This window comes from Brucella sp. NBRC 12950 (assembly GCF_030268145.1).
Taxonomy (GTDB): domain Bacteria; phylum Pseudomonadota; class Alphaproteobacteria; order Rhizobiales; family Rhizobiaceae; genus Brucella.
Window position 1 is genome coordinate 1 of record NZ_BSQC01000026.1, and the last position, 41,586, is coordinate 41,586.

Below are 41,586 nucleotides of genomic sequence, written 5' to 3' on the forward strand. Positions count from 1 at the left end.
TCTTTGGTACGCTGAAGCATGGGAAGAACGATGCGCAAAGCCTTGAGCCAGCAGCAAAGCACAAGAAGATCGATTATCCGAAGCCGGATGGTGTGCTGACCTTTGATCGTCTTTCGTCAGTGTTTCTCTCGAACACCAACCATGACGAAAACGAGCCTGTGCATCTGCAGGTGGCTGACATGAAGCTGCAGCAGACATCGGAACATGATGTCTTTGCAGGTCCATCGACGCGCTACTGCCCTGCAGGTGTTTATGAATGGGTGGATGCTGACGGTAATTCCGCAGCTGATCCGCAGGCAAAGGATGTTCGCTTTGTGATCAATGCGCAGAACTGCGTGCATTGCAAAACTTGCGATATCAAGGACCCGAACCAGAACATCAACTGGGTTCCGCCACAAGGCGGCGAAGGACCGGTTTACGTGAACATGTGATGTTTGCGGGAACTGAGTCCGTTTCGGCTGCCTCCGAAGCATTTCCGCGACCGGCGCAACGCGGTTTTGCGTTCGGTCAGCGGATATCAGGCTTTGAGTCTGCGCATTTTCCTTGAGTTTTCTCTTGCCCGTTTGCCTTATTTACCACGGATCGGCTACATTTCCCGCGATAGAAATTGTGTATGAATGAAGTTGATGATCACCCGTTGATCATGACGGGCTGACTATTCGGGAAAGGACTGGATTGATTGACGTCCTGAATGACTGTTGAGAACAGAAAGAGCTGCTTGATGCAGTTCTTGATTTGCCGCCATAAGAATGCGGCCCCCATTTTCGGGACGCTTTCCATCGAGCGTGCTGATAACGCCACCAGCTTTTTCGACAATCGGTACGATAGCGACAATGTCATGTGGCTGGAGTGAAAACTCAAAGCATATGTCGATGTAACCAGCCGCCAGCATAGCGAATGCGTAGCATTCGCCGCCATATCGCGTCATTTTTACCTGTTCTGTCAGTTCTTTGAATGCAATGTCAGCGTGACGTCTAATCGGCTCGGGACTGTTACAATGCAGCACTGCGTCGCTAAGCCGCTTAACTTGGCGGGTTTGTAACGGAGAAACAGAATTGTCACGGCGCATCCACGACCCGGATGCATCTGCCCAAAAGCGTTCGCGTGTGACTGGTTGGCTCATCATTCCAATGGCGGCAATTTCATCTTTCAGTAATCCGATCAGTGTTCCCCAAACTGGTATTCCCAGCAAGTAAGGTCGGGTTCCGTCGATAGGATCTATAACCCATCTTAAATTACCGCTGCCGCTAATACCCATCTCCTCGCCGACGATCGCATGATCCGGGTATTCGTTTTCAATCATCGAGCGAATAACACGCTCTGTTTCCTGGTCAGCTTCGGTCACCGGGTCGAAGCGAAAGCCCTCTTTCGGCTTCGAATCCACTTTCAGTGGCGTACGGAAGCGGCGCATGGTTTCGAGATCGGCTGCATCAGCCAAGCGATGCAAAAAATCGATGGGGGGAAGGGAAGTCATGGAACCATCTCCAAGGAAAGAAACCTCAAATAAAAACTCTGTACCAGATGGAATGACTCCACCAAGTGATCAAGAAACGACTATATCGTTAAACTGTGGAGCTTGGCTTCATTAGAGACACCGCTCCCCGTCACTCAATGGCACCGCCGATATGTTCTTTGAACCACTCCACGGTCTTTGGAACAAGTATGTCTTCGACAGTCATAGAATTATCAGCTGCGTTCCAGTCATGGTCCGAATCAACTAGAACAAGATCATCAATACCATTGTGATAATTGAGTAAAACCTGGCCGGCACCCGGCTGAGGGGTGACAATTGTTTCCCGCTTCCCTACTATAACACGCAGTGGTCCAGGGTACTTTCCAATCGTACCAATAGGCGAGAATTCTGGCATTTCCTTGAAAAAGCCAGCCTTAAGTTTGGTCTCGCCTCCCCATGACAGATTTGCCGTGATCAACGTATCGTCAGATGCGGCGAGAGCAGATTCCACGGTCTGAGCACCCATAATTGTCGAGTAAGTCGACAGCGGGTTGGTCACGGGTGCCCAAAGTACGGCTGCAGATGTCTCAGGCCTGCGTGCTACAAGATGCCCCGCCACTAGACCACCCTGGCTGTAACCCACAACCCCGATACGTCTCGCATCAATTGAAGCGAGACTCTGCAGATAATCGAACGCTGTAACCGCATCGTCTATTTGCTTGCTAAATGTTGTGTCTGCCCAGTCGCCCTTGCTCTCGCCCGATCCGGAAAAATCTATTCGCAGGCTGGCGAAGCCCTGTTTGGCCAGTTCATCAGCGGTGTATGCAAACAGCCCGACATCGTGGCCAGCGATCTGGAACTCGTCCTTTTGCCCGGTAAACCCATGAAGCAACAGGATAGCCGGGGGTCGTTTTATACCATCAGGCAGGTTGAGAATGGCTGTAAGTTCGCGCTCACCAGCATTTATCTGGAGTTTTTTTTCTGCAGCCATCGCCTGGTTCGCGCCAAAAATCCCAAGCATGACAACGGAAATTAATAATTGTCGCACTATCTGCCACCCCTTTTAGTTGATTGGTTACAATGAGGATGCGTCGCCACTGGAGAATTGGTAATTTCGCAATCCGCCAATTGGCGACGCTGATAGACGCAGTCTCTGTATATGAGTAACCGCAGGGCAAACTTTACCGAAGGGTCGTAAGTGACCGAACTCCGTCGATTACATCCATCCGATTTTGCCGTATTTGCCATCGCAGTAAAGCAGTGGATCATATGGCATTGCGCCTTCGATCATTCTGACCAGCCCGATGAATATTGTATGCGTGCCGTAGTCAAACGACTGATCGGTCGTGCAAAAAAGTGTCGACTGAGCCTCCGCGAGCCATGGAATACCCCGAATGTCAGAAATTTTACCTTCGTAATCCGACCAGGTTCCAAAGCCAAAGCGTTCTTCTGATTTTGCTGCACCGATCTTGCTGGAGAGCTCACGATTGTCAGATCTAAGCAGTCCAACGGAAAAAGCCTTTCTCTCGGCTATTTCAACATGGGCGGTGGCAGACTTGTTGACGCAAACCAGCAATGAAGGCGGATCCATCGAAACGGAATTCACTGCCGTAGCGAGCATTGTGAACCGTTTGCCACGATTCTGTGTTGAAACAAGTGTAACGGTTGAGCCGAGACCGCGCCATGATTGTCGAAACAGGGCAGGATCGGCAAATTGCGTACTGAAGTCTTTTTGTGAAGTATGACTAGCTGTAGTTGACATGAATTGTGCCTCTTCGAATGCTATCAATTCTTCTTGGGAAAGTCGGGGCGCTGCAGCCCGAGATGATCACGAAGCGTTTCGCCTTCATAACGTGTCCGAAACAGACCACGTCTCTGTAGTTCAGGAATGACCTGATTGACAAAAGCGGTCAGGTTTCCTGGGGAATAGGAGGGCTGCACATTGAAGCCGTCCGCCGCGCCCTTTTCAAACCATTCCTGCATGCGGTCGACTATTTGACCTGGGGTTCCGACAAGAATAATATTCCAGGCCTCACCGATGGAAATCGCTTCGCATATTTGCCTTAAGGTTTTTCCTTCTGCATGCGCCTGACGGATAAAAGTCATATTGCGCGCAAATTGCGGACCACGGTGCCGGTCGTTACCCCATTCAGGATCGAACACGGGTGCATCGTCGGGGAGTGGTTTATCCAAGCTGTACGCGGACAAGTCCCCATAATCCTCGCTCACCATTGCGAGTGCTACTTCGGGCCGGACTTGCTGCTGCGCAAGTTTTGCCCGGGCCGCAGCCTCTTCTTCTGTTGCGCCGATAAAAGTGAGCAGACCGGGCAGAACGGAGAGGTGGTGGTTGGAGCGACCATGCTTCCCCAATCTGCTCTTGACGGACTGATAGTATTGCTGGCCTGCATCCAGTTGTGCATGCCCGGCATAGATCACGTCAGCGCAGCGTGCTGCCAGTTCGTGCCCCTGTTCCGATACCCCTGCCGTCACAAGAATGGGGTGCCCTTGCGGAGCACGAGGCAGGTTGAGTGGCCCCTTGACTTTGAAGAACTCTCCTTCATGTTCAAGATAGTGCATTTTGGAGCGGTCAACATATATGCCGGCTGCCTGATCGACGGGGTATGCATCATCTTCCCAGCTGTCCCAGAGGCCCCGAACGACATCCACAAATTCGTTGCAACGGCGATAGCGCTCATCTGAGGGCAAAGGACGTGACAGTCCAAAATTTTTCGCCTCATCAAGGTTGTGCGATGTAACGATGTTCCAGCCAGCGCGGCCGTTGCTGATATGATCGAGTGTGGCGATAGCGCGGGCCGCATGATAGGGATGACTGTAGCTGGTGGAAATAGTGCCCACCAACCCGATCCGATGCGTTGACACAGCCATTGCTGCGAGTACCTGCATTGGTTCAAGCCTTGTTATGCCTTGCGCCTGAATCAGATAGCCCGGGTCATCGCCAATTCGTTCCGCACCCGCGACATCAGCCATAAAGACGAAATCGAATAAGCCGCGTTCTGCTTCCTGTGCATTGTGGATGAAGTGACGGATGTTCCACATCGCGTCACGTGGCGACTCCGGCAAGCGCCAGGACGCAACGTGATAAGCGTGTTTCCATGTGGTAAGGCCAAGTTTCATTTGCCTGTTCATAACCGGGTTCCTATGAGTGATGCTGGGTCTACGATTCGACGACATGTAGGTCGCAGGGATCAATCTGCGCCAGGATGTACGAGCCAACAGTTGTGGTTTTTGTACGGGTACTTTGCTGATTTATGACGATGTTCTCGCCGCTCTCCAGCCTGATTTCGAGAAGATGAGAATGTCCGTGATATGCGACGTTCGTGATGATTGCCGGAAGAAGAATTGCACCAGCTACCGTTGCTGCGGTCACGATCTGGATTCGTTCCGGACGCACTGCGACGACGACTTCCGACCCTGCCTCGGCGTTCGTATGAACGAGTGGTAAGTGCTGACCAGATGGCAGAACCAGGTTTCTCTGACTGTCCACTCTGCCTTCAAAGAAATTCGCGGTCCCGAGAAAACTGGCAACAAAGCGGGTGCTGGGGTGGTCGTAAACGACGTCAGGAGAGCCGACATCCGCAATCTTTGCGGCGTTCATCACAACAACACGATCTGACATCCGCAATGCTTCGTCTTGATCGTGGGTCACATAGATGATGGTGCTGCCCGTCACAGCCTGGATGCGCTTTATCTCGGACTGCAGTTCCTCACGGAGTTTTTTATCCAGTGCACCGAGCGGCTCGTCCATCAGGACGAGGGGTGGTTTGAAAACGAGCGCGCGGGCAATTGCCACACGTTGCTGTTGACCGCCACTAAGCTGAGCCGGGAAGCGATCACCGAATGAATCGAGACGGACGAGAGCCAGCGCCTCCTCAACCCGATCATTAATTTCGGATTTCTTAATCTGTCGCATCTTTAGTGGAAACGCTATATTTTGTGCAACAGTCAGGTGAGGGAAGAGCGCATAATTCTGGTAGACAGTTCCGATGTTTCGTTGATGGGGAGGCAACGCCGTCACGTCCTCACCGTTAATGTGGATAGCACCGTGTGAGGGTTTTTCAAATCCGGCAAGCATCATCAGGGTTGTTGTTTTTCCGGAGCCACTTGGCCCAAGAATGCTGACGAATTCACCGGCTTCAATCTCGAGTGAAAAGTCCTGAACAGCCTTGAAAGACCCATAGTGCTTTCCGACATTTTTGAAATGGACGGCAGCTCCAATTCCCTGGTTTTCACGACGCTGGGGCAATATGGTCATATTCAATGTCCTTCCTCCTTATTCAGATGTGGGTGTTCTTGAAAATCGCCGCCGCAGATACTCCGTGAGAAGTAGGATCGAAGTGGACATGACAATCAGAAGGACTGAAACAGCAGCGATTGTAGGGTTGAAGTCAAACTGAATGCTGTCCCAGATTTTTCGTGGAAGGGTCATCGTTCTGGGGCCTGTGACGAAGTTGGCGATGACGACCTCATCGAATGAATGCAGAAACGCAAACAATGCTGCGATAAAGATTGACGGTGCGATCAGGGGCAGCGTTATGAGGCAGAAAGCTTTCGCCGGATGGGCGCCGAGGCCGATAGCTGCGCGCTCGAGACGCACATCCGCTTCGCGCAAGGCTCCGCACAGAATGACAATGCAATAAGGCAGACAGATCACGGTGTGCCCTGCAACCACGGCGAGAAAAGTGCCGTTAATTCCCAACCTGACAAAAACAGAGTAGAGGGCGATCGCAACAATGATGATTGGCATCATGAGTGGTGCCATCAGCAAGCCGTTGACAAAGCTCTTGCCGATGAACGTGGCCCGCGTGAGAGGGATTGCTGCGCAAAGCCCCAGGGATGTGCTGATCAGCGAGACGGTGACCCCAATTAAAAGGCTGGTATTGAACGCGCTTAGCCAACGCCCATCCGAAAAAATCGTATCAAACCAACGCAGCGAATAGCCAGAAGGCGGAAATTGCAGCAATGAAGACGCGCTGAAAGCGACAGGCACGACAACGACCAGGGGAAAGGCCAGAAAAATTAACACAACCGCCGCATAAGCTGTTGGAAGCCAACTAAGACGAGACAGAAACTCGGTGAGAGATTTTGAACCATTGCGATCTGACATCAGGCTGCCCTCCCGCGTTCCTGCTTGCGCAACCAGCCAAGGAGAGACAGACCGAGCAGGATCAGCAGTAGCAACACAACGGAAAGCGCGGAGCCGAACTCCCAGTCCACTACGTCAGAAAAGAAGGTTCCGATAAGCATCGAAACTGTTGTTTCGTTGCTGCCGCCGAGAAGTGCTGGTGTAACATAGAAACCAAGTGCCACTACAAAGATTAACACGGCGGATGCAATCGTGCCGGTCATGCTCAAAGGAACAAAGACATGAAGGAAAGCGCGTAGCGGGTTTGCTCCCAGGCCAATTGCTGCATTGAGCAAACGAAGATCGATAGATCGCATTGTGCCATAAAGCACTAGGATATGCATCGGCACCAGATAGTGGACCATGCCGATCATGACGCCGGTAAAGTTGAATACCAGCGGTACCGGGGTGCTGATTATTCCCAGCTTCGGCCCGAGTAGTGTGTTAATCAAACCGCTGTTCTGGAGAACAACCATCCACGCGTAGACCCGGATAAGGATATTGGTCCAGAATGGCAACAGAATGACAATCATCATGAGGTTGCGCACCCGGGGGCTGGACCTGATCAGGACCCATGCGAGGGGATAGCTCAGAACTAGGCTGATCAGCGTCGACCAGAATGCGATTTTTAGGCTGACGACAAAGGCATTGATGTAGCCAGCATTGTTGAGAATACGACTATAGTTCTCCAGAGTGAATGTTGGATCCAGAACGCTGCGCAGCAGGATGAGTGCAATCGGAAGTGCAAAGAGTGTACCGATCAGAAAAAGCGGTGCGATGAGCATGAACACCGATGTCAGTCGGGTATTGTGCGCTCTGCGCACAGTTGCGCGCGTTCGCTGGCCGAGTGGCTGCGAAATATCAGTCATGAGTACTAACCTATTGGTCTGTTGAGCAGAGCGTCGTGGGGCTTGTAAAAGCCGGAGCCGGGGAAATTCTCACGACGCTCAGGATACAAAGAGTGTTCGGGCGGGGGTCAGGTCATTTTCCAGTTCAGCCAGCGTTCATTTGCGGCATCAAGGTTGTCCGCATACCAGTCGCCATCTACCACAGTCAGCTTGCCAGCTTCGGCATACTTTGTCGGGATAAATCGCTCCATCGCTGGATCCAGTTTTGGAAGTGCCGCAGGATTGACTGGGCCTTTTGCTGTCAGATTGCAAAATTCTGCCTGCCGGTTCGGTTCTGCCATCCACTGCAGTAGCAATTGTGCTTCCGCCTTCCTCGCTGATCCTTTGGGAATTGTCACAAAGTCTGTAGTGATGACGCCGCCGTCCCATACAAAGTCGACCGGTGCTTCCGGATTTTCGCGCATGAGAACGCTCAACTCCTGGTTGCCAGTCAGCGTCATGCCGATTTCACCCGAAGCGACCAATGTCGGCACCTGTGGCCATTGCTTGAACCAGACGTTGATAGCCGGTTTAACCTTACTCAGGCTTTGAAATGCAAGGTCGAGATCCATCGGAAATATGCTATCGATTGCCACTCCGGCCGCATAAAGAGCAGATTCAAGATTATAACGCGGGCCATCATACATGGCGCGACGGGTCTCAAAACCTTCAAGATCCCAGAAGTCCCTGAAAGACGTCGGTGCCTTACCGGCCAGCATCTGCTTATTAAAGGCTAGAACTTTTGCGTTAGTAGACAGACCAAAGCCATGCGTCAGCTTCGAGTGCGAAGCGACATTCTTGTAGTCGATGCCGTTGTAATCGATTTCTTCGAGAAAGCCATGTTTAGCGCCATAGGCCACCCAACCCGGAATGGAATCCATAAGATCCCACTCTACAGCGTCATTTTTGACCATTGCTGTTAGCTTTGCCTGATCAGTACCCGGAACATCGATAACTTTAATGCCGGTTTCCTTTTCAAATCCATCGAAAAAGGCAATTCGTTGTCTTTCTTGCTGAGTGCCGCCCCAGGTGGCGTAAACGATACTGCGCTCCTGACTCCTCACCACAGCAGGCGTGGCGAGTGTTGTGAAAGCAGAACCGAGTAGGATTTTGTTAAAAGACCGTCGAGATATTTTACTTGTTCTGATTCGATCAGACATGGAACCCCTCCATACTTATTTTAGACAATTATTATTTCTGAAGAAACGAGCTATATTTTGTTCGTCTTCCTTTTATTCAGTGAAGCTACGTGCTGCCTGGTGTCATTGAAATATCGCATATTCTATTTAAGCGGCGCAATGTGACGCACATATAAGTGCATTTGGATAAAGCAAATGAACCGCTGCGCATAAAAAGAAGCTGAAACGAGCTTGGATCGTGCTTTATCACCGCAAATGCGACGAATGTTGGAATTCGGGATTGTTTTCACACGAAAAAAACATTCTTAGTATAATTTTCTTTAAATAAGTATAAAAAGCCCGCGGCGCATGCAGCAGGCTGGGTAGACCATCGGCAATCTGTTGGTAACCTAGTCGTTTTTGGAGTTGATCGAAAGCGAACCGGGGGTGAAACACTTGTGCGCGGAGGGCATAAATGAATGATAGCGTTCTTGTCAGAAATGAAGCGCAATTCACCCGACATATCACAACAGCTGCATTAACCCGGGCTGATGTGGCAGAGACCAATCGCCTGCCCGCACGGGGTGGTTTGTGTACTGGCTTCGACCAGACATTGCAGCTCTGAGGAGAAACAGCCGCTCCCGCACCCTCCGAACACAGCCAGTAAATATTGTACCAAGCGCTGGGGCCTTCAGCAAAGCATAGGGCGCTGTGTGTCTAGGAAAAAAAGACGACTGCACTCCGTGATATGGTGGCAGGCGAACTTTTCCACATCAGGCTGGGGCCGCTCAATTGAGGCTTATAAAAACAATCTTATGAAGTGTCAGTCCAGAATTTCCGCAGAGATCGTAATTGGAAGACAGCGATACAGAGAGGCTAAATGATGAATCTGCATTATTTGACACTAAGAGCCTGAATCATAATGAACGTAACGATATCAGGCTCTTGCGATCCTTCTCGTGAGGATCGGATACTTGCGATGTAGATCCACGCTTCGGAGGAAGAGATGGTTTTCTCGAAGTCTTTAGCCAGTCTGCGACACCGTCCCAGCCATGCAAATGTGCGCTCAACAACCCATCGGCGTGGGAGTAATTTGAAACCTTCAACGTGATCGGACCGCTTGACGATTTCCAGTGTAAACTTACCAACCTTTTCCAGCCTGCCTTTGAGCTTTGGTCCTGCGTAGCCACCGTCAGCAAAGATATGTCGCAACCACGGCCAACGTTTGAGAATGGTTTTCAAGACACCCGGCGCACCGTCTCTGTCCTGAATGCCCGCGGAATGGATCACCAGGCCAACCATCAAACCGAGTGTGTCAACAACGATGTGGCGCTTGCGACCGTTGATCTTCTTCCCCGCATCAAAGCCTCGTATTCCGCCACTTTTGGTGGTTTTCACCGACGGGCTATCGATCACGCCAGCGGTCGGGCTGGACTCCTTTCCGGTCAGCTCGCGTGCAGCCATAACAAGCGTGTTGTTGAGGGCGCGCAACGTGCCTTCATCCCTCCACCGTGAGAGTATTTCTGCACCGTGGAAAACGGTGGAAAGTCCGTCGGCAAAAGCCGCCACGCACCACCCGAAGAAGCTATATAAAGAAGTGCGTTAACTACCTCACGCAGGTCTGTCTTTCGAGGACGTCCAAGCCGTCTGGGGGCTTGCATGAATGGTTCGATGATGGACCATTCAGCATCTGTTAAATCACTTGCGTAACGTGAATTCCGGCGTTCATACTGTCGGCGAGCGGTTTCAGTCCAGGCCATCGTGATCTCCATCGTATGTCAGAAATCCGATTGAATCATAACCTGCTGAAATCGCTCAACCCTTTTTAGAACAGGCTCTTAGATGGGCAGAATATCTGTGCCATATATAGGAAAGAACTCCGACCGCAATAAACGCAACCATGATGACGATAAAACTGACCCACAATGAGGAAGCCTGCGCAATAAAGCCCAGAACAGCGGGCCCGAGTAAAAGTCCACTGTAACCCATGGTCGTCACAGTCGCCATTGCTTGCCCTTTGGATCGACCACCTGCATTGCCTGCAGACGCGAAAACAGCAGGTATCATGTTTGCAAGCCCCAGCCCGCAGAAGGCCAGCGAAACCAGGACGGTGGTTGTATTGCTTGCCGATAATATGCCCAACACTGCAAACGCGCAGAAGATGCTTCCCAGCAATAAAACGCGATAGTGTCCGACAAGGGTAACAACTGAATCGCCCAGAAACCGACCGCAAGTCATTGCTGCTGCAAAAACTGCAAAGCCGTAGGCAGCTATGTTTTCTGGGGCTGCAAGATGACTAACCATGTAAACGGAAGTCCAGTCCATCATTCCCCCTTCAGCAAGGAATGCAAAGAACGCCACAACTCCGAGCAAGAGTAAGATAGCTCTTTGATCACGACTGTCGCTTACAGAATCGAGACCCGCTGAAACGCTATCCTTACGCGGCAACACGATATCAGTTGAAGACAGTCCTCTTGCAGTTACACAGGCAACACAGACAAGGGTTCCGGCGCCGAACAAACAATGCAGGACTGTGCCACCATAGCTCACTACGAGCCCCACAAAGACAGCTCCGATGAGATTGCCAAGACTGAAGAGCGCATGAAATGAAGACATCAAGTGTCGTCTCGCGACAGTTTCTACTGATGAGGCTTCGGTATTCATCGAAACGTCCAATGTCCCGAAACCCGCGCCTGCCATGAAGACGCAGACTGTCAGAACGAATGTGCTTTGCACAAAAGAAGCCAAGGCTATTGACGCGCCGAATAAGATGCTTCCCAGAAAACTAAGGAGTGTTGGGTCGGCAATTCGATCAAGCAGACGCCCCGTGGTAATCATGAGAGCGATTGCGCCTGCTGCAAAAAACAAAAGTATAAGACCGAGTTCGCCTTTATCGAGTCCCATATGCAGTGAAATAAGTGGAAGGCTGGCGGCCCACGCACCGATTCCGATGCCGCCACCGGTAAAATAAAGGCTGCATCGTAATCTAAGGCGTGAGAGTGGTGTCATTTGCTATTTTCATTCGAGTGGCGTCGGGAGACGCTTTTGCAGTTATTTTCGGATCAGGTTTTCGAGCATTGACTTCAGATTGCGGGCCACGTCATAAACACTGTCATAATGATCGCGTTCGCAAAAAAGTTCACAGCTCCACCAGCCTTTAAAGCCAGTCGCTCTCACGGCGTCGACCCATTCGTCGAGCGGAAGTATACCGGCTCCCGTACTGACGTTACGCAACTTCTTCTCATCTGGCACCCCCCCATCAAAAGGCAAGGAATCGCAAACGTGGACCCCATAAATCAAATTTGAGTCTAATGCTGCGACCTGATCGAGCGTCTGACCGGCTGTGTAGCAATGCCAGAAATCGATAACAAGCCCGGTATTGCTGCGGTCACAGAGCTCAAGAACGCGGACCTGACTCTCGATGGTCTTTAACGGCGTCCATGACAAACCTTCAAGATAGACGATGAGACCAAAGTCTGCAGCCATATCGGCGACAAGACGAAGATTTTCGGCTGTCATTGTCAGCTGCTCACTGAATGAGCGATCGAGCAACCCGCGATAGATGTGGGGGTATAGCTTTTCACTTCCTTTCTCATAAGCGCGAAGTTCAAGCGGACCGGTGATTACTTCAATGCCCTTTGCGCCAGCCACTGCTGCAAGTTCACAAAGTCTGTGGGCCTCTTCCAGCATTATTGCCCTGTCATCTCCCTGGCGTTCCAAATCAATGAGAAAGCCGATACCGGGCATCATGAGGCCGTCTGCCTTAGCTCGCAGTTCGTGCGCAGTGAACCCGGCCGACAGATATGATTCGATTTTTGGCCCTGATGTTTCAAGGCCGTCAAAACCCAGTTTTCTGGCGACATCGATATCCGTACCAAGCGGACATTTGGAAGCCAGCGAGTGAAAGATCAGCTTATCCGTTTTACTGGTCATATTTTTCCGTTTTCATCTGCTGCTCAAAGATAGACCTTGCGATGTTTTCGATTGGCCTCAGCGATGGCTTCTACCGTGCGTAAGGCTGCAACGTTGTCTTCCCCGGAACAAAGCCAATCAAAATTTCCGCCGATTGCGTCCACAAACTGTTCAACCGTTGAATGATAAGGGTCGCCCTCGCGCACCGGTGTGAGTTCATTTCGGTTCCCAACCCTTCGTATCAAAGTAGCAGGGCCTTTGCTGTTTAGGGTACCATGCGCGGTTAGCGACCCGTGATCCCCCATCAAAATCACTAAGCTTTCGATTTCCGCAATTTCGAAACTCTCAAATGCCTGAAATATTACGCCGTCTGACATGTGGATGGCGTAGCAGTTTTGATCCGTGCTGGCGCTTGCTTCAATCGGTAACGCCACGACTTGTTCGGGTTCTTTTCCAGTGAGAAACCGTGCCAGATCAACATCGTTGACTGTGATGTCAAGAAGCATGTCGCCCGGACGCCTTTCCTCGGTCATTCTGCGATTGGCAGGGGCATGGAAAGGCGCACCCCGAACGATCTGGATTGCACGCAGGATTCCTATTTCTCCTTCGCGTACCAGACGGTGCATCGTCTGATGAATAGAAGATGCACGATGGGGTTGATTTACCACAAGTGAGATGCCCGATTGCAGACATGTGGCAACCAGTTCGGCTGCACCCTTGCTCGTACTGGCAATCGGGCCGTCACAAAGAATGTGTTTTCGTGCTGCCGAAGCCGCCATGACATAATGACGCCTCCTGTCGCGGGCCGCGCTGACATATGCGAACGCAACCTCCGGATCGCTGAGTGCGCGCCGGGCGCTCGTTGCAGTATGATCAATTCCTGTATCCTCGGAGAAGAACTGCGCATATTGTTTGTCGCGACTGACCACCCAGCGTGGCTGGTGACCAAGCGTCCGGATCGCAGACACCATATACTCAGTTGCGATGGTGCCTGTGCCCATCACAGCCCATCCTGTCTTATCCGTCACATGCACGACTGATACCCTTCTTTTCTCTGAAACTGAACGGCTCAATGATGACAGACAAGTTCGCACACCATTGATATCTATCTCATTGTGACGTAAGATTGGCGTCATATCGCTTCATGCGGCAGAGGAGGCAAACTTGGATTATATCGGTGGTGACAAGGCTGTCCTAGCATCAAATCTCAGGACATTGTGCGATCGCCACGGTTCGGTGGCAGCCGTTTGCCGAAAGCTCAATGTCAATCGTCAGCAATTCAACAAGTATCTGTCAGGTACCCACGCACCGTCAGCGACCAACCTGCGCATTATTGCAAATTATTTTGGTCTGAGTGTTCCTATTCTCTTCGCCGATCCTGACGAATTCAGGACCCTAGTAGATGGGAATTTCTTCCATGCAATGGCGACCGCGCGTCAACTTCCCGAATTTTCGCGGTTCGTTTCCAATCTGATTGTAGAGAGTAATTCAGATCACAATGATATTGTGGGAGTCTACGACCGGTATCAGTTCTCCTCCATTTATAAAGGTTTCGTTCTACGATCGGCGTTCTGCATTTATCGGAACAAAGAGTTCCTGCAACATTATTACGTTGAGCGATTTCCCAGCTTCGATGACCCGCGCAAGATAGAGTATATATTCAAATATTACGGCTTCTGTATTCCCGTCGCCGATCGGTTATTCACGGCTGATTTCGAAGGTATTCAGTCAAATGAGCTAACTTTTGGGGTTTATGCGCAGGTCAAAAGAAACTCCAAAAAATTCATGTTCGGAATCTCTAGTGGGATCGCCGCCACCGTATTCCGGCAGCCATATTCGACCAAAGTGGCACTCCACTACCGCGGTCCAGGGCTTCTAAAACGCGAGCATCTTGATGATTTGACTGTTATGGATCGTAACGACCCCTCAATACCACGCGAGGCACTGCAATATTTGGGTGATGGCTCCGATATGATACAGATGAGTTAACGCCAATTGGGTGGGCGGCGGCCTGTCCGCCGCCCGCAGTTGCCTGGGAGGCCTTATGGGTGTAGCTCAACAGCGAGCCAGACGCTGTCAGAATTGGCATAATACCGATGCCAAGGATATGTCCACTCGTTATCCCCGGTAACGCGGCAGAATGGATCGTGAGAATAGCCAACTGGCATGACAACATCCTCATATAGAGTCGTGTGATCCCGCTCGGTAAACTTCTGCATCCTACCAATTCCGTGGATCTGAGTATGTGTTTCCAGAAAAGGGTGCTCGTTGTGAATGAAGCAGTCTGTATCGCCAGGCGACCACCAGAGATTCAGTTTCAGTGTGAATGTCTGCGGCTTCTCGGCTGACTGCCGCTCATTGGTGAAGACTTTTGGGTCGAGTGTAACGGTACCGATTTCGTCCTGTGGCGAAATATAAAGCGGTGTGTCGCGCGGAAAGCTGCGTATCCTGTTTCCGAGCCAGTCCCATCCACGAAAACCACAACCGCCGAGGTTCGTCGGTTGTACGACTTTAATAATGGCTGCGCGCTCAGCTGACCTGATAACTCCCCCAACCAGCATTGTGGACTTCCAGGCAGGAACAATCGCCGGATGCTCGCTGCCTGTTACCATCGGAGTTCCGCTCAGATTAATAACGACACCATCGGTGACCTTATAGTCTACCACATTCTCAACCAGTACAGCGCTGATGAAGTCATCCGCAAAAGCGAGCTTTCTTGTCTCGTTTGTCAAAATCCAGGCCTCCCATTTCAGGCTATAATTTCCTTGAAATAGCAAGCCATACAGCGAACCGCCTTAAAATTGCGCGAAGAAGTTTATTGCGGCGCATTGTGACGCAATAAAAACGCCGTTCCGCGCCTACCTGGCACCATTTACCCATATGAGAATTTTGCCAGCATATGAATGTAAGAAATTCTCCAGACTCAGCAAGTAAACAAAAAAAGGCTGGAAATCCGATTAGCGGGGAAGTATTCCGAACCGATACGACGCGTTGTGTGCGTCATTCCGCGCCAACCATCCTATTCCTGCGAAGTTGCCGCTCATCACAGTACGGCCAACAATGGGATCGTCACGGGAGGGATAAAATTGCATAACCCTCAGCGTCATTGAATTATAACGATTACTAAGAGGGTCGAATTATGAAACTCACCGGCGGCCAGGTTGTAGCAAAGGCCTTGAAAGATTACGGTATCGAGTATGTAGCCGGCGTCCCAGGCCATGGCATCTGGGCACTTTTTGATGCCTTTCTTGAAGAAGGTTCACAAATTCCGTTTATCCAGGTCATGCATGAACAAAGTGCGGTCCATATGGCCGACGGTTATTACCGTGCTTCTGGAAAACCGATGGCATGCTCAACGTCTGTTGGGCCTGGTGCTGCAAATACGATTATTGGGCTTGCGACCGCTTATACAGATTCGACCTCAGTCTTTTATGTCTCCGGCTCGCCTCAGACCTATATGCATGGTCATGGAACCATGCAGGAACTCGAACGTCAGCAGGACAACGCATTTGCCCGCATTACAGAACAGGTAACAAAGCGTGCATGGCAAGCCAATTCGGTCGAGGTGCTTCCCAGCATTATGCACCGCGCCTTCAGTGAGCTGATGACCGGTCGCCCAGGTCCTGTCCACGTCGAAGTGCCGATGGATGTACAGGTTGAAGCTGCTGATGTCACTATTCACCCGCTCGAAAAGCGTCTTCCAATCGGCGTTGCTTACCCGGATCCAAAAGCAATCGACGCTGCCGTGAAAGTGCTGCTAAGCGCAAAGCGCCCGGTTATTGTTGCCGGTGGCGGTGCGATAACCGCGAACGCATCCGAAGAACTGACCCGCCTCGCCGAAAAAGTTGGTGCTGCAGTCTCCATCACCTGGAACGGTAAGGGCGCGATTTCGGAAGATCATGAACAGTTCATCGGCGCTGTTGGTCAGACTGGCACTACATGCGGCAACGAAATTACCGCATCGGCTGACGTTGTTGTTTCCGTCGGCTGTCGTTTCACCGATTGGTCGGCTTCATCCTATGCGAAGGGCGTATCGTTCTCGATTCCATCAGCAAAGCTGATCCACATCGATCTGGACCCTCGCGAGATCGGCAAGAATTACGAGACCGAAGTCGGTATCGTTGCAGATGCCAAAGTCACGCTCGGCGCTATCCTGGCACTTATCACCGATGAAGCCTCCCGGGAGGCGCTTGCGCGCACCGAACCCTTCCAAAGCGATGTTCAGAAATCAAAAGCTGAATGGCGTGCCAAAGTTGAACCGCGTGAAAACAGTCGTGAAACACCGTTTACTTCGCAGCGCCCGATTGTTGCTCTTCGAAAAGTGCTTGACCGCAACGGTATTGTTGTTGCTGGATCAGGTAACACGCAAGGCTCAGTTAAGCAGAGTTTTACTGTGTTCGAGCCGCGCACCCATCTGACATCTGGTTCTTATTCGCCTATGGGTTGGGCTGTTCCGGCAGCGATGGGTGCAAAACTTGCATGTCCTGACCGCCAGGTTGTCGCAATCGTCGGCGATGGTGACTTCATGATGTCCCTGCCAGAAATGGGCACCGCAGTAATGAATGGGATTAATGTTGTATTCCTCGTTCTCAATAACCAGGGCTACATGTCGATCCGCGGCGGGCAGCGTAAGTTTACCGGACGCCATATCGCTTCTGAATTTAATCACCATGCTGGCAACGGCGCACCGTATTCCGCTGATATTGCTGCTTCGGCACGAGCCTTTGGCCTTCAGGCATGGAAAGTCGAGAAAGACGAAGATCTTGAGATCAGCTTGAAAGCTGCATTGGAATGTGGCGGGCCTGCACTGGTTGAAGTCATTGTATCTCGCGACGCTGCTGGTCCATTTGCGACTGGCTGGTGGGATTTCCCATCGCCTGCATATTATGAAAAAGAACAGGCCGCCTACGCAGAAATGCGAGTTCGCGAACAGCATCTCTAATTTGTAGTGGCGCGCAGAGCGCGCCACTTTTCCTCCTTTATCCTTTCCAATGCGGCGCTGCGCGCGCCCGCAAATGAAGAGCTATTGTCATGATCAGGCACATCAAAGCCGCAAATACCACGCTCATCGGCGCCAACGATGCTTCGGTCACCCGCGCCGTCGAAGAACTACTTGCCAAAGTGGAAAAGGGTGGCGACCGCGCTGTCCGCGAACTATCTGTCCAGTTCGACAAATTCGATCGCGAGAACTATCGCCTGACAAAAGCTGAAATCGAGCAGTGTATCAATTCGCTGACGTCCCAGGAGCGCGAGGACCTGGACTTTGCGCAGGATCAAATCCGCAATTTTGCAGAGGTGCAGAAAAGCGCTCTTCAGGATATTGAGGTTGAGACAATCCCGGGTGTTATCCTCGGTCACAAAAACGTACCCATCGCGAATGTTGGCTGTTATGTCCCGGGCGGAAAATATCCCCTGCTCGCCTCAGCCCATATGACTGTTCTGACGGCGCGCGTCGCTGGCTGTGATCGCGTCATTACATGCGCGCCACCTTTCCAGGGTAAAATCGCTGAAAAGATTGTTGCTGCTCAAGCACTTGCCGGTGCTGATGAAATCTACACGCTTGGCGGTGTTCAGGCAATCGCCGCAATGGCTTATGGTACCGAAAGCATCGACCCGGTCGACATGCTGGCGGGTCCTGGCAACGCTTATGTTGCTGAAGCAAAACGTCTCTTGTTTGGTCGTGTAGGCATTGATCTTTTTGCTGGACCAACAGAAACACTGGTCATCGCTGATGATACCGTGGACGGCGAGATCGTTGCAACCGATCTGCTTGGACAGGCAGAGCATGGCGTAAACTCGCCGGCTGTGCTGATTACCAATTCAGAAAAGCTCGCTCGTGATACTCTTTCAGAGATTGACCGCCTTCTTGGTATCCTCCCAACCGCCGCCATTGCTGCGAAAGCATGGGAAGATTATGGCGAAATCATTCTCTGCGATACCATTGATGAAATGGTATCTGAGGCCGATCGCGTTGCGTCGGAACATGTTCAGGTTATGACTGCCGATCCGGATTACTTCCTGAACAATATGAAAAACTACGGTGCGCTTTTCCTCGGCGCGCGCACTAATGTGGCATTTGGTGACAAGGTGATTGGCACCAACCATACGCTGCCTACCAATAAGGCCGCGCGCTACACTGGCGGCCTATGGGTCGGAAAGTTCCTGAAAACCTGCACCTATCAGAAGGTCCTGACTGACGAGGCTTCGGCTAAAATCGGTTCCTATGGATCGCGTCTGTGCCTGATGGAGGGGTTCGCGGGCCATGCCGAGCAGGCCAATATTCGTGTCCGCCGTTATGGCGGGAAAAATGTCGGATACGCGATGGCGGCGGATCCCATCTAAAAGCTTCGCGCAAGAGTTCGGTAAGAGCCCGCGTTAAACCAACCAGAGAGGATTATAGAATGTCTAAGATAATTCCGGCCGTGATTGCGGCCGCCATGCTGTTGCCAGGTACAGCACATGCAGAAGGTACTATTGAAGTCCTTCATCACTGGGTCTCAGAAAGTGAAGTTGATGCCCTGAACGTTATCCGGAAGGATCTCGAAACAAAGGGTTACAAATGGAAGGATTCAGCAGTTGGTGGCATGAGTGGCGCAAATGCGCAACAGGCTCTTCGTTCCCGCCTCACCGCAGGGGACCCGCCTGGAGCAATGCAGTTTCTCGGCTGGGAGGGCGTTCAGTGGGCTGAGCAGGGAGTCGTGAGAGATCTCAACGAGCAGGCCGCAGCAGGTGGCTGGAGGGAGGCGCTTCCACCACAGCTTCTCCCGTTCGTTACCTCCGGAGACGCTTTCATTGCAGCTCCGATCAATATGCATCGTCAGAACTGGGTATGGGCTAATAAGAAAGTTTTTGATGATGCAGGCCTGAGTGTTCCAAAAACTTGGGCCGAACTGATCGAAACGGGAAAGAAGCTCAAAGAGAAGGGCATTGTCCCGATTGCGATGGGTGACGAGCCCTGGCAGATCGGCATTATCTTTGACGCTTTGCTGACCGATCTTAACGGACCGGAGTTCTATCAGAAGGCTGCAATCGAGCTCGACCCTGTTACGCTTGGTAGCCCGGAAATGATCAAGGTCTTTGATACCCTGCGTGAAGTCCGTGGCCTGGTCGATGATAACTTTGTGGGGCGCGACTGGGCGGTTGCGACTGGGATGGTTACAGACGGCAAAGCCGGCATGCAATTTATGGGTGACTGGGCTAAAGGTGAATTTTTGGCCAAAGGTCTCAAGCCCGGGCAGGACTTTCTCTGCTTCGCGACGCCAGCCCCTGTTACGTCTTTCCAGTACATTATCGACAGTTTCGGCATGTTCACAGTTAAGGACGAAAACGTGCAGAAGGCTCAGGTCGCACTCGCAGAGACGATCATGGATCCGAAAATCCAGAAGGATTTTAATCTGATCAAGGGCGCAATTCCTGCGCGCGTGGATGTGTCAGTCGATGAATTTGACGACTGCGCCAAAACCGGGTTCACGGAACGTGCAACTGCGATCGAAAAAGGCAGCATGCAAGGCGCTTTAACCCACGGTTTCGCGGCTAAACCCGAATTTGCCGCCGTCTTCAGCGACGTCGTCTCTGACTTCTTTGTCGGAAATAAGAGTTCCGAAGACGCGGTGAAATCTCTGGTTTCCGGCATCGATAACGCCCGCTGACCCTACTTTCGACAACAAAGGGCCGGGCGCTATCGTCCGGTCTTCCCTGAATTGTCATGGAGCTGAACCATGAGTGCCTCCACGCGCGCTAAGACACGCCTCGCAGACTGGCTCCCGCGCCTCGTCGTCGCCCCCAGCCTGCTTGTTGTCATCGTTACCGTTTACCTGTTCATTTTGTGGACGGGCCTAATATCTGTAACCTCTTCAAAATTTGTACCCATCTATGATTTTGTAGGACTGGAACAGTATTTCAGACTTTGGTCTACGCCACGATGGCATACCGCAGTCGCGAACCTGTTTATTTTTTCCGCACTTTTTTTGGTTCTTTCAACGGGACTGGGGCTTCTTTTAGCCATCCTGCTTGACCAGAACATCCGCGCGGAAGGTGCTTTACGCGCCATTTACCTCTATCCGATGGCCTTATCGTTCATCGTCACCGGGACTGCATGGAAATGGATTATGAACCCAGGCCTTGGCATCCAGAAGGTTGTAACCGACCTCGGATGGACATCGTTTCGCTTTGACTGGATAACCGACCCGAAAATGGCAATCTACACGGTGGTTATTGCTGGGGTTTGGCAATCCTCCGGTTTTGCTATGGCAATTTTCCTGGCGGGGCTGCGTGGCATAGATAACTCCGTTATAAAGGCAGCCCAAATAGAAGGTGCCACTCTGCCGCTGATCTACCGGCAGATCATCATACCTATGCTGCGACCGGCTATGCTAAGTGTGATAGTGCTTCTCAGCTATATTGCGATCAAGAGCTTTGATCTTGTGCTTGCGCTCACGAACGGGGGACCTGGTTCGGCAACTGAACTGCCCTCAACTTTCATGTTTTCAGCGACTTTTCGCCGTAATCAAATGGGTGTGGGTGCAGCGAGCGCAGTGATGATGCTGATGACCGTTACTGCAATCATTGTTCCTTATCTTTACTCCGAATTGCGGGAGCGGAAAAATGGCTGAAGCAAGATCGCAGGCCCAGTCTTTGAAAATCGGTCGGCTGGTCCTTTATTCCGGACTTTTTCTGGTTGCCCTGGTTTATCTTATGCCGCTCTGGGTGATGGTTGTGACCTCGCTGAAGCCCCTCGATGAGATTTACAGCGGGTCATTCATTGGCGTTCCTCAGTCCTTTACCCTCGATGCCTGGCGTTCAGCATGGTCGCAAGCCTGTATTGGAACCGAGTGTACCGGGCTGAAGCCATATTTCCTGAATTCGTTACTTATGGTCATTCCAGCCGTAATCCTTTCGACAGGAATTGGGGCGTTGAATGGTTACATCCTGACCAAATGGAAGTTCAGAGGAGCCAACCTGGTTTTTGGATTGTTGTTGTTTGGTTGCTTTCTGCCCTATCAGGCGATCCTCATCCCGATGGCAAGAATGCTCGGTGTTATGGGGCTTGCCGGCACTATTCCTGGACTGATTTTCGTTCACGTTGCCTACGGCATTTCCTTCACGACGCTGTTTTTCCGCAATTACTTCGTTACGCTTCCGGATGAACTCACAAAAGCCGCCATGGTCGACGGTGCGGGCTTCTTCCGCATTTTCTGGAGCGTCATTCTGCCAACGTCCATTCCCATTATCGTTGTTTCCTGCATTTGGCAGTTCACGCAGATATGGAATGACTTTCTGTTCGGCGTTTCGTTCACTGCTGGCTCAAACAGCCCGGTGACGGTCGCACTTAACAACATCGTCAATGTCACAACTGGCCGGAAACAATACAATGTCGACATGGCAGCGGCAATGATCGCGGCTATCCCTACTTTGTTCGTTTATGTAGTCGCTGGGCGCTATTTCGTGCGTGGCCTGACGGCTGGTGCTGTGAAAGGCTGATATCATGTCTACTCTTGAAATCGATCGCGTACGCAAGGCGTATGGAGAACTCGAAGTTCTGAAGGAAGTCTCTATCTCTATCGGTACGGGTGACTTTCTCGTACTGTTAGGCCCTTCGGGTTGCGGTAAGTCTACGCTTTTGAATATGATCGCAGGACTGGAAGAGATCACGGCCGGAGAAATCCGCATCGCTGATAAGGTCGTCAACGATCTCTCGCCGAAAGATCGAGACATTGCCATGGTGTTTCAATCCTATGCTCTTTATCCAACCATGACGGTTCGCCAGAACATTGAGTTCGGTATGAAAATCCGAAGGATTTCAGCACAGGAACGTGATGAAGCAGTTCAGAAAGCAGCTGATCTTTTACAGATAACTCATCTTCTGGATCGAAAGCCATCGCAACTCTCGGGCGGTCAGAGGCAACGTGTCGCTATGGGGCGTGCTATCGTCCGACAGCCAAAACTGTTCCTTTTTGACGAGCCTCTTTCTAACCTTGATGCAAAACTGCGCGTGGATATGCGAACAGAGATCAAGCGTCTGCATGCCCGGCTTGGTACGACGATTGTCTATGTTACGCACGACCAGATTGAAGCAATGACACTGGCAACCCGTGTAGCAGTCATGAAAGATGGAATCGTCCAGCATCTTGATGAGCCACAAAAGGTCTATGACCGCCCCGCAAATGTCTATGTAGCGCGTTTTGTTGGTTCACCGGCAATGAATATCATACCTGGTGTTCTTGACGTGCGCGGTGAAGAAACCGGAGCGCTTGTCGAGATACCGGGGAAAACCCAAGGGCGTATTACCGGCATCACGCTATCGCCTGCAGCAAAACACAAATACCACGGAAAGAAACTCCTAGTTGGTATTCGACCAGAAAATTTTTCTGTGTCTGCAGCGAGCCAGCACGCGCTTAACGTCGATGTCGATGTTGTTGAACCAACGGGACCCGACACTCTCGTCGTTTTCCACTTGGGTGGTGTCGAGGTAACGGCCCGACTTGCACCGAATCTGGTGAGTGCGGGACAGGAGGCTCATCTCAGTATAGATGCTACCAAAGTTGTCCTGTTTGACGCTGATACCGAAGCACGGATTGATTGAGGAAAGTCATGGCACAGGATGCGGACGTAGTCATTATAGGTTCCGGCGTTGGCGGGGCATCACTCGCCGCCAGTCTTGCTCCCTCCGGCCGGAGAATTGTAATTCTGGAACGTGGTCATCACCTGACCGATAGTAAAGAAGCGCGTGACGATGTCGCGATTTTCCAGCACGGTCATTATCGCTCCAATGAAGAATGGCTCGGGACAGACGGACAAAGTTTCCTTGCGAACAACTACTACTATGTAGGTGGAAATTCGAAATTTTTCGGTGCGGTTATGTATCGCTATCGAAAAGAGGATTTTGATGCTCGCCCTCATCTGGAAGGAAGTTCGCCGGGCTGGCCAATGCGCTACGAGGATCTTGCTCCCTGGTACGACAAAGCGGAACAGTTCTTTAGAGTTCGGGGCAGCGTCGACCAGGACCCGACAGAACCCGAACACGCTGCCCCCTATGCCTATCCGCCCGTCCCGGACGAAGCTTCAATCGCTGCGGTTCGCAACCGGCTGAAGAAGGCCGGCATTCATCCTGCAAGTCTGCCTCTGGCAGTTGATATTGAGGAGTGGCTCAAGCGTGCGCCAACGGGTTGGGATGCGTTTCCCAATACGGGCCTGGGGAAAGTCGATGCTGAAATCGGCCCCCTGGCGCGAGCACTTGAATTTCCCAATGTCGAACTCATAACAAACGCGCAGGTTCTGCGTCTTGACACTGACGAAGCCGGAACCAGAATTGTTAGTGCTTTGTACCAGAAGGACGGAAGGCAGCATCGCATAACTGCGGACAGGTTTGCGGCTGCCGCTGGTGCGGTTCAAACGGCAGCACTGCTGCTTCGTTCTGCAAACGCACATCATCCGACCGGGCTGGCAAACAGCTCCGATCAACTCGGACGCAATTTTATGAATCACAACACAACGGCCATGCTGGTTCTTGACTTCAGAAAAAATGCTTCGGTTTATCAAAAGACAATTGGCTTCAACGACTTCTATAATGCAGACAATGAGTACGGTGCGCCGCTGGGGAATGTTCAGCTTCTGGGCCATATTACTGGCAATATTCTCCGTGCAAATTTCCCCGTGCCCGCACCTTCCTGGTTAATAAATCTGATCGCGCGCCAGGCCTATGGCTGGTTTCTTACCAGTGAGGACCTTCCCAACCCGGAGAGCCGAGTGATGGTAAAAGATGACCACATCGTCGTGAACTGGATCCGCTCAAATATGCGTGCGCATGAGGCGCTGATAAAGAAAACAAAACAGGTCATGCGAAAGGCCGGTTTCCCTGTTGTGCTGACCCACACTTTTGGGCGCAAAACGACTTCGCATCAGTGTGGTACGGCTCGATTGGGTGACAACCCGCAAACTTCGGTTGTCGATCTGAACTGTCGCAGCCACGATATCGGCAATCTATACATTACCGACGCTTCAATTCTGCCGACATCTGCAGCCGTGAACCCCGCTTTGACGGTTTCTGCTCTGGCGATAAAAGCGGGTGCGGCAATCATCGGGAGGTAGCATGCGGCTATTTGAACTCGGATCGGCACGATGGGGCATCCGTCCGTCATCTGTAAAAGATAAGACTTATGATTATATTGTGGTCGGTGGCGGTTCGACGGGATGCGTCGTTGCCTCCCGTCTTTCGGAAGACCCGAATGTCGATGTCCTCCTGCTGGAAGAAGGGCCCGCTGACACAAGCCCCTACATTCACATACCCGGTGCCTACTATAAGACCGCGCAGGGACCGTTGCTCAAGCGGATGGAATGGGAGTCGACGCAACAACAGACGCGGGACACATCGCCGACGATGGTACAGGCCCGCGTGCTCGGGGGGGGCAGCTCTGTTAACGCAATGATCTACATACGGGGAAATCCGCAGGATTATGAGCAGTGGGTTGCCGCAGGTGCTGTTGGCTGGGGCTATGAAGACGTTCTGCCCTTCTTCAGAAAGGCTGAGAACAACAATCGATTTGCCGATGCCGTTCATGGCACAGATGGCCCACTAGGCGTCTCAGATATCGACCATATTCATCCGCTCACGAGAGCGTGGTTGCAGGCCTGTCAACAGGCGGGACTTCCTTATAATCCGGACTTCAATTCGGGCGACCAGAAGGGTTGTGGTCTCTACCAAATCACGGCGCAAAATGGACGCCGAAGTTCAGCAGCTGTTGCCTATATAAAGCCTGCCCGTAAGCGCAAAAATCTCCACATTGTTACGGGATGCACCGTCACCCGGGTGTTGGTCGAGCGCGGTCGTGCGATCGGTGTCGAATGTCTTGATGGCAACAACCGGACCCTGATTCATGCGCAGCGAGAAGTGATAGTAAGCGCGGGTGCTATCGCAACGCCTAAATTGCTGATGCTCTCCGGCATTGGTCCGGAACAGGAGCTTGAGCGTCATGATATAGTTGTGAAGAAGAACCTTCCTGGCGTCGGTCAGAACTTGCAGGATCATATCGAAATATCACTTGTGTACCAGCTCAATGGCCCTCACAGCTATGACAAGTACAAGAAACTGCACTGGAAAGCCGCAGCCGGGCTCAATTACGCGCTTTTCGGCGGCGGTCCTGCATCCTCCAACCTGATTGAGGGTGGAGCCTTCTGGTGGGGTGATCGTGCTGAAAAAATTCCGGACATCCAGTATTTTATGGTTGTCGGAGCCGGAATTGAAGAGGGCGTCGATGCCGTTCCAGGGGGCAATGGATGTACAGTCAATCTGGGCCAGATACGTCCACGTTCGAGGGGCGAAGTGACTTTGAGGAGTAATGACCCGTTGGCTAACCCACGCGTGGCGCCGCGTTATTTTTCGGATCCCTATGACCTCGAAGCAATTACCGACGGAACGATGAACGTTCTTGATATAATGGCGCAGCCAGCGATCGCCAAATTTCTTCAAACACGCCATACACCGCCGTCAAAGATTAGCACACGCGACGACATCCGGGCCTTCTGTCAGAAGGATGCTCATGCCGCGCTGCATCCGTCCGGAACATGTCGAATGGGCCACGATGAGTACGCTGTCGTAGATTCAAAGCTAAAAGTGCATGGAATTGACGGCCTTCGTGTTGCAGATGCATCGGTCATGCCAACATTGATTTCCGGAAATCCAAACGCGGTTTGTATTATGATTGGAGAACGCGTAGCCGACTTTATCAAAAACAGCAATTAGCCAGTCAAGCGTTGACGAATTGGTGCGACGATCCGCTGCCCACCCTTGAATACTTGGGTGTGGCAGCTTTTTTATATACCATCAGCGTAAAGTGCTACACACGGCGATGTGCAAGCATAGTTGGCCATCTAACCGATTTTTTCACAATATCCTAGTGCAGCTTGCCTGATAAACGCTTCAAAATCCGCAAGTGGAAGCAGTTAGTGCTTCATATCGCGTCTCTTATTTGCAGGCAGCGAAGTCGTGCCAAGGCAGGGGAAAGCGGTAAGACTTTTCAGATTTCATCCAGGGGAACAAGATGACCAGAATGAGCACACGCATCTCACTTATCGCATCTGCACTTGCACTCACCGTCGCCGCCATAGCCAGCCCGGCGCTTGCTGAATATAAAGGCCTCCCGCGCACGTTCCTCTGGAACCCGGGAACAACCGACATGGTAGACACCACTCCCTACAAAAAAGAGGGACCCTATACGATCGGCTTTTCTAATGCTTCGCAGTCGGACCTTTGGCTGGTAACATTTTCTCAGGGTGTACAACATCAGATTGGCCAGCATAAGGACGTTGTTAAGAAATTTATTATGACGGATGCCAATTCGGATCCGGCGAAGCAGATTTCCGATATTCAGGATCTTATGAACCAGGGAATTGACCTGCTGATTGTAAATCCCGCAACAGCCGATGCGCTGAATCCTATTCTTGGTCGCGTTATGCGGCAGGGCATTCCCGTTGTCACAGTCGCGCGTCGCGTTGAAGACAGCGAGAATTTCGTTTCCTTCGTAACAGCTTCTGATGCGGCGCTGGCACGCAGCTGCGCAAGCTGGGTTGCCGAGAAACTCGGCGGCAAGGGTAAAATCGTCCTTCTACCCGGTCTTGCAGGTTCAAGCCCAGCTGAAGCGCGCCTGGCCGCCGCAAAAGAAGTCTTCGCGCAGTTTCCCGAAATTGAGATCCTGGATACCCAATACTCGGGCTGGAGCCCTGCCAATGGCAAGCAGATCATGTCAGCAATGATCCAGCGCTTTGGCAAAGAAATCCAGGGTGTCTGGTCTGATAGCGGCCTTCAGGCTTCGGGTTCGGTTGAAGCGTTTCTCAATGCGGGTTACAAGCCAGAGGAAATTCCGTTGCATACTGGCGGCGACATGAACGGAATGTATAAGTTGGCAGTGAACAACAAATTCCCATTCTGCGGCGCGGATTATACACCATCAATGGGCATCAAAGCCGTCGATGTTGCCATTGACGTCCTCAAGGGTGCATCAGTCCCGAAACAGGTTGATGTGAATTTCCAGATTGTTGTCTCGGAAGGCGATGAGACGGCATCTGTGAAGGCTGACGTCCCTCTCAAGGATTATGTCGCAATGGACAAGCCAGATGACTTCATCATGGGTCATGGGATGGGCCCCGATTACGATCCAAAAACCTTCAAGGCAGATCTTCCAAACTAATAGGCCAGCATCGGATTGGCTGACGCCACCCGCATGCGGGTGGCGTCAATGTATTGGGGAGTGATATAGACGAATGCTTCTAGAACTGAAAAAGATCGAAAAAGGGTTTCCCGGGGTCCGTTCGCTCGATGGTGTCGATTTTACCGTACGAGGTGGTGAGGTTCACGCGCTTGTCGGTGAAAACGGGGCTGGCAAATCGACCCTCATGAAGGTCCTCTCCGGGATCTACCGTCCTGATGCGGGTACAATTTTATTGGATGGGGAAGAACGCTACTGGCGTACCCCAGGCGATGCGATCAGCGCGGGTATTCATGTTATTCATCAGGAGCTCATGCTGTTTCCCGACAGAACAGTAGCAGAAAACATCTTCCTTACGAACCCACCAAGAAACCGCTTGGGGCTTCTGGATATCTCGCTAATGACCGAGAAGGCAGGTGCTTTACTCGATCGTCTTGGACATCACATCGATCCTCGCACACGGATCAGGGAACTCAGTGTTGCTGACCAGCAGATGGTGGAGATTGCAAAGGCTCTTTCCGCTGATGCTCGTCTTCTGGTTCTTGACGAACCCACTGCTGTTATTTCCGGACGAGAAGCGGATCTCCTGTTTGAGCGGGTTGAACGACTTCGCAATGAAGGTGTAGGCATAGTTTATATCTCCCATCGCCTCGAAGAAATCTTCCGCCTCTCAGACCGGATCACAGTTCTAAAGGATGGTCGGCATGTGGCGACGGTGGCAACCGCGGACACGGACCGTGACAGACTTGTATCGCTCATGGTTGGTCGGGAGCTCGCGGACATTTATCCTGTGCGCCGTGACTTTGTCCCAAAAACTGAGCCCGTACTATCCGTTCGAAATCTGATGGCCGGCCCGCGGGTCAAAAATGTCAGCTTTGATCTTTATCCAGGTGAAATTCTTGGAATAGGTGGCCTAGTGGGCGCCGGGCGTTCAGAAGTGGCGCATTCTATTTTCGGTTCCGGAGACTGCGGGAATGGAGATGTTCGGCTCTCTGGCTCGAACTACGCACGTCGCACACCGCTAAAGTCTATTCAGTCTGGTATCGGCTTCGTTACCGAAGATCGAAAAGGAGAAGGCGTATTGATGTTGCTCGATTGCGCCCGCAATATCTCCGCCCCTGATCTGACCTCTTTCGCAAAGGGAGGATTTATCGATAAGGCGAAAGAAGAAACTGTCGCCGCGGAGGAAATTTCTCGTTTTCGTATCGCAATACCCGGTCCCCGATACATGGTCCGCAATCTTTCGGGCGGCAACCAGCAAAAAGTGCTGCTGGCGCGGTGGGCGCGCGCGTGTCGAAATGTTCTTATTCTAGATGAACCGACGCGCGGAGTGGATGTCGGTGCAAAAGTGGAGATTTACCGGTTTATTCGAGAACTGGCGGACGTTGGGGTCGCCATTTTGATGATCTCCTCGGAATTAAATGAACTGGTCGGAATGTCCGACCGTGTCATGGTTATGCGTGAGGGAACAACCATGGGTACATTAACAGCAGATGAAATCTCCGAGGCATCGGTGATGGCTCTGGCAACTGCAGAGATTGCGGAACGGGGCGCACTGGTATGAACCGTATAAAGTCAGTTCGAATGACCTCCAATCCGTCCTTAACGATTGCTCTGCTTGCTCTGGCCGCTCTGATCGCAACAGGATTAACAATGAGCGACCGGTTTGGAACCTTTCGCAATTTCGCTAACCTTCTGGAACAATCTGCGCCGCTTGGTATTCTGGCACTGGGACAAATGCTCGTCGTTCTGGCGGGCGGGATTGATCTGTCAATCGGAGCGATCGTAACGGCAAGTGCGGTTGTGATCGCGACGTTTTGCAAGGCCTATCCGGAGCTGGCGCCACTGATCATTGTTGCGACCTTGTTTCTTGGCATCTTGTTGGGTGCGATTAATGGTTTTATCATAAATCAGACCGGCGTTCATCCGCTCATCGTAACACTCGGGACTTCGTCAGCAATCAACGGACTGGTTCTTCTCTATACGATGCGACCAGTGGGCAGCGTTCCTATATGGCTTGAAGATTTCACTTACGGAGCAACTCTTGGTGTACCCAATGTCGCAATTGTTATGTTTGTGGTCTTTATAGCCGTTGCCATTTTTCTCAGACGTACCGCAACGGGACACGCTGTTTATGCAGTAGGTGGCAACGACGTTGCCGCAACGGCTGCGGGCCTGTCGGTTAAGCGTATCACTCTACTGGTGTATAGCGCTTCAGGTTTTCTCGCAGCCTTGGCTGGCGTCTATTTTGCAAGTCGCACAGGCACCGGAGATCCGCGAGTTGGAGACGCAATGACACTTGCTTCCATTACGCCTGTCGTCGTGGGAGGAACAGTCCTGGGCGGCGGTGTCGGCGGTGTATTCGGCACTTTCGTTGGTGTGGCACTGGTAAGTGTTCTCGGCAATGTCCTGAACTATATGAACGTATCGACTTTTGTCCAATGGGTCATTCAGGGAATCGTCATCCTCGCAGCGGTATCACTATACGTCGATCGGAACAGAAAGATATGACAACCAGTTCCCATGCGCTCAACCTTAACAGACTGGCTACTCCAGCTATCGTGTTGCCGATAGTTCTGATCACGTTGCTGGTACTAGCAGGACTCGTTCAGCCGTCTTTCGTGTCGCCGCGAAACCTGCAAGATATTCTTACTCAGGCAGCCCCGTTGTGCATCGTTGTGATCGGCCAGACCTTTGTCATTCTGGTTCGAGGCCTCGACCTCTCTGTCGCCTCAGTAATGGCAACGGTCGCGGTCATCGCAACGGCTTTCAACACGACTGATAACGCATTCGTTCCACAAATAGTCCTGCTTTCATTAACTCTCGGACTACTGGTTGGACTGATTAACGGTTATCTTGTTGTCAAACGCAATGTGTCTCCATTTCTGGCAACGCTCGCCATGATGACTGTTCTGCAAGGAGGCCGGTTTTACTATACCCAAGGTGCGCCAGGCGGCAGCCTGCCGACGTCTTTACGTTATTTGGGAGCCGGTCATCTGTGGGGAGTTCCGGTTAATCTGATTGTCGTTGCAATTGTCCTGGCTGTTGCAGCAATTCTTCTGTCCAAGTCTATACTGGGGCGGAAAATCTATATCGTCGGGGGCAATTCCCGCTCTGCGGAACTGGTTGGAATACGGTCTGATCGCATCACTATTTTCTGCTATGTGACGAGCTCCGTTCTTGCGGCTCTGGCCGGTCTTGTATTAGTCGGCTTCGTCGGAAGTGTGGATAACTGGGTCGGCCGCGGGTATGAATTGGATTCGATCGTCGCCGCGGTTATCGGAGGTATTGCGCTGACTGGCGGGCGGGGCTCACCTTTGTATAGTGTCCTCGGTGCGATCGTGCTCATGGTGACGTTTAACTTCGTCATTATCGTCGGACTGCCAGTTCAGGCACAATTCATCATCAAAGGTGTAGTGATTATCGCTGCCGCTGCTCTGTTTCGCAAAATTGCGGCATCATGATCTACCCGCTTACGATCGGCAAATTCTGGAATAATATATTCCGCACTTACTGCGGAATATATTATTTTTTGGGAAAGCCTCTCCAAGTGCACCATGCCGTTGATGAGGCTATCTGATTATGCTGCGTCCTGCAAAAGGGAGGCGAACACTTCAGCAAGTGTCTTGAATCCAAGACACTTGCATGGGGTTGCGTTGAGATCATGGGCGAGGGCAGTCAACTGAGCCCGGCCGACGTGCGCCAGATCCGTGTTGCTGGGTAAATACCGTCTAATGCGCTTGTTGATGTTCTCAATGGCGCCTTTCTGCCATGGTGAGTGGGGTTCGCAAAACCAGCTTTTAGCTCTAAGAATAGCAATTTGACACCCAATTTCCTCCATGGCTAACCACATGAATTCGTTGGCATGTTGCAGTTTAAAACAGAATGTACCTGCACAATGACACTTATAAGATAAAAACTAAATTTGAGATGCACTTTCATTAAGTGAAAAGGCGTGCATTCAAGTTCATTCCGATACCAACCGAAAATCTGCTTGCTTTGCCTGAATTTGACGAGTTAGGTGATAAAACTGTCGGGCCATCTGGAATGATAAGAGATTTTGCCGAGGGACTGATTCAAAACAGCCGCCGACCCATTCTTTGATGATTACGTTTTTTTGTCATACTGCCAATTATGTTGCCAAAATCATAAATCAACTACTCAACTGGTACTAATTAGAATGGCCAGTTCGTTGGTTGCCAAGACAACAGTATACCGATACCTGGCATTGTGGCGATCTTGTCCATAGATACCAGATGCAACGAACGAAATCTGCAATCCCTCGCCCGGCAAGACTTCTATGTGAGTTTCACTGATTGGTTTATCGTAAATGGTAGCGGGAGCTGAACCCTCCCGTCGCGCTGCCTCGACTTTCACAAGCATCTCATTTCCCCTCCGTATGATTCACCGCAATTGCAAGGTACCAAAAAATTGGGCTTCGCGCATCAATGTAGCGAAGGAGTTTTCGTGGCGGTCAAAAGCAAAGGTCGCCGAGACGACCGTCTAAACAATTTATATCATTAGGAAAAAAGGGTGGGCGATGCGAGACTCGAAATCCCGACATCTTCGGTGTAAATGGCCTCGCGGCAGTTCCTGAAATTTAACTACAATCACTAAGATAGTATTTCAATTTTATTACAACTTCATCGTTGCTATTCGCTACAATTCTGCTCAACTCGCTGACTGAAAGGTGATTATTGGCTGCTAGGGTTTAAGGTGCCACTAACTAAAAATGATGTCGCAGGATTGCAGTCGAACTCAATTATTTGGGATTCGGGACGAGGTAGTGTGGCTGGCTTTGGTGCGTGACGCCAGCGTGCGGAACAGGTCTACATTGTGAATTACTATTTAAGGGGCAGAGCGCGCTGGGTATCAATCAGTAAGTTCGGTGTGGCTTGGACGGTTGAAACAGCTCGTGTGGAAGACAACGTATTTTGAGCTAGGTATCTATCGGTATTGATCCAGCAAAATAGCAGAATGGATTGAAAGTGGCGACAAAGCCATCAAAAGTCTCTGAGCTTTGCAAGCAATAAATGCTGGCGGCAGAAGCTGGCGCCGTTTTGACACGTTCTAATCGCCCTAAAAAGCATCGACCATTGAGACAGATTAAGGTTGAATTGCCCGGCACTTTAAAGGCACCTTTGGGGCAAGCGGCCGTTGTTGATGTAGATCCGCGGATTGTCAAACGTTTGATACACGATACCACGGTTGGAAAAAACGAAGGCTGACACTAAGACAAAGAAACGCGGACTTTCGGTGGTAACTGGTGGAGCTAGTACGGCAGCACGCAAGGCTGATATGCTCTCGTGCATTATGACGTGGGCGGTCGATGAAGGTTTGATCCAAATTAACTTAGTTCATCGTGTTCGCAGATTTCGAGCGCAACCAAAGCAGCTTTTTTTGGGCGAGAAAGAATTTGCGCAACTTGGTAAAGTTCTGTGATTAGGTAGCTGCAATGAATTTCATACATATGCTAATAAGATTGTTGAGCTTTAAAGCTCGAACAGGTTGCTGATTAAGTGAAATATCGGGTGTTCGGCGGCAAGAATTCGACGCCGATCAAAAATGTTTAATACTTGCAGATACGAAACAGGTCAGAGCATTCGCGCGTACGGTTTTATACTATTCGCGCTGACCATGGCATGCTGCGGCCAATTTCGGGGGAAGCATTGTAGCTGCTCCACAATATTAGTGCATTCAGCCGCTCCAATTCCGTAATTTGCTCTTTCAGTCAGGCTGAAGTGCGGAAAGGCGCTGGGCCAGATCCTCGCCTATGATCAAACCTTCTGTCTCGGTTTTTGCCCGGTTGGCGTGTCGCCGCTCGCCGGGCAATCGCACAGCGGGATCGGAATGAAGATGCGAAACTAAGTCCGCGAACCGCTCCATTGCATTGTTCCCCGATGTGGCTTCAGGAGATAACACCAGCAGAAACTGACCGGCATTGGAACTCGCAGCACCGGGATAGGCGGAAGACCGGTCTTCAAAACCGAAAGCGGCGCCCGTCATGGCCGCCGCCATCACTTCGACCATCATGGCAATCGATGCTCCCTTGTGGCCACCAAATGGCAGCAAGGGTCCTCCCGCCATAATTTCGGAAGCGTCCGTGGTAGGAACTCCGTTGCGCGTCAGCCCCACACCATCCGGCAATTTCTTGTTCTGCTGGGCATGAAGCCGTACATCCCCGAGCGACAGCAAGCTTGAAGCCTGATCGAACGTGACTGCGCTGCCTTTCCCGTCGGGAAACGAAAAAGCCATGGCATTCGTACCGATCAACGCTTTGCTTGCGCCATAGGGGGCCATACGTGGCCGCGAATGGATGAAGTTGAAAGCAACGAAACCCATCTCTGCCAAGGGCTCGATGTCACACCATAAAGCACCGATATGATGGGAATTGCGTGCACAGAGCGCAGCCATGCCTTCACGCAGAGCCATCTCAACAAGTTGCTCGCGTGCAAGCTTCCCTGCGACAGGAGTGAAGCCATTATTGCCTTCCACGCGTAAAAGACCGCTTCGGACTTTTACAATGTCGGGCAGGGCAGCGGGATCTGCCCATCCCGCCCGGATGGAAGCGATATGATCGGGAAGGCGTGCCAAGCCATGACTGCGCACGCCGTCACACTCAGCACGCACAAGGCAGTCCGCAATAATGTCGGCAACACGATCCTTGGCGCCGTGTTTGAGCAAGATGGCCCGAACAAACTGCAGGGCTTCATCTTTTGACATGTGTCTGTTCATGGGATTGTCCGTGGATGTGATATCTGAGTTTCTTCCTGCGCTGGATACCTTGCTTCATACCGTTATTTCCAGCAAATTCTGTGGCATCTCTATCATAGCAAGTCATGGGCTTTCAGATTTGCGTCGCATACCATAAAATTAGAATAATACTCTTTGTATTCGGTATTATATAATATTTGATACCAAGCAGTTCTGGCTCACCTATGTCATTAAAACGTTTGATTTCTAATAGGACCACCCAAATGGGTGCATGCATGAATACCAGATCATTATGAAGCCATCTTTCCTGCTTTCTGCCCGCCAGCAGCCTGTTTCGCTTTACTTTGATCAGCGGGCTGGAAGTGCGCCTGAAACGCATCTTTTTGAGGCCGATGCAAAAGCAGATGTGATTGTGGTTGGTGCAGGCTTCACTGGTCTTTCGGCGGCTCTGACATTGGCTGAAGCTGGCGTTGATGTGCGTGTGCTGGAGGCGCGGCATATCGGTTGGGGTGGTTCCGGTCGCGCGTGGGGACAGGTTGCGGCTTCCGCCAAATTCATGCCAGCGCAAATAGAAGCAGATTTTACTTCAGATGTTGCGGAGCGCATTAATCATGCTGCCGCGCACGCGCCCGACCTTGTTTTCGGTCTGGTCGAAAAACATGGCATGACCTGTGACGTGGTCCGCACGGGCAATCTGATTGCAGCCCATATTCCCTCGAAAGAGGCCGGTCTGGCAAGAACCGTTGAGGACCTTGTACGACGCGGATATCCGGTCGAGTTGCTGGAAGGCGATGCCTGCCGGGCTGTGACGGGTAGTCCGCGCTATCGTATAGCGCTTCACGACCGCCGCGGCGGGTCGCTCAATCCATTGGGCTATGCCCGTGGTCTGGCACGAGCGGCAATCGAGGCTGGTGCGCGTATTCATGAAGATACTCACGTTCTTGGATTGCAGCGCAACAAAAGCGGTTGGGTCGCCAAGACGAATGGTGGAGAGATAAGGGCTGACGCAGTTTTGCTTGCGACCAATGCCTTTACGAGTGACGCGCTTTTCCCATCGATAGGGCGCGAGGTTTTTCCTGTGCGCGCTTACCAGATTGTCAGTGAACCGTTGAATGAAACACAGCTCGCGACCGTATTGCCGGGTCGTCAGTCGTTAAACGATACGCGTAAGCTTTATTCCGGTATCCGCATCTGGCCGGATGGGCGCTTGCAGATCGGCATTGATGGTCCAGCTTTTACCATGGATGGGAAGGCATATGTGCGCTCTGCCATTCGCCGGATCGAAATGACATATCCGCAGCTCAAAGGCCTGAAATGGGGAGAGAGCTGGGGCGGCTGGGTCGACATGACGGTGGATGAATACCCAAAGCTCCACGCACTCGCACTCGGTCTGTGGTCTGGCTACGGTTTCAGCGGACGCGGTATCGCAATCGGCACGATCATGGGACGCGATCTGGCAGCCCACGCGTTGTCGCGGCCAAAGGATGCCGTGCATCCCGTTAGCCCATTGCAGCCTAAAATCTGGCATGCATTTCACCGGCCTTTGATCTCTGCGCTCATCAACTGGAGCAGGGTTCACGATAGAGTTTCTGATTTATTCTATTCAAAGCTTGGGAAAAACGCGGGCCTAAATAAAGCCCACTGAATTGCCGATCCATCGACTTGATGTCTAATTCCTGATTATCAACAAGGAAAGAAAATGTTTCCCATTGTCGAGTTTAACCGTTCTGAGACCCGAAGCGCTGCTTTTCTGCCTTGGGTAGACGAAGACAACGCAGATCTGTCGAAGAATGCCTTCTTCAAGCGTGGCTTTTATTACACGCGTAACGATGAACACGGCATGTTTGCAGGAGAGGCTGTCCTGCGCGCTTTCGATGGCGAGATTGCCAGTCTGCCGGTTGAATTGTTTTTGATCGTCGTTGAGGGTGAAATCAGCGTAACGGACGCCAACGGCCGTGTAACAAAGCTTACCAAGAACGAGACAGCGGCATTTCCGCGGGGGCTTCGCGCGCATTGGAAACAGGGTGAAAATACGCGTATTTTCTTTATGCTGTACAGCGGTGAGAATGCCCCGGTTGCAAATGCGGAAGAGCTGGCGGTCATTGTTCCAAAACTTGATGAGAAACTCGATGCCATCGATGGCCCCGCCGCCGATCTTATTTTGACGAGCCCCAGACCAACTGTCGGTCGCAAGGTCATATATACAAGCAACGGCGGGCATTTTTCCGTCGGCTTTTGGGAAGCCACCGCCTATACCCGCAAACTTGCTGCATTCGGTGACTACGAGTTGATGTATTTCATCGAAGGAAATGTGGAAATCACCAATGCGATCGGTGAAAGCCGCCTGTTTAAACCCTATGAAGCCTTTCTCGTTAACCGCAGCGTCTCCAATGCCTGGAAGACGACCGGTTACATCCGTAAGATTTACTGCAAGGTTCATGTGAACCCTGTCTTCTGAAAACACCCCAATTCTGCATTTTCCCAAGAAAGAAATGACAATGAACAGACGTAAACTTTTAGGCGCTGCTCCATTCGCAGCCATTGCGGCAGGCGCCGCTGCAAGCTTTGTTACGCCCGCTGTCGCGCAGACCGCTTCCGATGGCAGTACATGGGATAAGGTTACCAAGAACAAGGTTTTGCGTATTGGTGCAGCTCTCCTTGAGCCATGGTATTTCAAGGACACAAGCAATTCAGATGCGCCGGGTGCTGTTGTCATTGGCGACACGACATGGCGAGGCATTGGCCCTGCCGTTGCAAAAGAAATCGCTGATGCGTTGGACGTACGTCTTGAAATCGTTGAAACGACTTGGGGCAATGCCGTTGCCGGTTTGCAGGCCGACCAGTTCGATGCGTTCTTCATGCTCGATGCGACGCCTGCCCGCGCGGTTTCGGTTGATTTCGTGCAGACGCCGATGCTCTGGTATCCGATGGCGTTAATTGCCAAGGACGATATTGATGTCACCAACTGGGCCGATCTCAATGACCCGAAATATTCAGTCGGTGTCGCGCTCGGTACCAATTCGGATGAATATCTCAGCACGGTTGCACCGAAGGCCAATATTGCGCGCTTCCAGAACAGTGCCGAAATCTTTGCCGCCTTCCAGTCCGGTCGCACCAATGGCGGGATCATCTCGGCAGTGGCCGCAGATATTGCGCGCGCGCGCATCGGCTTTGGCAAGACCATTGTTCTCAAGCCTGCCGTATCCATCCCCGGTGGCGTTGCCGTGCGCAAGGAGCCGGATGCCCGCTGGCGTGACTTCCTGAATGTCGCGGTCTCCTATTATTACAATACCGGCAAGACGCAGAGCATCTACGAGGACTTCCTGCGCTTCCGTAAGATCGACTCGGCAACGGCAGTTCCGGTACAGCGCGAACTTTGGAAATAACAAGAGAGTTGCCCGGGTGAAAACCCGGGCACGCGTTGAAAAAAACGCATGCAGCCGAGGATATCTCGATGAGTTATCAGTGGGATTTCGGTCCCGTTTTTAGAAATTATGATCTCCTCATCGAAGGAGCCTATGGAACGCTTGTGCTGGTGGTGCTGTCGATGATCGTAGCACTGCCGCTCGGTCTTGCGCTGGCATTGCTGCGGCTTTCGCGTATCCCGTTTCTTTCGCAGGCGGCTGCGGTCTATGTCGAGATTTTTCGCGCGGCCCCTGCGATTGTTCTGATCTACTGGTTCTTCTTTGCCCTTCCGATGATCGTTGGCCTGAATTTTTCGCCGACCACAGCGGCGGTGTTGGCCGTCGGGCTGCAATCGGCAGCTTTTTTCTGTGAGGTCTTTCGTTCCGGCATTGGCGCTGTTGCCAAAGGCCAATGGGAGGCCGCTCTGGCGCTTGGCATGAAAAGGCGCTCGCTTTTCACGTCGATCATACTGCCGCAGGCCATGCGTAATATGCTGCCGATTTTCCTGACCCGCGTCATCGACCTTATCAAGACCACAACGCTGGCTTCGATCATTACCTATGGAGAGATCGTTTACAAAGCTTCGTTGATTTCCTCACGCACCTTCCGCCCTATCGAAACTTTTACCGTGCTCGGTGCCATTTTCTTCGTGGTGATTTTTATTCTCAGCATGATTTCGCGCGGGTTCGAACGGCGTCTTCAGAAGGCACATATCCGATGAATTATCGCTGGGATTTCTCGTTTCTGCTCAATTACAAGCATGTGCTAATCGAAGGCCTGCTGAATACGATCTATCTTTCGCTGACCGTTCTTATTTGCGGGCTTGCACTGGGCGTGATGCTGGCGATGGCCCGCATTTCGCGATTTGCTTTCCTGCGGGTATTTGCGGCGATTTACGTGGAATTGTTGCGCAATCTGCCGGCGCTTGTTCTACTATTTTGGTTCTATTACACTATTCCGGTGCTGACAGGCATACAGAACGGTCGCTTCCTCACTGCGGCAGTTGCCTTTTCGCTCTATTCGGGCGCTTATTTCTGCGAAATTCTTCGCGGCGGTGTCCAATCCATCGACCGTGGACAATGGGAGGCCTCGACCGCGCTTGGCATGTCTGAAGGTTCGGTATTTGGCAGTATCATTTTGCCTCAGGCGATCCGGCGCACATTGCCCGCTTTGACAAACGAGGCCATCGAAGTCGTCAAAATCAGTTCGGTCGCCGCCACCATCGCCTATCCAGATGCGCTTTATCAGGCGAAGCTTATCAGCGATACGGAATATCGCCCAGTGGAAGCCTACAGCGCCATTGCCGTGCTGTTGACGGCCATCGTTCTTGTGCTGAGTGGCTTGTCCTATGTGCTGGAATACAAATTTCGCAAGTCGAGTTGAGGTGTCTCATGAGCATGATTGCCGCCAAAAATATCCATAAAAAATTCGACACGCGCGATGTTTTGAGAGGCATCAACCTTGATATCAACGAAGGCGAAACCGTTGTTCTGCTTGGTGCGAGTGGCTCGGGCAAAAGCACGGTGCTGCGCTGCATGAACTTTCTGGAAATGCCCACTTCAGGTGAAATCCACCTGAACGACAAGCGTGTCGGTACGCCCGATTCAAAGGGCAGTATGCAATATTCGCAGGAAAATTTGCGGCATCTTCGTCAACGCGTCGGCATGGTGTTTCAGCAGTTCAACCTTTTTCCGCATCTTTCTGCGGAAGAAAACGTAATGATTGCGCAGCGCAAGGTATTGGGGCGCAGCAGGGCGGAGGCCAGTGAACGTGCCCATTATTACCTTGAAAAGGTAGGCCTGGTCGAAAAAATCAAGGAATATCCCTCACGCCTTTCCGGTGGTCAACAGCAGCGCGTGGCCATTGCTCGTTCGCTGGCGATGGAGCCTGATGTCATGCTGTTCGATGAAGCGACATCCGCGCTTGATCCCGAGCTGGTCGGTGAGGTTCTCATGACCATGAAGAGCCTTGCAACAGAGGGCATGACTATGCTGATCGTCACGCATGAACTGGGTTTTGCCTATAATGTCGCCAATCGCATCGCTTTTCTGCACGATGGCAAAATTATCGAGGAAGGCACACCAGACGAAATTCTGATGCATCCGCAAAACGAAAGGACGCAGGCCTTTCTGCGTGGGCATACAACATTCCGACTTCCGTCAGCCTGACGCTTTTTTCTGAGTAATCTGGTGAGTATAGCGGCACTGCCCACCCATCGCAGCAACGGGGCGGAGATATGAGCAGACATATAGCGGTTATCGGGGCAGGTGCAGTTGGTATTGTCTGTGCGCTGGAATTGTTGCGCTGCGGCCACAAGGTTACGGTGATCGAGCCGGATCGTCCCGGTGGGGAGCAGGCGGCAAGCTATGGCAATGCGGGCTGGTTATCCACCCAGTCCATCTTGCCTCCTGCCATTCCGGGCGTCTGGAAAAAGATTCCATCGTATATCGCTGATCCACTTGGTCCATTAGCCATCCGTTGGTCTTATTTGCCAAAAGCATTGCCATGGCTCCTGCGCTATCTGCGTGCGGGCTGGACATGGAACCAAGTTGAGAAAACGGCGCAAATTTTACGCCCGTTGCTGGCCGAAGCGCCACAATTGCATAAAGCGCTGGGCCATGAGGCGGGGGTGGGGCATCTGATCGCCGAAGGTGGTGTGCTTTGCGCCTATACGGATCGTTCTCATTTTGAAGAAGAGGCGCTTGCATGGGATATTCGTGCGCGTGCAGGTATCAGATGGCGAGAGCTCTCGGGGCAAGCGGTTTACGATGAGGAACCGGCCTTACCGCCACGTTATCGTTTCGCTGTCGCCGTTGATGAGGCCGGACGCTGCCGGGATCCGGGTGCTTATGTTTCCGCTCTCGCCAATTTTGCGAGGGCAAGAGGTGCGGTATTTGAAACAGCCACTGCGCGTGATTTTCGGTTTGAAAACAACCGTCTCCAAGCTGTTGTGACAGATCGCGGTGAAGTCATTTGCGATAAGGTCGTCATTGCTGCGGGTATAGGCTCGGGCAGGTTGGCCAATTGCCTTGGCGACTGGCTGCCGCTTCAGAGCGAGCGCGGTTATCACGTTACGGTTGAGGGCAGTTCTTCGGGGCTCAACACAGCTTTCATGGCATCGGATGCCGGGATGGTGGTACAGCAGATGGAATCTGGTCTGCGCGCTGCCGGGCAGGTCGAAATTGCCGGAACGGATACTGCACCGGACTGGCGGCGCGCAGAAATTCTGAAACAGCATCTTGCGAGGCGTTTCCCGTTGCTAGAGCTGAAAAAAACGCGCTTTTGGATGGGGCATCGTCCATCCATGCCGGATGGGCGACCCTGTATCGGTTTTTCTCCCCACTCACGGGATATTGCCTATGCCTTGGGACATGGACACGTCGGAATGATGGCATCGGCCAGAACGGGGCGGATCGTGGCTGCGCTGCTTTCAGGACAAAAGCCGGAAATCGATATTGAGGGTTTTGCAACCGACCGCTTTGGCAAGCATGCCAGAGCATGAACAGCTTATCGTTAAAAGGTCATAATTTGTTTGAGCTTGGTGTTTCCGGTATTGATGCGGCATCCAATTTCCTCCATGGCTAACCTCATGAATTCATTGGCATGTTGCAGTTTAAAATAGAATGTACCCCCGTTATACACATTGTTTTAGCAAGTTAAAGTTGCGACGTTCCCAGCAGATTACAGATGCGACAGGTGCTGACGTTCAGCCCCCATTCCGAGAGGCTGGTCGGGGTTGCAAACGAGGAATGGG

Annotated in this window: 36 protein-coding genes and 2 pseudogenes; 23 read left to right on the plus strand and 15 right to left on the minus strand. The window is 51.8% G+C overall.

Annotated features, from left to right (window positions below):
• Positions 1–431, plus strand: a 431-nt coding sequence (locus tag QSJ70_RS26430) for a 4Fe-4S dicluster domain-containing protein (protein WP_285539330.1), incomplete at its 5' end; no start/stop codon positions are given.
• A 224-nt stretch (positions 432–655) separates the two neighbouring features.
• Here QSJ70_RS26430 and QSJ70_RS26435 read toward each other — a convergent pair.
• The 8 genes from QSJ70_RS26435 to QSJ70_RS26470 form a co-directional block, all read right to left on the minus strand.
• Positions 656–1,474, minus strand: a complete 819-nt coding sequence (locus QSJ70_RS26435) for an inositol monophosphatase family protein (RefSeq protein WP_285541084.1) — start codon at positions 1,472–1,474, stop codon at positions 656–658.
• A 130-nt stretch (positions 1,475–1,604) separates the two neighbouring features.
• Positions 1,605–2,444, minus strand: a complete 840-nt coding sequence (locus QSJ70_RS26440) for an alpha/beta hydrolase family protein (RefSeq protein ID WP_285541086.1) — start codon at positions 2,442–2,444, stop codon at positions 1,605–1,607.
• Positions 2,445–2,669: 225 nt separating this feature from the next.
• The gene (locus QSJ70_RS26445) at positions 2,670–3,215 is read right to left on the minus strand and encodes a flavin reductase family protein (RefSeq protein WP_285541087.1); all 546 of its coding nucleotides are present in this window, start codon (positions 3,213–3,215) and stop codon (positions 2,670–2,672) included.
• Between the two features lie 23 nt (positions 3,216–3,238).
• A complete protein-coding gene (locus QSJ70_RS26450) occupies positions 3,239–4,600 on the minus strand; it encodes an NtaA/DmoA family FMN-dependent monooxygenase (protein ID WP_285541088.1) in 1,362 nt (453 codons plus the stop codon).
• Between the two features lie 28 nt (positions 4,601–4,628).
• Positions 4,629–5,726 carry an ABC transporter ATP-binding protein gene (locus QSJ70_RS26455; RefSeq protein WP_285541149.1) on the minus strand — a complete coding sequence of 366 codons (1,098 nt, stop codon included), beginning with the start codon at positions 5,724–5,726 and terminating at the stop codon, positions 4,629–4,631.
• Between the two features lie 18 nt (positions 5,727–5,744).
• Entirely contained in the window at positions 5,745–6,578 is an 834-nt protein-coding gene (locus QSJ70_RS26460; RefSeq protein ID WP_285541090.1) for an ABC transporter permease, read from the minus strand.
• Positions 6,578–7,465, minus strand: coding sequence for an ABC transporter permease (locus tag QSJ70_RS26465; protein ID WP_285541092.1), 888 nt, complete (start codon positions 7,463–7,465; stop codon positions 6,578–6,580). Before QSJ70_RS26465 ends, QSJ70_RS26460 begins: the two co-directional genes overlap by 1 nt.
• A 107-nt stretch (positions 7,466–7,572) precedes the next feature.
• Positions 7,573–8,643 (minus strand): extracellular solute-binding protein, encoded by a 1,071-nt coding sequence (locus QSJ70_RS26470; RefSeq protein WP_285541094.1) that lies wholly within the window; start codon positions 8,641–8,643, stop codon positions 7,573–7,575.
• A gap of 433 nt (positions 8,644–9,076) precedes the next feature.
• On the opposite strand from QSJ70_RS26470, the gene QSJ70_RS26475 reads away from it, so the two are divergent.
• Positions 9,077–9,226 (plus strand): hypothetical protein, encoded by a 150-nt coding sequence (locus QSJ70_RS26475; protein ID WP_285541096.1) that lies wholly within the window; start codon positions 9,077–9,079, stop codon positions 9,224–9,226.
• A gap of 312 nt (positions 9,227–9,538) precedes the next feature.
• Here the strand turns inward: QSJ70_RS26475 and QSJ70_RS26480 are convergent.
• The 4 genes and pseudogenes from QSJ70_RS26480 to QSJ70_RS26495 all read right to left on the minus strand — a co-directional run bounded on the left by QSJ70_RS26480 (position 9,539) and on the right by QSJ70_RS26495 (position 13,547).
• Positions 9,539–10,361: pseudogene (locus QSJ70_RS26480) on the minus strand (IS5 family transposase).
• Between the two features lie 55 nt (positions 10,362–10,416).
• Positions 10,417–11,610 (minus strand): MFS transporter, encoded by a 1,194-nt coding sequence (locus QSJ70_RS26485; RefSeq protein ID WP_285541097.1) that lies wholly within the window; start codon positions 11,608–11,610, stop codon positions 10,417–10,419.
• Between the two features lie 42 nt (positions 11,611–11,652).
• Positions 11,653–12,534: a sugar phosphate isomerase/epimerase family protein gene (locus QSJ70_RS26490; protein WP_285541098.1), complete on the minus strand. Its 882-nt coding sequence runs from the start codon at positions 12,532–12,534 to the stop codon at positions 11,653–11,655.
• A 23-nt stretch (positions 12,535–12,557) separates the two neighbouring features.
• Complete coding sequence (locus QSJ70_RS26495) at positions 12,558–13,547, minus strand: Gfo/Idh/MocA family protein (protein ID WP_285541100.1); 990 nt, start codon at positions 13,545–13,547, stop codon at positions 12,558–12,560.
• 130 nt (positions 13,548–13,677) lie between these two features.
• On the opposite strand from QSJ70_RS26495, the gene QSJ70_RS26500 reads away from it, so the two are divergent.
• Positions 13,678–14,502 (plus strand): helix-turn-helix domain-containing protein, encoded by an 825-nt coding sequence (locus QSJ70_RS26500; RefSeq protein WP_285541103.1) that lies wholly within the window; start codon positions 13,678–13,680, stop codon positions 14,500–14,502.
• 53 nt (positions 14,503–14,555) lie between these two features.
• On the opposite strand, the gene QSJ70_RS26505 is transcribed toward QSJ70_RS26500, so the two are convergent.
• Positions 14,556–15,245: a hypothetical protein gene (locus tag QSJ70_RS26505; RefSeq protein ID WP_285541105.1), complete on the minus strand. Its 690-nt coding sequence runs from the start codon at positions 15,243–15,245 to the stop codon at positions 14,556–14,558.
• Positions 15,246–15,652: 407 nt separating this feature from the next.
• Here QSJ70_RS26505 and QSJ70_RS26510 point away from each other — a divergent pair, with 407 nt between their 5' ends.
• From QSJ70_RS26510 to QSJ70_RS26565, 12 genes are all read left to right on the plus strand, one after another.
• A complete protein-coding gene (locus tag QSJ70_RS26510) occupies positions 15,653–17,455 on the plus strand; it encodes a thiamine pyrophosphate-binding protein (protein WP_285541107.1) in 1,803 nt (600 codons plus the stop codon).
• 89 nt (positions 17,456–17,544) lie between these two features.
• Positions 17,545–18,855: a histidinol dehydrogenase gene (hisD, locus tag QSJ70_RS26515; RefSeq protein WP_285541108.1), complete on the plus strand. Its 1,311-nt coding sequence runs from the start codon at positions 17,545–17,547 to the stop codon at positions 18,853–18,855.
• A gap of 59 nt (positions 18,856–18,914) precedes the next feature.
• Complete coding sequence (locus QSJ70_RS26520) at positions 18,915–20,162, plus strand: ABC transporter substrate-binding protein (protein WP_285541110.1); 1,248 nt, start codon at positions 18,915–18,917, stop codon at positions 20,160–20,162.
• A 69-nt stretch (positions 20,163–20,231) separates the two neighbouring features.
• Positions 20,232–21,125: a carbohydrate ABC transporter permease gene (locus QSJ70_RS26525; RefSeq protein ID WP_285541112.1), complete on the plus strand. Its 894-nt coding sequence runs from the start codon at positions 20,232–20,234 to the stop codon at positions 21,123–21,125.
• Positions 21,118–21,993 carry a carbohydrate ABC transporter permease gene (locus QSJ70_RS26530; RefSeq protein WP_285541114.1) on the plus strand — a complete coding sequence of 292 codons (876 nt, stop codon included), beginning with the start codon at positions 21,118–21,120 and terminating at the stop codon, positions 21,991–21,993. The genes QSJ70_RS26525 and QSJ70_RS26530 overlap by 8 nt, the downstream gene beginning before the upstream one ends.
• A 4-nt stretch (positions 21,994–21,997) precedes the next feature.
• The gene (locus tag QSJ70_RS26535) at positions 21,998–23,095 is read left to right on the plus strand and encodes an ABC transporter ATP-binding protein (RefSeq protein WP_285541116.1); all 1,098 of its coding nucleotides are present in this window, start codon (positions 21,998–22,000) and stop codon (positions 23,093–23,095) included.
• A gap of 8 nt (positions 23,096–23,103) precedes the next feature.
• Positions 23,104–24,600 (plus strand): FAD-dependent oxidoreductase, encoded by a 1,497-nt coding sequence (locus tag QSJ70_RS26540; protein WP_285541119.1) that lies wholly within the window; start codon positions 23,104–23,106, stop codon positions 24,598–24,600.
• 1 nt (position 24,601) lies between these two features.
• Positions 24,602–26,251, plus strand: coding sequence for a GMC family oxidoreductase (locus QSJ70_RS26545; RefSeq protein ID WP_285541121.1), 1,650 nt, complete (start codon positions 24,602–24,604; stop codon positions 26,249–26,251).
• 298 nt (positions 26,252–26,549) lie between these two features.
• Positions 26,550–27,695, plus strand: a complete 1,146-nt coding sequence (locus tag QSJ70_RS26550) for a substrate-binding domain-containing protein (protein WP_285541123.1) — start codon at positions 26,550–26,552, stop codon at positions 27,693–27,695.
• A 73-nt stretch (positions 27,696–27,768) separates the two neighbouring features.
• Complete coding sequence (locus tag QSJ70_RS26555) at positions 27,769–29,277, plus strand: sugar ABC transporter ATP-binding protein (RefSeq protein ID WP_285541125.1); 1,509 nt, start codon at positions 27,769–27,771, stop codon at positions 29,275–29,277.
• Positions 29,274–30,224: an ABC transporter permease gene (locus tag QSJ70_RS26560; protein ID WP_285541127.1), complete on the plus strand. Its 951-nt coding sequence runs from the start codon at positions 29,274–29,276 to the stop codon at positions 30,222–30,224. Before QSJ70_RS26555 ends, QSJ70_RS26560 begins: the two co-directional genes overlap by 4 nt.
• Positions 30,221–31,177, plus strand: a complete 957-nt coding sequence (locus QSJ70_RS26565; protein ID WP_285541128.1) for an ABC transporter permease — start codon at positions 30,221–30,223, stop codon at positions 31,175–31,177. Before QSJ70_RS26560 ends, QSJ70_RS26565 begins: the two co-directional genes overlap by 4 nt.
• 116 nt (positions 31,178–31,293) lie before the next feature.
• Here the strand turns inward: QSJ70_RS26565 and QSJ70_RS26570 are convergent.
• Positions 31,294–31,521: pseudogene (locus QSJ70_RS26570) on the minus strand (transposase); the annotation flags it as partial.
• 1,225 nt (positions 31,522–32,746) lie between these two features.
• On the opposite strand from QSJ70_RS26570, the gene QSJ70_RS26575 reads away from it, so the two are divergent.
• Positions 32,747–32,941 carry a hypothetical protein gene (locus QSJ70_RS26575; protein WP_285541130.1) on the plus strand — a complete coding sequence of 65 codons (195 nt, stop codon included), beginning with the start codon at positions 32,747–32,749 and terminating at the stop codon, positions 32,939–32,941.
• Between the two features lie 499 nt (positions 32,942–33,440).
• Here the strand turns inward: QSJ70_RS26575 and QSJ70_RS26580 are convergent, their stop codons facing one another.
• Positions 33,441–34,448: an Ldh family oxidoreductase gene (locus QSJ70_RS26580; RefSeq protein ID WP_285541132.1), complete on the minus strand. Its 1,008-nt coding sequence runs from the start codon at positions 34,446–34,448 to the stop codon at positions 33,441–33,443.
• Between the two features lie 271 nt (positions 34,449–34,719).
• Between QSJ70_RS26580 and QSJ70_RS26585 the strand changes: the two genes are divergently transcribed.
• The 7 genes from QSJ70_RS26585 (at position 34,720) to QSJ70_RS26615 (ending at position 41,334) form a co-directional block, all read left to right on the plus strand.
• The gene (locus QSJ70_RS26585; protein WP_285541135.1) at positions 34,720–36,072 is read left to right on the plus strand and encodes an NAD(P)/FAD-dependent oxidoreductase; all 1,353 of its coding nucleotides are present in this window, start codon (positions 34,720–34,722) and stop codon (positions 36,070–36,072) included.
• 54 nt (positions 36,073–36,126) lie between these two features.
• Positions 36,127–36,885 (plus strand): cupin domain-containing protein, encoded by a 759-nt coding sequence (locus QSJ70_RS26590; RefSeq protein WP_285541137.1) that lies wholly within the window; start codon positions 36,127–36,129, stop codon positions 36,883–36,885.
• Positions 36,886–36,925: 40 nt separating this feature from the next.
• Positions 36,926–37,813, plus strand: coding sequence for a transporter substrate-binding domain-containing protein (locus QSJ70_RS26595; protein ID WP_285541139.1), 888 nt, complete (start codon positions 36,926–36,928; stop codon positions 37,811–37,813).
• 68 nt (positions 37,814–37,881) lie between these two features.
• On the plus strand, positions 37,882–38,553 hold the full coding sequence (locus tag QSJ70_RS26600) for an amino acid ABC transporter permease (RefSeq protein WP_285541141.1): 672 nt from the start codon (positions 37,882–37,884) through the stop codon (positions 38,551–38,553).
• On the plus strand, positions 38,550–39,215 hold the full coding sequence (locus QSJ70_RS26605) for an amino acid ABC transporter permease (RefSeq protein WP_285541143.1): 666 nt from the start codon (positions 38,550–38,552) through the stop codon (positions 39,213–39,215). Before QSJ70_RS26600 ends, QSJ70_RS26605 begins: the two co-directional genes overlap by 4 nt.
• A gap of 8 nt (positions 39,216–39,223) precedes the next feature.
• Positions 39,224–40,000, plus strand: a complete 777-nt coding sequence (locus QSJ70_RS26610) for an amino acid ABC transporter ATP-binding protein (protein ID WP_285541145.1) — start codon at positions 39,224–39,226, stop codon at positions 39,998–40,000.
• Positions 40,001–40,068: 68 nt separating this feature from the next.
• Positions 40,069–41,334 carry an NAD(P)/FAD-dependent oxidoreductase gene (locus QSJ70_RS26615; RefSeq protein ID WP_285541147.1) on the plus strand — a complete coding sequence of 422 codons (1,266 nt, stop codon included), beginning with the start codon at positions 40,069–40,071 and terminating at the stop codon, positions 41,332–41,334.
• The last annotated feature ends 252 nt before the right edge of the window (positions 41,335–41,586 follow it).

What these genes read in the sequence shown, in the direction of transcription:
- QSJ70_RS26435 (WP_285541084.1), bottom strand. Translation starts at nt 1,474, where the DNA reads ATGACTTCCCTTCCCCCCATCGATTTTTTGCATCGCTTGGCTGATGCA.
- QSJ70_RS26440 (WP_285541086.1), bottom strand. Translation starts at nt 2,444, where the DNA reads ATGGCTGCAGAAAAAAAACTCCAGATAAATGCTGGTGAGCGCGAACTT.
- QSJ70_RS26445 (WP_285541087.1), bottom strand. Translation starts at nt 3,215, where the DNA reads ATGTCAACTACAGCTAGTCATACTTCACAAAAAGACTTCAGTACGCAA.
- QSJ70_RS26450 (WP_285541088.1), bottom strand. Translation starts at nt 4,600, where the DNA reads ATGAACAGGCAAATGAAACTTGGCCTTACCACATGGAAACACGCTTAT.
- QSJ70_RS26455 (WP_285541149.1), bottom strand. Translation starts at nt 5,726, where the DNA reads ATGACCATATTGCCCCAGCGTCGTGAAAACCAGGGAATTGGAGCTGCC.
- QSJ70_RS26460 (WP_285541090.1), bottom strand. Translation starts at nt 6,578, where the DNA reads ATGTCAGATCGCAATGGTTCAAAATCTCTCACCGAGTTTCTGTCTCGT.
- QSJ70_RS26465 (WP_285541092.1), bottom strand. Translation starts at nt 7,465, where the DNA reads ATGACTGATATTTCGCAGCCACTCGGCCAGCGAACGCGCGCAACTGTG.
- QSJ70_RS26470 (WP_285541094.1), bottom strand. Translation starts at nt 8,643, where the DNA reads ATGTCTGATCGAATCAGAACAAGTAAAATATCTCGACGGTCTTTTAAC.
- QSJ70_RS26475 (WP_285541096.1), top strand. Translation starts at nt 9,077, where the DNA reads ATGAATGATAGCGTTCTTGTCAGAAATGAAGCGCAATTCACCCGACAT.
- QSJ70_RS26485 (WP_285541097.1), bottom strand. Translation starts at nt 11,610, where the DNA reads ATGACACCACTCTCACGCCTTAGATTACGATGCAGCCTTTATTTTACC.
- QSJ70_RS26490 (WP_285541098.1), bottom strand. Translation starts at nt 12,534, where the DNA reads ATGACCAGTAAAACGGATAAGCTGATCTTTCACTCGCTGGCTTCCAAA.
- QSJ70_RS26510 (WP_285541107.1), top strand. Translation starts at nt 15,653, where the DNA reads ATGAAACTCACCGGCGGCCAGGTTGTAGCAAAGGCCTTGAAAGATTAC.
- hisD (WP_285541108.1), top strand. Translation starts at nt 17,545, where the DNA reads ATGATCAGGCACATCAAAGCCGCAAATACCACGCTCATCGGCGCCAAC.
- QSJ70_RS26520 (WP_285541110.1), top strand. Translation starts at nt 18,915, where the DNA reads ATGTCTAAGATAATTCCGGCCGTGATTGCGGCCGCCATGCTGTTGCCA.
- QSJ70_RS26525 (WP_285541112.1), top strand. Translation starts at nt 20,232, where the DNA reads ATGAGTGCCTCCACGCGCGCTAAGACACGCCTCGCAGACTGGCTCCCG.
- QSJ70_RS26530 (WP_285541114.1), top strand. Translation starts at nt 21,118, where the DNA reads ATGGCTGAAGCAAGATCGCAGGCCCAGTCTTTGAAAATCGGTCGGCTG.
- QSJ70_RS26535 (WP_285541116.1), top strand. Translation starts at nt 21,998, where the DNA reads ATGTCTACTCTTGAAATCGATCGCGTACGCAAGGCGTATGGAGAACTC.
- QSJ70_RS26540 (WP_285541119.1), top strand. Translation starts at nt 23,104, where the DNA reads ATGGCACAGGATGCGGACGTAGTCATTATAGGTTCCGGCGTTGGCGGG.
- QSJ70_RS26545 (WP_285541121.1), top strand. Translation starts at nt 24,602, where the DNA reads ATGCGGCTATTTGAACTCGGATCGGCACGATGGGGCATCCGTCCGTCA.
- QSJ70_RS26550 (WP_285541123.1), top strand. Translation starts at nt 26,550, where the DNA reads ATGACCAGAATGAGCACACGCATCTCACTTATCGCATCTGCACTTGCA.
- QSJ70_RS26555 (WP_285541125.1), top strand. Translation starts at nt 27,769, where the DNA reads ATGCTTCTAGAACTGAAAAAGATCGAAAAAGGGTTTCCCGGGGTCCGT.
- QSJ70_RS26560 (WP_285541127.1), top strand. Translation starts at nt 29,274, where the DNA reads ATGAACCGTATAAAGTCAGTTCGAATGACCTCCAATCCGTCCTTAACG.
- QSJ70_RS26565 (WP_285541128.1), top strand. Translation starts at nt 30,221, where the DNA reads ATGACAACCAGTTCCCATGCGCTCAACCTTAACAGACTGGCTACTCCA.
- QSJ70_RS26575 (WP_285541130.1), top strand. Translation starts at nt 32,747, where the DNA reads ATGCTGGCGGCAGAAGCTGGCGCCGTTTTGACACGTTCTAATCGCCCT.
- QSJ70_RS26580 (WP_285541132.1), bottom strand. Translation starts at nt 34,448, where the DNA reads ATGAACAGACACATGTCAAAAGATGAAGCCCTGCAGTTTGTTCGGGCC.
- QSJ70_RS26585 (WP_285541135.1), top strand. Translation starts at nt 34,720, where the DNA reads ATGAAGCCATCTTTCCTGCTTTCTGCCCGCCAGCAGCCTGTTTCGCTT.
- QSJ70_RS26590 (WP_285541137.1), top strand. Translation starts at nt 36,127, where the DNA reads ATGTTTCCCATTGTCGAGTTTAACCGTTCTGAGACCCGAAGCGCTGCT.
- QSJ70_RS26595 (WP_285541139.1), top strand. Translation starts at nt 36,926, where the DNA reads ATGAACAGACGTAAACTTTTAGGCGCTGCTCCATTCGCAGCCATTGCG.
- QSJ70_RS26600 (WP_285541141.1), top strand. Translation starts at nt 37,882, where the DNA reads ATGAGTTATCAGTGGGATTTCGGTCCCGTTTTTAGAAATTATGATCTC.
- QSJ70_RS26605 (WP_285541143.1), top strand. Translation starts at nt 38,550, where the DNA reads ATGAATTATCGCTGGGATTTCTCGTTTCTGCTCAATTACAAGCATGTG.
- QSJ70_RS26610 (WP_285541145.1), top strand. Translation starts at nt 39,224, where the DNA reads ATGAGCATGATTGCCGCCAAAAATATCCATAAAAAATTCGACACGCGC.
- QSJ70_RS26615 (WP_285541147.1), top strand. Translation starts at nt 40,069, where the DNA reads ATGAGCAGACATATAGCGGTTATCGGGGCAGGTGCAGTTGGTATTGTC.